This window comes from Winogradskyella aurantiaca (genome assembly GCF_003362725.1).
Lineage (GTDB): Bacteria > Bacteroidota > Bacteroidia > Flavobacteriales > Flavobacteriaceae > Winogradskyella_A > Winogradskyella_A aurantiaca.
This window is the reverse complement of record NZ_QKTV01000001.1, coordinates 576715-634385: the sequence shown is the minus strand read 5'-3', so window position 1 is coordinate 634385 and position 57671 is coordinate 576715. Positions and strand designations below refer to the sequence as shown.

General features: G+C 37.7%; 55 protein-coding genes and 1 tRNA gene (2 of these 56 only partly in view). 21 read left to right on the top strand and 35 right to left on the bottom strand.

From position 1 onward, the window contains the following. A protein-coding gene (locus tag DN064_RS02935; protein WP_115461107.1) for an MFS transporter crosses the window boundary here: on the bottom strand, positions 1–150 show its beginning. 1197 nt of this gene lie to the left of the window's left edge; only the first 150 of its 1347 coding nucleotides appear in the window; the start codon lies at positions 148–150; the stop codon falls past the left edge of the window. A gap of 131 nt (positions 151–281) precedes the next feature. Beyond that, positions 282–1322: a LacI family DNA-binding transcriptional regulator gene (locus DN064_RS02930; RefSeq protein ID WP_115461106.1), complete on the bottom strand. Its 1041-nt coding sequence runs from the start codon at positions 1320–1322 to the stop codon at positions 282–284. A gap of 296 nt (positions 1323–1618) precedes the next feature. Between DN064_RS02930 and DN064_RS02925 the strand changes: the two genes are divergently transcribed. From DN064_RS02925 to DN064_RS02910, 4 genes are all read left to right on the top strand, one after another. Continuing rightward, the gene (locus DN064_RS02925) at positions 1619–4540 is read left to right on the top strand and encodes a SusC/RagA family TonB-linked outer membrane protein (protein ID WP_115461105.1); all 2922 of its coding nucleotides are present in this window, start codon (positions 1619–1621) and stop codon (positions 4538–4540) included. A gap of 31 nt (positions 4541–4571) precedes the next feature. Then, positions 4572–6194, top strand: coding sequence for a RagB/SusD family nutrient uptake outer membrane protein (locus DN064_RS02920; protein ID WP_198659395.1), 1623 nt, complete (start codon positions 4572–4574; stop codon positions 6192–6194). Between the two features lie 17 nt (positions 6195–6211). Next, a complete protein-coding gene (locus DN064_RS02915) occupies positions 6212–7402 on the top strand; it encodes a SusE domain-containing protein (RefSeq protein ID WP_157962213.1) in 1191 nt (396 codons plus the stop codon). Between the two features lie 81 nt (positions 7403–7483). Next, positions 7484–10369, top strand: coding sequence for an alpha-amylase family glycosyl hydrolase (locus tag DN064_RS02910; protein ID WP_115461102.1), 2886 nt, complete (start codon positions 7484–7486; stop codon positions 10367–10369). A gap of 48 nt (positions 10370–10417) precedes the next feature. On the opposite strand, the gene DN064_RS02905 is transcribed toward DN064_RS02910, so the two are convergent. From DN064_RS02905 to DN064_RS02890, 4 genes are read right to left on the bottom strand one after another with little or no spacing between them, the layout of a single operon-like run. Then, on the bottom strand, positions 10418–11443 hold the full coding sequence (locus DN064_RS02905; RefSeq protein WP_115461101.1) for a UDP-glucose--hexose-1-phosphate uridylyltransferase: 1026 nt from the start codon (positions 11441–11443) through the stop codon (positions 10418–10420). Continuing rightward, positions 11421–12569 carry a galactokinase gene (gene galK / locus DN064_RS02900; protein WP_232827355.1) on the bottom strand — a complete coding sequence of 383 codons (1149 nt, stop codon included), beginning with the start codon at positions 12567–12569 and terminating at the stop codon, positions 11421–11423. The genes DN064_RS02905 and galK overlap by 23 nt, the downstream gene beginning before the upstream one ends. Positions 12570–12581: 12 nt before the next feature. Then, positions 12582–14231: a sodium/sugar symporter gene (locus DN064_RS02895; protein ID WP_115461099.1), complete on the bottom strand. Its 1650-nt coding sequence runs from the start codon at positions 14229–14231 to the stop codon at positions 12582–12584. Between the two features lie 48 nt (positions 14232–14279). Next, positions 14280–15275, bottom strand: coding sequence for a GntR family transcriptional regulator (locus DN064_RS02890; protein ID WP_115461098.1), 996 nt, complete (start codon positions 15273–15275; stop codon positions 14280–14282). Positions 15276–15352: 77 nt separating this feature from the next. On the opposite strand from DN064_RS02890, the gene DN064_RS02885 reads away from it, so the two are divergent. From DN064_RS02885 to DN064_RS02875, 3 genes are all read left to right on the top strand, one after another. Then, positions 15353–16510, top strand: coding sequence for a glycoside hydrolase family 53 protein (locus tag DN064_RS02885; protein ID WP_115461097.1), 1158 nt, complete (start codon positions 15353–15355; stop codon positions 16508–16510). Between the two features lie 9 nt (positions 16511–16519). Further along, positions 16520–18952 (top strand): DUF4982 domain-containing protein, encoded by a 2433-nt coding sequence (locus DN064_RS02880; RefSeq protein WP_115461096.1) that lies wholly within the window; start codon positions 16520–16522, stop codon positions 18950–18952. Positions 18953–19019: 67 nt separating this feature from the next. Then, positions 19020–20525: a M20/M25/M40 family metallo-hydrolase gene (locus DN064_RS02875; RefSeq protein WP_115461095.1), complete on the top strand. Its 1506-nt coding sequence runs from the start codon at positions 19020–19022 to the stop codon at positions 20523–20525. 38 nt (positions 20526–20563) lie between these two features. Here DN064_RS02875 and DN064_RS02870 read toward each other — a convergent pair. Then, positions 20564–20645, bottom strand: a tRNA-Leu gene (locus DN064_RS02870). A 104-nt stretch (positions 20646–20749) separates the two neighbouring features. Between DN064_RS02870 and DN064_RS02865 the strand changes: the two genes are divergently transcribed. From DN064_RS02865 to DN064_RS02855, 3 genes are all read left to right on the top strand, one after another. Continuing rightward, a complete protein-coding gene (locus tag DN064_RS02865; RefSeq protein ID WP_115461094.1) occupies positions 20750–22141 on the top strand; it encodes a dipeptidase in 1392 nt (463 codons plus the stop codon). A gap of 154 nt (positions 22142–22295) precedes the next feature. Beyond that, positions 22296–22661, top strand: coding sequence for a BlaI/MecI/CopY family transcriptional regulator (locus tag DN064_RS02860; protein ID WP_115461093.1), 366 nt, complete (start codon positions 22296–22298; stop codon positions 22659–22661). 2 nt (positions 22662–22663) lie between these two features. Further along, on the top strand, positions 22664–25033 hold the full coding sequence (locus tag DN064_RS02855) for a M56 family metallopeptidase (protein WP_115461092.1): 2370 nt from the start codon (positions 22664–22666) through the stop codon (positions 25031–25033). A gap of 70 nt (positions 25034–25103) precedes the next feature. Here the strand turns inward: DN064_RS02855 and DN064_RS02850 are convergent, their stop codons facing one another. Further along, a complete protein-coding gene (locus DN064_RS02850; RefSeq protein WP_115461091.1) occupies positions 25104–26300 on the bottom strand; it encodes an NAD(P)/FAD-dependent oxidoreductase in 1197 nt (398 codons plus the stop codon). Next, positions 26239–26367, bottom strand: a complete 129-nt coding sequence (locus DN064_RS14345; protein ID WP_115461090.1) for an LCI fold-containing protein — start codon at positions 26365–26367, stop codon at positions 26239–26241. Before DN064_RS14345 ends, DN064_RS02850 begins: the two co-directional genes overlap by 62 nt. 232 nt (positions 26368–26599) lie before the next feature. Here DN064_RS14345 and DN064_RS02840 point away from each other — a divergent pair, with 232 nt between their 5' ends. Continuing rightward, complete coding sequence (locus DN064_RS02840; protein ID WP_115461089.1) at positions 26600–27700, top strand: DUF4407 domain-containing protein; 1101 nt, start codon at positions 26600–26602, stop codon at positions 27698–27700. A gap of 39 nt (positions 27701–27739) precedes the next feature. Then, positions 27740–28228 carry a YybH family protein gene (locus DN064_RS02835; protein ID WP_115461088.1) on the top strand — a complete coding sequence of 163 codons (489 nt, stop codon included), beginning with the start codon at positions 27740–27742 and terminating at the stop codon, positions 28226–28228. On the opposite strand, the gene DN064_RS02830 is transcribed toward DN064_RS02835, so the two are convergent. Next, entirely contained in the window at positions 28225–28494 is a 270-nt protein-coding gene (locus tag DN064_RS02830; RefSeq protein ID WP_115461087.1) for a DUF1272 domain-containing protein, read from the bottom strand. The genes DN064_RS02835 and DN064_RS02830 overlap by 4 nt on opposite strands. A 45-nt stretch (positions 28495–28539) precedes the next feature. Here DN064_RS02830 and DN064_RS14305 point away from each other — a divergent pair, with 45 nt between their 5' ends. Beyond that, positions 28540–28674, top strand: coding sequence for a hypothetical protein (locus DN064_RS14305; RefSeq protein ID WP_262508943.1), 135 nt, complete (start codon positions 28540–28542; stop codon positions 28672–28674). Between the two features lie 1139 nt (positions 28675–29813). On the opposite strand, the gene DN064_RS02825 is transcribed toward DN064_RS14305, so the two are convergent. From DN064_RS02825 to DN064_RS02755, 15 genes are all read right to left on the bottom strand, one after another. Further along, entirely contained in the window at positions 29814–30272 is a 459-nt protein-coding gene (locus tag DN064_RS02825) for a glycosyltransferase family protein (protein WP_115461086.1), read from the bottom strand. Between the two features lie 360 nt (positions 30273–30632). Then, positions 30633–30830 (bottom strand): hypothetical protein, encoded by a 198-nt coding sequence (locus DN064_RS02820; RefSeq protein ID WP_115461085.1) that lies wholly within the window; start codon positions 30828–30830, stop codon positions 30633–30635. A 364-nt stretch (positions 30831–31194) separates the two neighbouring features. Beyond that, the gene (locus DN064_RS02815; RefSeq protein ID WP_115461084.1) at positions 31195–31902 is read right to left on the bottom strand and encodes a LytR/AlgR family response regulator transcription factor; all 708 of its coding nucleotides are present in this window, start codon (positions 31900–31902) and stop codon (positions 31195–31197) included. Positions 31903–31908: 6 nt separating this feature from the next. Then, positions 31909–32226, bottom strand: a complete 318-nt coding sequence (locus DN064_RS02810; RefSeq protein WP_115461368.1) for an Hpt domain-containing protein — start codon at positions 32224–32226, stop codon at positions 31909–31911. A gap of 2 nt (positions 32227–32228) precedes the next feature. Next, positions 32229–33815, bottom strand: coding sequence for a PAS domain-containing sensor histidine kinase (locus DN064_RS02805; RefSeq protein WP_232827354.1), 1587 nt, complete (start codon positions 33813–33815; stop codon positions 32229–32231). A 3-nt stretch (positions 33816–33818) separates the two neighbouring features. Beyond that, positions 33819–34358: a heme NO-binding domain-containing protein gene (locus DN064_RS02800; protein ID WP_115461083.1), complete on the bottom strand. Its 540-nt coding sequence runs from the start codon at positions 34356–34358 to the stop codon at positions 33819–33821. Then, on the bottom strand, positions 34355–34765 hold the full coding sequence (locus DN064_RS02795; protein ID WP_115461082.1) for a response regulator: 411 nt from the start codon (positions 34763–34765) through the stop codon (positions 34355–34357). The genes DN064_RS02800 and DN064_RS02795 overlap by 4 nt, the downstream gene beginning before the upstream one ends. A 110-nt stretch (positions 34766–34875) precedes the next feature. Beyond that, the gene (locus DN064_RS02790) at positions 34876–35247 is read right to left on the bottom strand and encodes an MmcQ/YjbR family DNA-binding protein (protein WP_115461081.1); all 372 of its coding nucleotides are present in this window, start codon (positions 35245–35247) and stop codon (positions 34876–34878) included. A 1-nt stretch (position 35248) separates the two neighbouring features. Continuing rightward, entirely contained in the window at positions 35249–35998 is a 750-nt protein-coding gene (locus DN064_RS02785) for a cyclase family protein (protein ID WP_115461080.1), read from the bottom strand. Beyond that, entirely contained in the window at positions 35998–37128 is a 1131-nt protein-coding gene (hemW, locus tag DN064_RS02780) for a radical SAM family heme chaperone HemW (RefSeq protein WP_115461079.1), read from the bottom strand. The genes DN064_RS02785 and hemW overlap by 1 nt, the downstream gene beginning before the upstream one ends. Continuing rightward, a complete protein-coding gene (locus tag DN064_RS02775) occupies positions 37129–37746 on the bottom strand; it encodes a hypothetical protein (RefSeq protein ID WP_115461078.1) in 618 nt (205 codons plus the stop codon). Continuing rightward, complete coding sequence (locus DN064_RS02770; protein ID WP_115461077.1) at positions 37746–38579, bottom strand: ABC transporter permease; 834 nt, start codon at positions 38577–38579, stop codon at positions 37746–37748. Before DN064_RS02770 ends, DN064_RS02775 begins: the two co-directional genes overlap by 1 nt. After that, entirely contained in the window at positions 38576–39445 is an 870-nt protein-coding gene (locus DN064_RS02765) for an ABC transporter ATP-binding protein (RefSeq protein WP_115461076.1), read from the bottom strand. Before DN064_RS02765 ends, DN064_RS02770 begins: the two co-directional genes overlap by 4 nt. Before the next feature lie 67 nt (positions 39446–39512). Next, positions 39513–40064 (bottom strand): crossover junction endodeoxyribonuclease RuvC, encoded by a 552-nt coding sequence (gene ruvC / locus DN064_RS02760; protein WP_115461075.1) that lies wholly within the window; start codon positions 40062–40064, stop codon positions 39513–39515. Continuing rightward, entirely contained in the window at positions 40064–40702 is a 639-nt protein-coding gene (locus tag DN064_RS02755) for a cell envelope biogenesis protein OmpA (RefSeq protein ID WP_115461074.1), read from the bottom strand. Before DN064_RS02755 ends, ruvC begins: the two co-directional genes overlap by 1 nt. A 27-nt stretch (positions 40703–40729) precedes the next feature. Here DN064_RS02755 and DN064_RS02750 point away from each other — a divergent pair, with 27 nt between their 5' ends. Genes DN064_RS02750 through DN064_RS02740 form a run of 3 tightly spaced genes read left to right on the top strand, consistent with a single transcriptional unit; the run spans position 40730 to position 43725 of the window. Beyond that, the gene (locus DN064_RS02750) at positions 40730–41692 is read left to right on the top strand and encodes a hypothetical protein (protein WP_115461073.1); all 963 of its coding nucleotides are present in this window, start codon (positions 40730–40732) and stop codon (positions 41690–41692) included. A 4-nt stretch (positions 41693–41696) separates the two neighbouring features. Then, on the top strand, positions 41697–42827 hold the full coding sequence (locus tag DN064_RS02745; protein WP_115461072.1) for a glycosyltransferase: 1131 nt from the start codon (positions 41697–41699) through the stop codon (positions 42825–42827). Positions 42828–42867: 40 nt separating this feature from the next. Further along, entirely contained in the window at positions 42868–43725 is an 858-nt protein-coding gene (locus DN064_RS02740) for a hypothetical protein (RefSeq protein ID WP_115461071.1), read from the top strand. Positions 43726–43727: 2 nt separating this feature from the next. Here DN064_RS02740 and DN064_RS02735 read toward each other — a convergent pair whose 3' ends face one another. From DN064_RS02735 to DN064_RS02720, 4 genes are read right to left on the bottom strand one after another with little or no spacing between them, the layout of a single operon-like run. Further along, entirely contained in the window at positions 43728–44198 is a 471-nt protein-coding gene (locus DN064_RS02735; RefSeq protein ID WP_115461070.1) for a hypothetical protein, read from the bottom strand. A gap of 42 nt (positions 44199–44240) precedes the next feature. Then, on the bottom strand, positions 44241–45368 hold the full coding sequence (locus DN064_RS02730; RefSeq protein WP_115461069.1) for a tetratricopeptide repeat protein: 1128 nt from the start codon (positions 45366–45368) through the stop codon (positions 44241–44243). Then, positions 45368–46912: a M56 family metallopeptidase gene (locus DN064_RS02725; protein ID WP_115461068.1), complete on the bottom strand. Its 1545-nt coding sequence runs from the start codon at positions 46910–46912 to the stop codon at positions 45368–45370. The genes DN064_RS02730 and DN064_RS02725 overlap by 1 nt, the downstream gene beginning before the upstream one ends. A 2-nt stretch (positions 46913–46914) precedes the next feature. Continuing rightward, positions 46915–47274, bottom strand: a complete 360-nt coding sequence (locus DN064_RS02720; protein WP_115461067.1) for a BlaI/MecI/CopY family transcriptional regulator — start codon at positions 47272–47274, stop codon at positions 46915–46917. A gap of 102 nt (positions 47275–47376) precedes the next feature. Here DN064_RS02720 and DN064_RS02715 point away from each other — a divergent pair, with 102 nt between their 5' ends. Continuing rightward, positions 47377–47853 (top strand): DUF456 domain-containing protein, encoded by a 477-nt coding sequence (locus DN064_RS02715; protein ID WP_115461066.1) that lies wholly within the window; start codon positions 47377–47379, stop codon positions 47851–47853. A 192-nt stretch (positions 47854–48045) separates the two neighbouring features. On the opposite strand, the gene DN064_RS02710 is transcribed toward DN064_RS02715, so the two are convergent. The 3 genes from DN064_RS02710 to DN064_RS02700 all read right to left on the bottom strand — a co-directional run bounded on the left by DN064_RS02710 (position 48046) and on the right by DN064_RS02700 (position 51030). Then, positions 48046–48714 carry a response regulator gene (locus DN064_RS02710; RefSeq protein WP_115461065.1) on the bottom strand — a complete coding sequence of 223 codons (669 nt, stop codon included), beginning with the start codon at positions 48712–48714 and terminating at the stop codon, positions 48046–48048. Next, positions 48711–50744, bottom strand: a complete 2034-nt coding sequence (locus DN064_RS02705; protein ID WP_157962212.1) for a tetratricopeptide repeat-containing sensor histidine kinase — start codon at positions 50742–50744, stop codon at positions 48711–48713. Before DN064_RS02705 ends, DN064_RS02710 begins: the two co-directional genes overlap by 4 nt. Positions 50745–50862: 118 nt before the next feature. After that, entirely contained in the window at positions 50863–51030 is a 168-nt protein-coding gene (locus DN064_RS02700) for a hypothetical protein (protein WP_157962211.1), read from the bottom strand. Between the two features lie 384 nt (positions 51031–51414). Between DN064_RS02700 and DN064_RS02695 the strand changes: the two genes are divergently transcribed. The 4 genes from DN064_RS02695 (at position 51415) to DN064_RS02680 (ending at position 54575) form a co-directional block, all read left to right on the top strand. Then, positions 51415–52146, top strand: a complete 732-nt coding sequence (locus tag DN064_RS02695) for a porin family protein (protein WP_198659394.1) — start codon at positions 51415–51417, stop codon at positions 52144–52146. 148 nt (positions 52147–52294) lie between these two features. Continuing rightward, on the top strand, positions 52295–53077 hold the full coding sequence (locus DN064_RS02690; RefSeq protein ID WP_115461061.1) for an alpha/beta fold hydrolase: 783 nt from the start codon (positions 52295–52297) through the stop codon (positions 53075–53077). A gap of 71 nt (positions 53078–53148) precedes the next feature. Then, positions 53149–53298, top strand: coding sequence for a PspC domain-containing protein (locus DN064_RS02685; protein WP_115461060.1), 150 nt, complete (start codon positions 53149–53151; stop codon positions 53296–53298). A gap of 497 nt (positions 53299–53795) precedes the next feature. Continuing rightward, entirely contained in the window at positions 53796–54575 is a 780-nt protein-coding gene (locus DN064_RS02680) for a hypothetical protein (protein WP_115461059.1), read from the top strand. A 52-nt stretch (positions 54576–54627) separates the two neighbouring features. On the opposite strand, the gene DN064_RS02675 is transcribed toward DN064_RS02680, so the two are convergent. The 3 genes from DN064_RS02675 to DN064_RS02665 all read right to left on the bottom strand — a co-directional run. After that, positions 54628–55437: a transporter family protein gene (locus tag DN064_RS02675; RefSeq protein WP_115461058.1), complete on the bottom strand. Its 810-nt coding sequence runs from the start codon at positions 55435–55437 to the stop codon at positions 54628–54630. 124 nt (positions 55438–55561) lie between these two features. Beyond that, positions 55562–56644, bottom strand: a complete 1083-nt coding sequence (locus DN064_RS02670; RefSeq protein WP_157962210.1) for a BamA/TamA family outer membrane protein — start codon at positions 56642–56644, stop codon at positions 55562–55564. A gap of 107 nt (positions 56645–56751) precedes the next feature. Beyond that, a protein-coding gene (locus tag DN064_RS02665; protein ID WP_115461056.1) for a SphA family protein crosses the window boundary here: on the bottom strand, positions 56752–57671 show its 3' portion. It continues 130 nt past the right edge of the window; the window shows 920 of its 1050 coding nt (coding positions 131–1050); the start codon falls outside the window, past its right edge; the stop codon is at positions 56752–56754.

Here is a 57671-nt window from a genome sequence, read left to right as displayed (position 1 = left end):
CCAAAACCATGAAAGTTCATGCACATCGGCACCAAAAATTTGGAGTATTCGGCTGGCGTTAGCATTCTGAAGGGCAAAACCCATTTGAACTCCAAGAAATCCAAAACTTAAATTCCAAATTTCCCAAAAGGAGAGACGTCGCTTTTCCATTAATAGTATTTTAAATTGATACTATTCTGATAAGCTATACTTATCAAAACTTATACGAGAGAAATGAAAATATAAGTTTTGAATTCAGTCTTCAAAGATAGGCATTATTTTAAATGCGCAATGTTAAATCTCTATTTTGTCGATTCGCGCTCCACTAAATCAGCCGGAATTATCACGGTTTGATAGTGCTCCTCATCTTCTTCATTCTCAAGACGATCTATTAATAAATGAGCTGCCTTTTCACCCATTTCCTGTCCATGCTGACTTACAGTAGACATGCTTGGAGAGGCATGCTTGGACAATACGCCATCAGTGAAACCAACCACTTGAATATCTTCTGGGATTTGATAGCCAAAACTTTTAGCAACTTTCATAGCCGAAAGCGCATACAATTCATTAACAGCAAACAGAGCATCTATTTTATCATTGGATTCAAACAGCGGTCTTATTTCTTGTTCCAAGGCATCAAGATCCTCCTCATAGTTTTTGGAATCATCTAGTTTTAAAATGAGTTCAGATTTTGGATCAATCTGATGATTCATCAAAGACTCCATATAACCCTGAGTTCGCAGCTTACCAACACTAACATAATCGCGTGTTGTAATAAGGGCAATGTTTCGAGCACCTTTTGCAATTAAATGATCTACTGCTGATTTCGCTCCCTGAAAATCGTCGATAACCACCTTATCACATTCAATTTCATTCACCACACGATCAAACATGACTATTGGCATCCCTTGACTAATGGTTTCATCAAAGTGATGATAGTCCTGAAGTTGCAATGTTTCTTTTGAGATGGAAAGAATAAACCCATCAATACTTCCGTTGGCCAACATTTGCATGTTAATTACCTCTTTAGAGAACGACTCATTGGATAGACCAACGATAACATTGTAGCCTCGTTGATTGGCTACTAATTCTACACCTCTGATAACCTTAGAGAAAAAGTGATGCACAATTTCAGGAATAATGATTCCTATTGTGTTTGTTTTTCGGTTCTTAAGACTTAATGCTATGTTATTAGGACGGTAGTTATACAGTTTGGCAAAGGCCTGAACTTTCTGCTTGGTATCGTCGCTAATTTCCACGCTATTTCGTAAGGCCTTAGATACCGTTGAGATGGAAACATCTAATTCTTTAGCAATTTGTTTGAGGGTTACTTTTCTCTTCATTTCGTTATTAAATAATCCTTAATAATAGCCTAAAAAAATGAGCTTGACAATGTTTAATTCAATTGCGATATTCTTAAACATTCTTATTTTAACACCTTTAGTATTATGACATCCTCATTTTTTAACTAAATTTAGAACATTGTCGTTAAATATTTAAAAGTTTTTAACACGAAAACGTTTTCGTGACAAATGTCAGGTTTTTTAACATAACCGTCATCCTATATTTACATAAATTTAACCCCGAGAAGTGAAAATATAAACACAATTAACTAAAGCAATTAACTTAAAGATATTGTATGAAAACAATTTTTAGTGCTTTGCTGTTAAGCATCTTTATGGTGCCTGCTCTCATTTTTGGGCAGTCCACTGTTTCAGGTACAATAACGGACGAAGCAAATGCGATGCCTTTACCAGGCGTAAATGTGTTGGTAAAAGGAACAACAACTGGTACATCAACAGATTTTGATGGTAACTATACCCTTGAAAATGTAAACAATGGAGACACCATTGTTTTTTCTTATTTAGGGTTTGTTACTCAGGAAGTTGTCTTTAACGGACAGTCCAGAATCGACATTACTATGGTTGAAGATGCTGCCCAATTAGAAGAAATAGTTCTTATTGGTTATGGTGCCACTACCAAACAGGATGCTACAGGAGCCGTTGAAAAAGTAAGTACTGAAGAATTTAATAAAGGGGCGATAGTAGCACCTCAACAATTAATTGCCGGTAAGGCAGCTGGTGTTAATGTAACTGCGCCTAGTGGTGCCGCTGGTGACGGTGGTTCTATTAGAATTCGTGGTGGTTCTTCGTTAACTGCAACTAATGATCCCTTAATTGTAATTGATGGTCTGCCAATTGATCAAAGAGGTGGGGCACAAGGATCGAGAAGTGCATTAAATGCTATCAACCCCGAAGACATTGAAGATTTTGTGGTTTTAAAAGATGCCTCTGCTACAGCCATTTATGGTTCTAGAGCCTCAAACGGTGTAGTTTTAATCACCACTAAAAAAGGATCGACTGGACAACCATTTAAATTGGAATACGGACTTCAAGTGTCTACTAGAAGGGTTGCAAATACGGTTAACAATCTATCAGCTGATCAATACCGAACACTTGCTGATGACCCTCGTTTTGATCCATCAGGTTTAGGAAATACTAGTACTGACTGGCAAGATCAAATATTCCAGACTGGAATTGGAGCAATTCACAATTTAACAGCCTCTAAAGGTTATGATAACTTTAATTTCAGGGTTAATTTTAACTATGCGTCTCAAGAAGGTCCATTAAAAGATTTATACGAGCGTGTGGCTTTAAATACATCCTTTGTTCAAAGAGCTCTGGACAATGATTTAAAAATGACTTTAGTTGCTAAAGTTATCCAAGACAAATACGATTATAAAAACGAAGGGGCTATTGGACAAGCTGTAAGATTTGATCCTACACAACCCGTATTTAATGAAGATGGTAGTTTTTACCAATACAGTTCTAACCCTAATATCCCTGGAGCTAATTTAGCACCAGCCAACCCAGTTTGGCAATTACAAAAAGAGAACTGGAATAGTGATCAAACGATTCAGCGTGTAATTGGAAACTTCAATATCGATTATAAATTCTGGTTCTTAAAAGAGTTACGATTTGTTGTTAATGCAGGTCTTGATTATGCAGAAAATAATGGTTCACGTTTTGACAGAGGAAATCCAAATAACCCAGATGCCATTGCTACTCCAGAAGTATCTAATGGTTTAAACAGAAACACCAACCTTGACTTTTACTTTAATTACAAGAGTAATGTAGAATCAATCAACACCGTTGTTGATATTACAGCAGGTCATGCATTCCAGGAATTCTATATTAAAAGTTTCTTCGATAGAGGTGGTAACGCACCACAGTCCAACACAGATATCAACCGTAATGCATTGGAATCGTATTTTGCAAGAGCAAGTTTTGACATCTCTAATCGCTATCTGATTTCTGCTAATATGAGAGCGGATGGTTCTTCGAGATTTGCGGATGGTAACCGTTGGGGTTATTTCCCTGGAGTTTCAGTTGGTTGGAAAGTATCTAACGAATCCTGGATGGAAGATTCAGCTTTCTCTAATTTCAAGATTAGAGGTGGTTGGGGTGTAACTGGTCAACAAGAGATTGGTGACAACTATGGTTTCTTAGGTGTCTACACTCCTTCTCGAAATGCAGCTGCCAACGTTCAGTTTGGAACCGATCCTGCAGGAAATCCTGTGTTCATTCAAACTTTACGACCAGAAGGCTTTGATGAAAATTTAACGTGGGAGCAAACAAGCCAGTATAACGTAGCTTTGGATTTAGGATTCTTCAGCAACCGTTTGACTGCAACCGTTGATGCTTATTACAAGGAAACCAAAGACCTCTTAGCCACTGTACCAGTTCCAGCTGGGGCTAACCTAACTGACTTACTAACGACTAATGTTGGTGAATTGATCAGTAGAGGTATTGAATTTACACTTGGTGGTGTCATCTTTAATACAGAAGATTTTAACTGGGATGCTAACTTTAACTTGACCTTCCAACGATTTGAGGTTACCAAATTAAGTTTAAGTAATGATCCAAACTTCTTTATTCCAAAAGGTGGAATTTCTGGAGGTGTCGGTAACCAGATTCAAATCTTAAAGCCTGGATTTGACCCAACAACATTCTTTGTATTCAGACAAGTGTACGATGATCAGGGACGTCCAATTGAAGGAGCCTATGTGGATGTAAATGGTGATAACCAAATCACAGAGGCTGATAGACAAGCTTACAAAAAAGCAACACCAGACGCGTTCTTCGGTTTTACCAACAGTTTACGCTACAAAGCTTTTGACTTGAACTTTACCTTTAGAGGAGCCTTTGGAAACTATGTATACAACAACAATGCTTCAGATACAGGTAACTTAAATGCCGTATTGAACCAGCCAGGTTATCAAGCAAATGCGCACGCTGATGTATTGAATACTGGCTTTGAAAACCAAAATTTGTTCTCAGATTACTACATCCAAAGAGCGGATTTTGTAAGACTAGACAATATTGCTTTAGGATACAACTTACCATTTGAAAATACCAAATTAAGAGTATCCTTAACGGCAACGAATGTATTTATTATTACAGATTTTGACGGTTTAGATCCTGAACTTGGAGATGGAATTCAAAATAATTTCTACCCAAGAACAAGAGATATTGTTTTAGGTCTTAACTTAACTTTCTAAAAAAATGACGACTAATATAAATATGAAAGCTATGATGAAAAGAATCTTAATGATCTGTCTGACGGTCTTTGCTGGGTTTGCCTTAGTGCAGTCCTGTAGTAACCGTTTGGACTTGCAACCTGAAGATGCCAGGTTGACAGCAGATGCAGCATTTCAAAATCCAGACTCTTATGAAGAGTTTCTAGGAAAAATATATGCTGGTATCTCTTTAAGTGGACAAGAAGGTCCTGCTGGAGCACCAGATTTAGCTGGTCTAGATGAAGGGTTTTCTAACTACTTAAGACTGTATTGGAAGATGCAGGAGCTAACCACTGATGAAGCAATCATCGGTTGGAATGACGGTACTATCCAAGACCTTCATGGTCAAATTTGGACCTCAGGTAATGAGTTTATAAGAACTATGTACAGTCGTCTACTTTACCAAGTAGCCTTGACAAATGAGTTCTTAAGACAAACAACCGATGACAAACTAGACGGACGTGGAGTAACTGGAGACCTAAGAGCTGAAATCCAAGTGTTCAGAGCAGAGGCCCGCTTTATGAGAGCTTTGACATACTGGCACGCCATGGATTTATTTGCAAATCCTCCATTTGTAACCGAAAATGATCCTATTGGAGCGTTCTTACCTCCACAAATAGAAAGAGCAGATCTTTTTGTTTGGATCGAGTCTGAATTATTAGACATCTTGGATGGTATGGCACCTGCAAGACAACATGTGTATGGTCGTGCAGATAGAGGTGCTGCCTGGATGCTTCTAGCCAAACTATATTTAAATGCTGAAGTATACACTGGATCTGCCAGATATTCGGATGCATTGACATACGTAAATCAAATTATCGCTGCAGGGTATACTGTGGATACTTCTATCCCATACCAATACTCATTCTTAGCTGATAATGATTCTAACGGTGCGCAGTCTGAAGTGATTTTTACCATTCCATTTGATGGATTACGCACACAAGCCTTTGGAGGAATGACCTTTATGACACACGCTCCTGTTGGCGGAAGCATGAATGCAGTAGCTACAGAAGTCTTTGGAATTAATGGTGGTTGGTTTGGTTTAAGAACCACTCCTACTTTCGCTAATAGGTTCCCTGGTGATGTGGATAACGAAAATTCACCTGACGGACGCGCTTTAATCTGGACAGATGGTCAGGAGAAAGACATACAAACGGTTACTACGTTTACAGATGGTTATGCCATTTCTAAGTATCGCAATGTTGATGTCAATGGCAACCAGGGATCAGACACCACTGGTGATCATACAGATATTGATTTCCCAATGTTTAGATTAGGAGATGCGTACTTAATGTATGCTGAGATTGTTGCCAGAGGTGGTGGCGGAGATGCCGGTACTGCTGCTGGATATATCAATATATTAAGAGAGAGAGCCTACGGCAATACAAGCGGTAATATTGGATCTGGAGCCATAACATTAGACTTTGTTCTTGATGAAAGAGCCAGAGAATTATACTGGGAGTGCCACAGAAGAACGGACTTGATTCGATTCAACCAATTTTCTGATAATGGCGTATGGCAATGGAAAGGTAATGTTCAACCAGGAAGAACAACTGAATCCTTTAGAGATCTTATGCCAATTCCACAGCAAGATCTTAGTTTAAATTCTAACCTAGAACAAAACCCTGGATACTAATTAACATGATTATAAAAATGAAAAAATTATCAATTTTAGGCTTATTTCTTTTAGCCGTTATAGGATTCAATAGCTGCTCGTCTAATGACGATGTGGTGTTTGTAACGAACAACAATTCAGACTTAACATTTTCTAACACGTTTCAATCTGAATATATTTTAATACCGCAAGCGTCTAGTAACCTTGCTGAGCGTTTTACTTGGAACAGCGTGACTACAGATGTTCCAACGAACATAACTTACACCTTAGAGAAATCAATTCTTGGTGACTTTAGTGATGCTGATGTTGTAGGTGCTACAACTGGTAACGAAATTGCAATTACTATTGGTGACATGTTAGGCTATGCTGCTGAAGCCGGCTTAGATAATGATCCCGATACTCCTAACCCAAATACTGGACCAGTATCTTTTAGATTGATTGCAACTTTAGGAGAACCAGGAAGTTTACCAAATGTTTCTGATACACAAACCTTAACAATGGTATTGGAAGAAGTGTCCGGACCAGAAGAAGCTGTTTGTGATAACGATCAGTTCTACCTTGTTGGTGCTGCGGTTAAATTTACGGGATGGGATTGGGCTACACCTCAAGTTGCTGCTTGTTCAGGAACCAATGTCTACACAGTAAACGTTGACCTTATCAATAATGTTGATGGAGATGGTAACTTCCGTTTCTTTACTACTAACAACGATTGGGGATCTGGTATTAACTATCCTGGATTTATAGATGACGGTTATACCATTGATCCAATGTTTGAAGATGCAATGGATGGTGACAATAACTTCTTGTTTACAGGACCATCAGGTAAGTACTTCTTAACTATTGATGCTGTAGCCAAGACTATTACATTATCTGAACCAACAGCACAAGGGATTTGTGACCTTGATCAAATGTGGGGTGTTGGAGCTGGTCTTACAGACACTGGATGGGACTGGACCACTCCACAGCAGTTTATGTGTGAAGGAGACGGTGTATACCAAGGATGGGCTAACTACACATCTGTTACTGATGGTAACAACTTCCGTTTCTTCACCACTAACAATGACTGGGGATCTGGATTAAATTACCCATATTTTGTTGACGAAGGTTATACTATTGATGAAAAATTAGTAAACGCTGAAGATGGTGATAGCAACTTTGCTTTCATTGGAACCGATGGTAAGTATTGGACAACTATTGACACCGTTAACAAGACTATTACTCTAGAATAATTTAATATTATAATATAGTTTGAGTTTAATAAGAGGGGCCATGTTATTATAAGACATGGCCTTTTTTAATCAGATATTGTTATGAAGCAAAAATTACTTATTGCGTTAGCACTCTTGGCAACCATGTTCACTTTTTCACAAACGTTTACATGGAATCCTGAGTTTTTTGAAGCTAATGAAAATGCCACCCTCACCATATCAAATTTTGACCCTCAGTCTGAGTGGGGTGTTGATGACATTTATTTATGGGCCTGGCATTTTGATGCTGATGGGGAGTTTTCTGGAAATCCAGACGCTACCGGATCAGACTTTGGGAACTCCCCAGAAACTGCCAAATTCACAGATAATGGTAACGGAACCTACACTTTTGATTTTGGGGTGGTTCAAGATTTTTTCAATGATCCGGGAATAACCACTATTGGATTTTTAATTAAATCCCAAGACGGATCCAATCAGAGTGGTGATAACCTAAAAAATGTAGGGGTTGTCCGCGTCAATGTCTCTTCACCGGATACAGATTTCATACTAATTGACTCAGGTGATGATGTACAAATAGTGGCAACAATCGATTTTGAAGGTAACACCACTGTTGCTGGCTCTTTTGAATTGTATTTTGATAATGGGGACTCTCAAACACTTATTGACAGTGGCACTTGTGGTTTCCCTAACTGTGTTGCAGATGCGACTAATATCACGGAAAGTGGCATATTGAGGTTTGTTGGAACCCCACCGGGGGAAACGCTCACAGCGGAAGCTGCATTTGAGGTCTTTATAGTTCCAACGGTTATTGAAGAAGCCTTACCTGCCGGAGTTGTTGATGGTGTAAATTATGGAAATGACAACACTCGTGCTACCCTAGTAGTCTCTGCCCCTGGTAAAGATTTTGTGCAAATTGCAGCAAGTTGGAATAACTATATTCCTGGAAATGATGATGTCATGAAACGGGATCCATCAACAGGTAAATATTGGTTAGAAATAACAGGTCTTACCGCCAACAAAGTAGAAACCTACCAATACTGGGTTTTTGATGCGACACCTGTTACAGATTCACCAGTTTTAGTAAAAACTGCTGATCCCTTCTCAACATTGGTGTTATCGCCTTTCGATGACCCCTTTATTCCAGATTCATCATTTCCAAATATTCCAGATTACCCTGAAGGACAAGAAAGAGAAGTGACTGTTTTGGAGACGGGTCAAACCCCTTACGATTGGCAAGTACCAAATTTTGACAAACCAAAAAAAGAAGATCTTATTGTCTATGAAGTCTTAGTAAGGGATTTTGATGCTAATAGAAACTATCAGGATCTCATTGACAGAATTGACTATTTCAAAAATTTGAATATCAATGCTATTCACCTTATGCCGGTCATGGAATTTGAAGGCAATGAAAGTTGGGGCTATAATACGTCATTTCACATGGCTTTAGATAAATTCTATGGTACGCCTGATAAGCTTAAAGAATTTATAGACCTGTGTCATCAAAATGGTATTGCCATTATCCTGGACGTCGTCTTAAATCATGCCTTTGGACGAAATCCAATGGTTCGCATGTGGATGGATGATCCAGATGGGGATGGTTGGGGTCGCCCCTCTGCAGATAATCCTTATTTGAACGTTTTTCCAACGCATTCTTTTAATGTTGGAAACGATTTTAATCATCAGCAGGATTTAACTCAAGAATATACAAGACGTGTTATTAAACATTGGGTTGAGGAATATAAAATTGATGGCTTCAGATGGGATTTAACCAAAGGGTTTACCCAAAACTGTGGTGATGGGACTGACGGAGGAGATTTTAACTGTACCCAATTATACCAGCAAGACCGAGTTGATGTGCTCCGGGAATATGCAGATTATGCATGGTCCTTGGATGATACTCATTATGTCATTTTTGAACACCTTGGGTCTGATAATGAAGAACAGCAATGGGCTAATTATCGTATTGATGAAGGAAAAGGCATTATGATGTGGGGTAAAATGACCGATCCATATAACGAACTAACTATGGGTCAAAACGGTAACAAGGATATATCTAGAATGGGACATGAAAGCCATGGATTCACTGGACCGCGTGTCCTAGGATATCCTGAAAGTCATGACGAAGAACGTTTGATGTTTAAAAATACAGAGTTCGGTAATTCGAGCAATCCTTCTCATGATGTGAAAGATTTGAATACAGCCTTATCAAGGATGTCTGCTTTAGGAGCCGTGTCAGTTCTAGTACCTGGACCTAAAATGATTTGGCATTTTGGTGATTTAGGTATGAATAATTCCATATTCACCTGTTCTGATGGGTCTTATAACAATGACGGTTGTAAACTTGATACCAAACCTCAGCCACAATGGGTTGAAAACTGGTTAGGTGATGCCATGCGTAGACAGATTTATGATGATTGGGCCAAACTACACGCCTTAAAAGTAGGTGAAGATGTTTTTGAAGGAGACTATACAATTACAACAAGTAGCGGTAGTTACACTCCTCGAATTGACATTTTTGACACGTCCATACCCAATACGGAATTAAGAAATGTTATTGTGCTTTCTAATTTTGACGTCAATGAAGTGACGGTCAACACCAATTTCCCTGGCGGAGTTACTGACACATGGTATGATCTGATGGATCCTACAGGAAATACCACCATCAGCAATTCAACCAACTCTGTCACCTTACAGCCAGGACAATTTTGGGTTCTTGGAAACGTTCCTTCAGAAACATTAAGTACAGATGACAATGAGTTCAATACGTTTGCTCTTTACCCTAATCCAACTTCGACTACGTTTAAGCTAAATGTAATAGTTGAACAAGTAGAAGTCTATGATCTTTCAGGAAAACAGGTTCGTAGTTTTAAAGGTGATTTTCAGGCAAATCAAGACTTTGATGTTTCCAACTTGAACGCAGGAATTTATATGCTCCGGATTATTAATAGCGAAGGTCAGATGATGACCTCTAAGTTAGTCAAGCTCTAAATTTAAGTGTTATTTCGAGCAGAAAGCCCCTTTTTTACAGGGGCTTTTTTATTTTATAAAGGATCGTAAGGTTGTGGCAGCCTGTTCTGGTGTGAGATCTCTTTGAGGAGTGGCGAACATCTCATAGCCTACCATAAACTTCTTGACCGTTGCACTGCGCAATAATGGTGGATAAAAACTCATATGCCAATGCCAGTGATTTACTGAAGCACTATGAGTAGGTGCCTGATGTATACCACTGGAATAGGGAAACGAAACCTTGAACAAGCGGTCATAGATTTTAGTTAAAAGGGAAATGGCCTCAGCAAAGGCCTTTATTTGTTCATGAGATAATTGGGCAATACTCGATTGATGCGACTTAGGAATAATCATGGTCTCATAGGGCCAAACTGCCCAAAAAGGTATGAGTACCACAAAATCTGAATTTTCAAATAAGACTCGTTCGCCTTTCTCTAATTCATCTCTGAGATAATCCTTTACAAGAGATTTACCAGTTTCATGAAAATATTGTTCTTGGAATCTATTTTTCTTTTCTATCTCATTGGGAATGGATCTATGGGCCCAGATTTGTCCATGAGGGTGCGGATTACTACAGCCCATAACAGCCCCTTTATTTTCAAAAATTTGTACGTAGTTAATATCGTCAATGGTACCCAACAATTTATATTGATCCATCCACACCGCAATAACCTTTTCTATAGCACTCAGGCCTAAATTGGCGAGACTCTTAGAATGGTCTGGGCTAAAACAAACCACCTTACAGACACCTGTTTCTGTTTCGGCTTGCAACAATCCTTGTTTAAATTTTTTCGAAGTAATATCCGATTGAATCGCCGCAAAATCATTCTCAAATACAAAGGTGTCCTCATAGTTTATATTTCTCTCACCGTTAGCTCTAAGGTTTCCTGGGCATAAATAGCAATCCTCAACATAAGAAGGGCTATCATCTATATTTGAATCCTCTTCTTGTCCTTGCCAGGGACGCTTTGTTCGATGGGGTGAGACCAATACCCACTCACCAGTAAGAATATTATAACGTCTGTGAGAACTTCTATTTAATGCCTCTAGTTCCATGGGATAATGCTACTTTAATACTATTACAAGTCTTATTGAATTTTGTCATATACGATTTCTTAATGGCCTCAATAAACTCTTGTTCAACACCATTTTCAACCAGATTAATGGTACAACCTCCAAAGCCTCCACCCATCATGCGAGATCCATGAACACCATCAAATTGTTTACTAAAATCCACGAGGAAATCTATTTCCACACAACTCACCTCATACTTGTTTCGCATACCGTCATGTGACTGGTACAGTAATTCCCCCATACCAATAATGTCCTTCTGGGTAACGGCTTCCCTAAAAGCTAAAACCCTCTCGTTTTCCTCTAAGACATAACTAGCTTTTCTATAATCCTCTTCATCTAAGTTTGCTCTGGCTGAGACTAGATCATCTAAAGAGATCTCTCGCAATGATTCCACTTGAAAAAAATTGGCCACGCGTTCACATGTAGCACGCCTTTTATTATAAGCACTTTCAGCCAATTTGTGTTTGACATTAGAATTAATTAAAACTAAAGACACCCCTTCCAATTGCATAGGAATTTCATCGGATTCTAGGGTTTTACAATCCAGGAATAATCCCGCATCCTCCTTCCCATACATACTGGCAAACTGATCCATGATACCACATTTAACACCTACAAAATTATGTTCAGCTGCCTGTGAAATATGAATCATTTCATGCTTGCTAAGATTTAGTCTAAAGAGCTCATTTAAGCCAAATACGAAGGCATTTTCCAAAGCTGCAGAAGAGGATAATCCTGAACCAATAGCAATAGTCCCTGAGAATAGCACTTTGATTTGATCAAATTCCTGATGTTGTTTTTTCAATTCGGTGAGAACCCCAAGTAAATAATCTTGCCAGGATCCTAATTGCTCCTCTTGCAGGTCATTGATATCAAAATCATACGATTCATCGACGTCAAGCGCCAAAATTTGCGATCTTTCATCTGTGGAACGGCTTAACGCCATATAAATCCCTTTATCAATTGCGGCGGGAAAAACAAAGCCATTATTATAATCTGTATGTTCACCAATAAAATTGATTCTTCCGGGAGAAAAAACAACGATAGGTTTTACTAGAAACCTTTCAAAAAAAGCCTGTTCTAAATCATTCACCATTGTCGACGTCATCGTTATCATTGATTACCAAAATAAGGCATAAAGTGCTGCTAAAATCAGCATAATAGCGAAGGCGCCTATATTAAATTTTGGGGATGTCTTAAAGAGTTCCTTAGTTATTTCAATACCGTTTGCATCATCTCGTCCTTTGCGTTGAACATAACTGGCCACTATTATTACCCCCATTGTACTCAATAAGGTATATCCCATTTGATCCATAAATGGCACATCAATAAAAACAGGAGATGTTGACCACCCCTTTGGAGCTACTTTAAAATACAGGGCAATAGGCACAGAGGTTATGGCACCAATAATCGCAGCCTTATTAGTTGTCTTTTTCCAAAAGAGCCCTAACAAGAAAACCGCCAGGATTCCAGGGCTTACCAACCCGGTGTATTCCTGAATAAATTGGAATGCCTGATCAATCCCACCCAGCAATGGGGCCATAATACAAGCAATCACCAAGGCAACTGCCGCCGATATTCTACCCGTATTAACGGTAGTTCTATCATCGGCATTTTTATTAATGTACTGCTTATAAATATCCATTGTAAAAATCGTTGATGTAGAATTAAGCATGGATGCCAAGGAACTTACGACAGCAGCCGCTAAGGCGGCAAAAGCTATCCCTTTTAATCCAACAGGTAAAAATTGTAATAACCACGGATAGGTTTTATCGGCCGATTCTAATGATGGTACATTCATTTGCCCCATAGCACCCAGACGATTCATAATCTCAGGATCGTTAATCATAACATAGGCCGCAATACCGGGAATGACTACAATTAATGGAATCAATAACTTTAAGAAGGCTGCAAAGATGATCCCCTTTTGCGCTTCGGCCAGGGATTTGGCGGCCAATGTGCGCTGAATAATGTATTGATTGAATCCCCAGTAGTACAAATTGGCAACCCACATACCACCAACAAGTACGGCTATTCCGGGAAGATTTTTATATTCCGGATTAGACTCGTCAAGAATCATTTCAAACCGCTCTGGTACCGCATCATACACCGCAGTCAATCCTGCAATAAAGCCTTCTCCATTAGACACATAATCTAAAGCTAAATACGTAGTTAAAAATCCTCCTAAAACCAGAAATATAACCTGGATAACATCGGTCCATGCCACTGCAGACAAGCCACCATAGAGCGAATAAGCTGCAGAGAATAAGGACAATCCAATCACTCCATAAACAAGTGGGATTCCCATAATAGTCTCTAGTGCCAGGGCCCCTAGATAAAGGACTGAAGCGAGGTTAACAAAAACATACAAACCAATCCAAAAAACTGCCAAAATGGTTTTGAGGTTGGTAGAATAGCGCTGTTCTACAAACTCAGGAATTGTATAAAGCCCTTTCTCAATGAAAATAGGAAGGAAATATTTCCCAACTATGATTAGGGTGAGAGCTGCCATCCATTCATAAGATGCTATAGCAAGTCCAGAGGCAAAACCTGAACCCGACATACCAATAAATTGTTCAGCAGATATATTGGCCGCTATGAGAGAGGCTCCAATGGCCCACCAGGGTAACGACTTACTTGCTAAAAAATAGTCTTCAGCATTTTTTTGCTGGCCTTTTTTATCACGGGATACCCACAATCCGATTCCAAGAATCATAATAGCATAACCGATAAAAATGGCGTAGTCTAAAAATTGAAATCCAGAATTCATGTAATTATTGATTTATTAGTTAGTCAGATTTAGATGTCATATATACTGTCACAAAGATTGCCTTAAAATTAATCGACTCGGGTTTTCTACTTGCTCTCTTTTTTTTGTTAAAATCATATGAGCCAAGCGCTCACCCATAACAGAAAAGTCAGTGGATATAGTTGTAATACCTCTATTAACTATTTCCTTTAATGGGGTGTCGTTATAAGAAATAACACCAACATCTTCCCCTATTACAATTTGCTGTTCGATACCAGACTTTAAAATAGCAATTAGATCTCTATCATCCAATACAATGTATAATTCACTGATCTGCAGTATACCTTCAAATTTGGCTTGAATGGAATAATTAAGTTTCCTTTGAGAACAGTAACTTTCAAATCCTTCTTTAATCCCTTTTGGTTGTCGCGTATCATCAAATAATAGGATCCATTCTTTGTACTTACTGGTATGAATTTCTGCTTGCTGTAGCCCTGTCTCAACATCTTTTTTAAAGTTTTGATACACAGCCGCAAAATGCTGATGTTCCTCATGACATTGGTCCAAGATAAATACCTTTTCAGAAGGTAATCGATCCATAACTACTGCGGTATTATCAAGATTAGCAGGCATGATAACATAATAATTATAAGAGTTCTGATTGTCCAATATCAAATCCTTAAAAACCTGATAATTAAAGTGATGGAAAAAGATATCCACCTGAGTATCTGCTCCTAGACTCCCCTTTAATGCGTTATACAAATCCTCCTTAAAGGCATTTAACTCATCAAACAATACAAAGACGCGCTTTTTCACATCAATATTCTCTGACTTCACATAATATCCTTTTCCCACAATGGATTCTATTATTCCTCGGCTTTTTAATTGGTTAAAAGCCATGAGCACCGTGTCGCGAGATAATTGGTAACGCATCTTAACAGCATTTAAGGAGGGGAGTTTATCTCCTTGCTTTAAATCGCCATTTTGAATGGCGTCCTCAATGCCTTGAATAAGTTGTTTATACTTAGGTTGAGCAGAAGAATCTATTAGTTTTTTGGCAGTCACTTTACAAATATAACAAACTGGTAGGTACTGGTAGGTTATTTTTTAATTATTTCATACTTTAGCGAAAATTCATCCTCATGAAGCGCAGTTCGTTTTTTTTATTATTTGCGTCGTTTAGCATGCTATTTAGTGTTGTGAATTGCAGCTCGTCTAATGACCCTGCAAGTGATCCGGACCAAGGACAAAATGACCCTCAGATTGAATTCTTTTTCGGAGCGGACTTATCTTATGTGAATGAGATGGAGGATTGTGGCGCTATTTATAAAAATAGAAGTGGCAATACCGAGGATGCCTATCAGATATTTAAATCAGAAGGAGCCAATCTCGTTCGTCTTCGTTTATGGCATTCTCCAAGTTGGACCAACTATTCCAATATAGAAGATGTTAAAAAATCTATGGCCCGTGCTAAGGCAAAAGGTATGGCTGTTTTGTTGGATTTTCATTATTCTGACACTTGGGCTGACCCTGAGCACCAACAAATTCCAGCTGCCTGGATCAACCATATTGATGACCGTGAAACTCTTGGCGATCTTATGTACCAATACACCTATAGCACACTTAAAGAACTTCACACCCTGGACTTGGATCCTGCGATAGTTCAAATTGGTAATGAGATTAACCCCATGATTCTACAAGATGGTGATTTGCAATGGCCTATCAATTGGAATCGGAATGCTTACCTTTTAAATAAAGGCTTGGAAGCTGTGGACGCCATAAATACCGAAAACAACACCCAAATTGAAACCATGCTGCATATTGCCCAGCCAGAAAATGGCATATGGTGGTTTGAGCAGGCTACTGCAAATGGTGTTACCAATTTTGATTGGATTGGACTCTCCTACTACCCAAAATGGTCCGATTACACTCTAGACAATGTTGGGCCTGTCTTATCAGACCTAATGACCACCTACAACAAGCGACTCATGATTGTGGAAACGGCTTACCCGTTCACACTTAGTTCATGGGATAATGCTGGTAACATCTTAGGGAGTGATTCCCTTATTGACGGTTATGACGCGAGCATTCAAGGTCAATTACAATACATGTTGGACCTTCAAAATACTATCGAATCTGCAGGAGGAGAAGGTCTTATATACTGGGAACCTGCCTGGGTTTCTACCAGTTGCAGCACACAGTGGGGACAAGGATCTCATTGGGAAAATGCCACTATGTTTGATGAAAACACCCATGCCCATGATGGTATTTCGTTTTATAATCTGAGTTTCAATAATTAAAATTAAGGGATGCGATATACTTCTTATCTTATCCTGTCTATATTTATTAGTTCTTGCACGCTTTCCAATAACAATCCAACCAAAGTGAGACAGACAATAACCCTTAAAACAGGCTGGAAATTCTTAAAAGACGATCCTGAAAAGGCTTTTCTACATGATTTTGACGATAGTCAATGGCAGACTGTAAGAGTGCCTCATGATTGGGCTATTTATGGCCCATTTGACAAGGACATTGACAAGCAGGTGGTTGCTATTGAACAAAATGGCGAAACGGTAGCCACGGAAAAAACAGGCCGAACTGGTGCTCTTCCTTACACAGGCACTGCCTGGTACCGCAACAGCTTTTCACTTGAAGATCTTTCAGAAAATAAAACCTTTATTGTATTTGAGGGTGCCATGAGCGAACCCGAAGTTTTTATTAACGGTAAAAAGGTAGGTGAATGGAAATATGGGTACAGTTATTTTTATTTTGACATTAGTAATTATGTGCAAACTGGTGCTAATACTCTTGCCGTTAGGCTTAATAACGTGGAACAATCATCACGCTGGTACCCAGGAGCTGGATTGTACAGAAAAGTGCAGCTGCTAATTACTAATAAAGATCACTTTAAACAATGGGGTACCTTTATTACAACTCCAAGGGTTACTGCTCAATCGGCTCAAATATCTATTAGAAGTGAACTAATTGGAACTAATTTAAGGCTGGAGGCTCAGGTATTTGATTCCAGGGATAAACTTGTTAAATCTGGAGGCTCATCAAAAACATCTAATGGCACCATAACTCTAAATCTGGATATTGCATCTCCACGGCTATGGAGCCCTGAAACACCAGAACTCTATAAAGCAAAGCTGTTTCTCTATAAAAATGATATTCTTGTAGATGAACTCACAGAAACTTTTGGTATTAGAACCCTTTCGTACGAACCAGAAATAGGTTTCAAACTCAATGGTGAAGTAACCAAATTTAAAGGGGTTTGTTTACACCATGATCTTGGACCACTTGGTACCGCTGTTAATCGTGCTGCCATAAAACGTCAACTTCGTATTCTAAAGGACATGGGCTGTAACGCAATAAGATCAGCCCATAACATGCCATCTATGGAACAATTGGAGCTTTGCGACGAAATGGGATTTATGTTTATCGCCGAGAGCTTTGACGAATGGGCCAAGCCAAAAGTAGCTAACGGTTATCACAGATTTTTTGATGAGTATGCCGAAAAAGATGTAGTCAATTTAGTAGGTGCAACAAGAAACCACCCTAGTATTGTCATGTGGAGTGCTGGGAACGAGGTTCCCGATCAATGGGGTGCCGAAGGAGTAAAACGCGCCCAATGGCTACAGGATATTTTTCACAGAGAAGACCCCACTAGACCAGTAACGGTGGGTATGGACCAAGTAGAAGCCACCATGGCCTCAGGTTTTGGAGCGCTGCTAGATATTCCAGGGCTTAACTATCGAACCCATTTATATGAGGAAGCCTATGAACGTTTCCCTCAAGGGCTCCTGTTAGGGTCCGAAACTGCCTCAACCGTTAGTTCCAGAGGTGTCTATAAATTTCCAGTTGAGCGTGTTAGTATGAAGACCTATGAGGATTTACAGTCTTCTTCTTACGATATGGAACACTGCAGTTGGTCCAACCTTCCTGAAGATGATTTTAGACTACAGGATGATTATCCCTGGGTTATAGGTGAATTTGTATGGACGGGGTTTGATTATCTAGGGGAACCCACTCCTTATGACGAGTATTGGCCTTCTAGAAGCTCTTATTTTGGCATCAACGATTTAGCTGGGCTACCCAAAGACCGCTACTACTTATATCGTAGTAAATGGAATCCAGATGAAGAAACGCTTCATATTTTGCCCCATTGGAACTGGCAAGGCCGCGAGGGAGAAACCACTCCAGTCTTTATTTACACCAATTATCCGAAGGCCGAATTATTTTTAAATGGAAAAAGCTTGGGCGTGAGAGAAAAAAACAAGGGTAGCCTAATGGAACGCTATCGTTTAATGTGGATGGACGTGACGTACCAACCTGGCACCTTAAAGGTAATGGCCTATGACGCCACTGATAAGCCAGTTGCTGAAAGGGAGGTACAAACTTCTGGAGAGCCCTATCAAATAGTTCTTGAACCAGATAGATCAGTCATTTCTGCCAATGGAGAAGACCTGTCTTTCGTTACTGTATTGGTGCAGGATAAAGATGGCAACCCCTGCCCTACAGCGACCAATACGTTAATGTTCAAGGTTACTGGAGAAGGCACCTTTAGAGCAGCTTGTAATGGTGATGCTACTTCATTAGAAGCCTTTCAGCATCCTCAAATGGAACTCTTTAGCGGAAAACTAGTAGTGATTGTACAATCGACAGAAACACCTGGGAAATTAGAGTTGGAAGTAACAGGACAACAACTCATTACTAACAAGATTGTAATAAAAACTGAATAGCAATTTCATTTTACAATTCACTTTTTCTTATTTTACGTGCAACTAACAAGCACTTGACATTTACTTTATGCCCCGACTCATCCTTTGGATTCTGATTTTTGCATTCAATCTCCAATTTATCGATTCTTTCGCCAGCGGCGACCCCGTTAAAAGACAAGTCATCACGCATAACAATAAACGCTTTGGAATTGAACAAATTCTAAGCAAATACTTACAGATTCCCTCCGAAAGTGGCCACGAACTAGAGGCTGGTGAGTTTTTAAAACAGCTATGTGAAGAAAACGGATTGCACATAACGCAAATGGGCTCTTCAGATGGTAATTATAATTTTTCCGCTTCCTTACGACCACTTGAAGCGGGATTACCCAATATCATTTTCCTAAATCACATTGATGTGGTGCCCCCAGGTAACGAAAATCATTGGGAGGTCCCTCCTTACTCCGGTAAAATAGTAGACTCCGAAATATGGGGCCGTGGCGCCTTTGATAATAAGGGTACCGCCGTTATGCATTTGTTCAGTTTGATTGAAATGGCACAACGTTACGAAGGCAAAATCCTTGATTATAACGTTACCATGCTCAGCGTATCTTGTGAAGAAACGCAATGCGATGGAGGTATTAGTTACGTTATTGATAACTATTTTGACCTCTTAAATCCTGAAGTCGTTATTGGTGAGGGTCCCCCAGGCATTAAAGGCCTTATTGACAATCACCCTGACCAAGCCTTATTTGGTATTTCGGTGACACAAAAACGATCACTTTGGTTACAATTATCCCTAGATATTAAAACCAGTGGCCATAGTTCTGTGACTCCTAAGTCTTATGCCAACAAAGAAATGATCACTGCCTTAAATGAACTTTTAAATGAGAAGAACGAGATCATTTATAATGATGTTAATGTAGGTATCTTAAAACAACTGGGTATCTTAAGTGGTGGAGTTAATGGATTTGTGCTTAAACACCCTAGATTGTTCAAGTCTGTTATTTCAAAGAAACTGAGAGAAGACGAGCTGTTATTGGCACTTTTTTCTAATACCATCACCTTAACTAGTATAAAGGATGACAATGATGAATTAAATGCGATTCCAACCAAAATCACGGCAACTTTAGACTGCAGACTCTTACCCGAAACCTCAACCGATGAATTTATAGCTGATCTTAAAGAGACTTTAGACAATGATGCCATTTCAATTGAAGTCCTTAAGCAGATGAACACTAAGGTTGTAACCAGTTCCAACACAAATTTCTACAAAAATATGGCCGCTGCCATTCAACAGCATTACCCCGAAAGTAAATCTGGTGCCGTCATGCTGCCCAACTCCAATGATGTAGCTGCTTTTAGAGAAAAGGATGTACTCGCCTATTCGGTAGTTCCAGTGAAGATTGACCGTAAGTACCTGGAAACCATTCATACCTTTAATGAACGCGTTCCAGTAGCCATCTTAGAACAAGGCAAAAACACCTATGTGAGTTTCTTAGAACGTTGCATCACCATTCAAACTCCTCGAGAATCTGTAGAACTGGTTTCCAGACTCAGAGCTAATGCGACCACACTTTTTAGTATAAAAATTTAAATAAAAAAACCTTCAACATGAGTTGAAGGCTTTTAAAGTGCGGATGAAGGGACTCGAACCCCCACGCCGTGAAGCACTAGATCCTAAGTCTAGCGTGTCTACCAATTCCACCACATCCGCGGAAAGGAGTGCAAATATACATAATAGTTTGAATATTCAAATTGAATTTTCACTAAGTTTTGTAGACTAGGATTCGTATTTTTGGTAGTCAAAATTCACACCTTATGAACGACATTTCATCTTATGTTCAAACCCATAAAGAGCGTTTTATAAACGAGCTGATTGAACTTCTAAAAATACCATCCATCAGTGCGGATTCGGCTTATAAAAAGGATGTGCTTAACACTGCCGAGGCGGTTAAAGACAGTCTGCTAAAAGCGGGTTGCGAGCATGTGGAAGTCTGCGAAACGGCAGGCTATCCCATCGTGTATGGTGAAAAGATGATCGATCCCAATTTACCTACCGTCCTGGTCTATGGGCACTATGATGTGCAGCCACCTGATCCTTTGGATCTTTGGCATTCACCCCCATTTGAACCCGTGATTAAAGCTACTGAGCTTCATCCCGACGGGGCTATTTTTGCCCGAGGGGCTTGTGATGATAAAGGTCAAATGTACATGCATGTGAAGGCTATGGAATTTATGACCGCTAATCAGGAGCTGCCTTGCAATGTGAAATTCATGATTGAAGGGGAAGAAGAAGTGGGTAGTGAAAATCTAGGGGTTTTTGTAAAAGCCAATCAGGAGAAACTAAAAAACGATGTGATTCTTATATCCGATACGGGGATGATTGCCAGAGATGTGCCTTCCATTACTACAGGTTTACGCGGATTGAGCTATGTGGAAGTAGAAGTAACCGGACCCAATCGCGATTTGCATTCAGGCTTGTACGGCGGTGCGGTTGCCAACCCTATTAATGTACTGACCAAAATGATTGCCTCTTTACACGATGAGAATAAGCATATTACCATTCCAGGATTTTACGATAAGGTAGAAGAGTTAGGCGCAGAAGAACGCGCAGAAATGGCCAAAGCACCTTTTTCTTTAGAAGCTTACCAAAAGGCATTGGACATCGATGCTGTTTATGGGGAAGAGGGCTATACCACGAATGAGCGCAATTCCATAAGACCTACTCTGGATGTCAATGGCATTTGGGGAGGCTATACAGGAGAGGGAGCCAAAACCGTAATTGCCAGTAAGGCATATGCTAAGATCTCAATGCGCTTGGTGCCGCATCAGGATTGGAATGAGATTACCGATTTGTTTAAATCCCATTTTGAGTCGATTGCTCCGGCAGGGGTTACAGTGAAGGTGACTCCACATCATGGAGGTCAGGGCTATGTGACTCCTATCAATAATATAGGCTATCAAGCCGCCTCTAAGGCCTATGAACAAACCTTTGGAACTACTCCAATACCTCAGCGCAGTGGAGGAAGTATCCCCATTGTTTCGCTCTTTGAGGAAGAACTAGGAAGCAAAACCATTCTTATGGGCTTTGGTCTGGATAGTGACGCCATTCACTCGCCAAACGAACATTTTGGTGTCTGGAATTATTTAAAAGGCATTGAAACCATTCCCTGGTTTTATAAATATTTCACTGAGCTTTATCAGCAATAATCTGAAACTACTGTCATTCTGAACTTGATTCAGAATCTTATTTCCATATTAAAAAAGCCTCATAATGAGGCTTTTTATAGTTTTATTTCACAAAACATTTGTTCAATTAGATTTTTATTCTACATTTGTAGAGTGTATTCTAAAAACGTAGAACATGGCCTTGTCAAAAACTGAAGAACAACTGATGCAATACCTCTGGCAATTGGAGAAGGCCTTTATGAAAGATCTCTTAGAGGCCTATCCGGAACCCAAGCCGGCTACCACCACTATTGCCACCTTGTTGAAGCGTATGATTGGAAAAGGTTATGTGGCTTATGTTACCTACGGTAAGTCAAGAGAGTATTACCCTTTGGTAAAAAAGGATGCCTATTTTTCTAAGCAGGTCAACGGGCTCATCAAGAATTTCTTTAATGACAGTGCCTCGCAGTTTGCCTCCTTTTTTACGGCGAATTCCAATTTAAGTAAAACAGAATTGGAAGATCTTAAGAGTTTAATTGATCAGGAACTTAAAAAGAAATAGACATGGCATTGTACATTCTTAAGTTATCTGTGGGGTTACTTGTTTTTTGGGGAGTCTATGTATTGCTCATTGAAAAACAAAGTACCCATCAATTTAAGCGCTTTTATTTACTAGGATCTTTAGTTATATCAGCCATTATTCCATTGGTGACCATTACCACCTACATTGAACCGCTTCCACTGTTAGAAGTGCCACAGCAAATTATTATTGAGCCAGTTACAAATTCAAATCTTGCAGCTGGAGAGACTGAAACCACACTTTCCCTAGCCACTATTTTATGGACTGTTTACGCCATGGGAGTACTTTTATTTTTACTTAGGTTTAGTATTAACCTCTCAAGGCTTTTAAAAAAAATAAGAAAGCATGAGAGGGTGGCTTCTACCCCTTTTATATATGTTTTACTGAATCAAGCCGTGGCTCCACATTCATTTTTTAATTACTTATTCTTTAATAAAAGTGACTATGCAGCCGATCGTATTCCTCAAGAGGTATTGATCCATGAAGAGGCCCACGCCAAACAATTACATAGTCTGGACATACTTTTTATTGAATTGCTTCAAATTATCATGTGGTTTAATCCATTAATTTACGTATTGAAGCACCACATTAAACTCAACCACGAATTTTTAGCGGACCATGCTGTTTTAACCAATGGCGTAAGTTCCAACAGATACCAAAACATTCTACTGGATTATTTGTCTCATCAACAAAGCCCGCAGTTATCCAGTAGCATCAATTATTCATCCATCAAAAAACGAATTACCGTTATGAAAACACAAACATCAAAAAAGAGAATTTGGATTAGTAGCTTATTACTCATTCCTATAACTTCCTTATTATTTTTCAGTCTAAGTTCCAGAGAAATTGTCGAAAACCCAAGAGTCTCCGAAACAGAAACTGCTCAAGTTCAAACAGCTCAAACAATTGAAAATAGAGCTTCTAAATCTCAGATGACAGAATACAAGGACTTCCTTAAAGCCTATGAGGAAACAAAGATAATTATTGCTTCTTCCTATGAGCGTGCTATAATTATTTACGACAAACTTATGTCAGAAGACCAAAGAAATTCTGTAAAGAAATATCCGGCTCGATTAATTCCCCCAATAGATCTATCAAAAACCAAGGCTGTAAAACCTACAGATGCACAATTTGAAGATTTTAAAAATGGAGAAAAGTACGCCATTTGGCTGGATGGTAAGCCGATTCAAAATTTAGAACTTAACAACTATTCTTCCAATGACATTGTTCACTTTGCGGGATCAAAGGTATATAAGAATGCTAGAAGCGAACGCTTTCCTCAACCTTTCCAATACCATCTTTATACCCAAAAAGGCTTTAAAACAACCTATCAGGATTCACAGCTTAGAAAATATAATGAAATAAGCAAGCGCTATACAGATGCATTAGGAACCTATTTGAAAGGACCGAGAGATGATAATTCTGAACTCTTAATCCAATATGAACAAGCTTACAAATTGTACGAAACATTTAGTTCAGAGGAGAAGGCTAAGCACATCATAAAAATGCCACCCCCACCGCCAGCTAAGTCCAACAAACAAGTTAAAGAAGTAAAAACAGGATTTCTCAAAACCAATAACCAAACCCTTTATTATACGGTTATAAATGGCCAGACCAGCTATTATAACAGCAAAGGCTATGAGACCGACAAAACGGGGAGAATACTCTCAAAAGAGCGTACTAAGGCCAATGAGGTATTACCGGATGCTTATGTGACTAAAGTATACAAGGACGATAAGGTCGTCGTTGAGTTCGCTAGGGTTGATGGCTCTGTAGATAATACCGTTTACTATCAGGACGGTGTAAGTAAAAAGCAACTGGCAGCCTATAACGCCTGGGCTAAAGGTTTAAATGCTAAGGATATTGGTGATCGCATTGTTAAACAGAAGGATTACGAGAACTACTTTGCTATTTACAATAACATGTCTGAGGCACAAAGAGCCAATGCAGAACCCTTTCCAGCTTTGCCACCGCCTCCACCGCCACCACCAGCCCCAGTGGTTATAGAAGTTGTAGAGGAACCAAAGGTGATTGAGATCAAAGAGGTACCGCCACCTCCACCTCCGCCACCAACCCCAGTGGTCATTGAGGTCGTGGAAGAACCAACAGTCATTGAGATTAAAGAAGTACCCCCACCACCCCCGCCACCAAGACCTTTGGAGCACGTGAAAGAATTGGCTGCAAAAGACGCAGACTTTTACTATGAGGGTAAAAAAATTAGCGCTAAGAAGGCCATCAATATTGTATCGGAAAATGAAGGTCTTAACTTTAGAGTTAAAGAGAAGAATCGGGAAAAACCGGAAGTCTATATCACCAAGGCACCCATAGTGCATGAGAAAAAAAAACAGGATTAAACCTAGATTAACGTCATAAAAAAGGCCTCGAACGAGGCCTTTTTTATTTTAGTCTAATTATTATACTTGGCTATGGTAAATAGGACAGTCCGTTTCTGGTTTTCCAAAGGAAGTATTTTTCAAATAGTACTTTACCGAAGTCATACAACACATTAGGAATCATAATGGCAAATGTTCTTGGTTTAAACAAGTGATTGCTCACAATCCACACCTCCTTTTTACCAGCGTCCATGATACATAAGCCTGGTATTTTACCCCATGGTTTTTCCTTAAGTTCTTTACCCTTTTCAAACCTTAAAATATTACCAGCAACCACCTTACCAGTTTCATCGGATGGATATCCTGTTTTTGGACCAGAGAATGGCACCTTACCAGGTTTAAATGGCAACTTGACATCTACAGCAATTCCTGCCGCCCAAATGTTCTTATATTTCACATGTTGATAAGTATCATTAACTGGGATATAACCAGCTGCATTAACTTCCAATCCTTCAGAATTGGTAACAAAATCCACCCCAACAAATGGTGGCATTAACATTGAGAAACGACTTTCTAAAACTTCACCGTTTGTCAGTACCACGGTATTCTCAGTTACTTCCTCTACACCTACTTCCGTTCTGTAATGAATATTGAACATCTTCATAAAAGACTTCAACATGGTTTCGCCCATTGGCATACCATCTATTCCAAAGTGCCCTAAATAGGTCTCTGGGGTAATCCAGAACAGGTCTACTTTCTTTCTAATATTTTGTTCGCGCAACCACTTCTCGATATTAAATAAAAACTCATAGGCGGCACCCATACATCCCGCATTTTGTGTAGCACCAATAACGATGGGTCCAGGGTTCTTCTTAAACGCTTCAAGCGCTTTTCGAGTTTTCATAGCACCATCTGGGGTTCCTATGTAATACGAATGGTCTTTAACACCAGGTGCAACATCATATTTTACTTTAGGACCGGTAGCTATGACCAGATGGTCATAACTATAATCGCCTTTAGTTGTGGCCACGATTTGCTTTTCAGGGTCGACTTTAAGTGCTTCTGCATGAACAAAATCCACTCCCTTTTTTTCTAATATTTTATCTTTTCTGAATGAAATATCCTTGATATCTCTTCTCCCAAAGGGTACCCATATCAAAGAAGGGATAAACAAGAACAAAGGTGATTTATCAATCATTATGACTTTATATGAAGGGTCTTTCCTTTTAAGCTCTAAAGCGGCGGTCATTCCTGCAAAATTTCCACCAATTATTACTGCTGTTTTCATAATACTTAGATTTTAAATTCCATGAGATAATGTCCTTTTCATTATCTATTACAAAATTACTAGCCAAGGCCCCTGATAAACATGACGAAAATCATAAAAACGCTCAAAACCCCTGTATTTACTGAGTTAAGTAACAATTGTTACAAAGCCAAACTCTAGATTTTTATGGATATGACAGTCAAAAACACGAAGTCGTGAGTAGAAATAAGCCTTTAGTATTGTAACAAATCACTAATAATGACGTTCTAATAACCAATCGTAACGCGTTAATCTTCAATCAATCAAAAAACAACAGCCTTATGCTTAAGCAATTTTTTATTATCTGCTCCGGAGCTGATACTGCCCTTCTCAAAGAATGTTCGGAAGGGGAACAAAACAAATACGCCGGAATTGGCGCCACTGTTTTCTTTACCGCCTTGATGGCTTGCATTGCTGCCAGTTATGCACTGTACACTGTATTTGACAACTACTATACCGCCATTGGATTTGGTCTCATTTGGGGGTTACTCATCTTTAATTTGGACCGCTATATCGTGTCCACTATTAAAAAACGAAACAACGTGCTAGATGAGTTGTTACAAGCCACACCCAGAATCTTGTTAGCAGTCATTATCGCTATTGTGATATCAAAACCTCTGGAATTAAAGATTTTTCAAAAAGAAATTGACCAGGTGCTTTTAGAGCAAAAGAACGAATTAACGCTCGCCAACAAATCCCAAATTGCCGAACAATATACACCCCAAATCGCCCAGCTACGCTCAGAAATTCTTGCAATCAATGATACCGTTGCTTCTAAACAGGGTGAAGTGGATGCTTTATATGACACCTATATTTCTGAAGCAGAAGGCACCGCGGGGACCAAATTGTTGGGAAAAGGTCCCGTTTATCAAGAGAAACGGGACAAACACGATGCGGCTTTAGCAGAACTTAATCAGCTTAAGCAGAGTTCTCAAGATAAGATCACAGCTATTGAAGCTGAGATTGTCAACCTTCAAGGACTTCAAAAAGAAAGCGAAGCTAATACACAACCTATCATCGATAATTTTGACGGACTCATGGCTAGAGTCAACGCCTTAAGCCAATTGCCCTGGCTACCTTCATTTTTTATATTTCTGTTGTTTCTAGCCATTGAGACCTCACCTATTTTTGCCAAGCTGTTATCTCCAAGAGGTCAGTATGACTTTTTACTTGAAGATCAGGAGTCGACTATTAGAACCTGGACCGAGCAAAAACTGAGCCAACGCCAATTGCTTTTAACCGCCGATAACAGCCTTAATAATAAGGTTTATGAAGACATTGCTGATCAGGAGGAAGTCTATGCCTACAAGCATAAAAAAGCCAAAGAGTTAATGCAACTTCAGGCAGATGCCTTTTTCAAAAATCAGAAGTCTATTCTTTAGGAATTAGTTAGTACATTTAGTCCTCACAAGGTTACACAAATGAGGTACTTATTATATTTTATTCTAGCTATTATTACAGTAAGTTGTATCAGTATAAAGGCTGATGTTCAGGCTACAGAATCATCAGACACCAATACGGAAGTCTACAGCCAAACTGATGCTAACGAGGCAGAGGCAGGTATTAGGTTGGTCATGAAAGAACAAGAAACAGCCTGGAACAATCACGACCTCGAAGGCTTTATGCAGGGCTATTGGAACTCTGAAGACCTTAAATTTTATAGTGCCAGTGGACTCACCAAGGGCTGGGACCAGACTTTAGCCAATTACAAGAAAAACTATCCTACCAAAGCAGAAAGTGGGATTTTAAAGTTCACCATCAATGATATTTCTAGAGTTGAGGACAACAGTTACTATGTAATGGGTGAATTTTATTTAACACGGGACATAGGTCATGCAAGCGGTTTCTTTATAATCATCTTTAGAAAGATCAATGGCGAATGGAAGATCATTGCCGATATGACAGCTTAGTTATGTCTTTTACCAAGTTTGGCAAAATGCACATCCAAATCTACAGGTTTGTATACTATTTTTTCAGAAACAGGATATTTCTCTAGTAAAGATTCTGGACGTTTAGGACGTTTCTCAAAGCCACCCCCGCAATTAGGACAAACATGTGCCAGTAACTCCACACAATCTTTACAAAATGTGCATTCGAAGGTACAGATCATGGCTTCCTCTGAGTTGAATGGTAATGCCTTATTGCAATTTTCACAAGTGGGTCTTATCTCTAACACAAGATCTTTTTTTGCTGCTTTAAGGTACTCATTTATTTTTGCCCTATGAAGCAAAGCACAAAAAACTGGATCATGGTAGGCCTTGCTGCCATTACCATATTTGGATTAGTCACAGGAAAGTATCTGTTTCTTGTATTCATACTGCCCATTAGCTCACTTTACCGCAATATCAAAAACTAAAAAAGGAAACGGAGCCCAGTCCGTTTCCTTTAACCAACCAACTAAATCATTTCATAAACAATCAACCTAACTTTTTATGAAATTAATTTACATTTTTAAGAATAAAAACCGCATGAACTTTGAAAGTGAAAAAAAATCCCTGCGGTTTTATTGAACACTTATTAATCACATTTTCCTAGCAATGATTAATACAAATTGAAAGTCGTAAATATTTCAAAATTTTTGCAATCCTTTCGATGAATAATACATTTAGTGTAGGTGAATTGTATTACTTATATCGGCCACCTGAATTATGTGACCCATATACCTTTATAAAAAAGTTCTTTATGTAACTGGCCCTCTAACATACGCTACCATAATTAAGATAAACTTGTACTAACAAAACATCAATAAATTATCAAAACGTATATTGAAATATCAAAAAAAAGCATGATTTAATACTATGAATAAACCTAATGACATTATCAAAGGAAAATTTCCAATCAATGTATCCTTAATTTAATACTTTAAATGTTTCTTTATTTTTATCTGTTATAACATAATAATGGCTTCGAGCTATATTTATTGTCTTGAACATTCTTGAGTAGATTATCGGTATGTATCTGTGTTTTTAAAGACACTTTATTGCTCTATACCGATGTGCAAAAAAAAGAAAGGGAATGCTAAAAGAACATTCCCCAAACCAACCAAACAAATTATTTAAAATTACTCCATAAATCAATCTACATTTTTTTATAAAACCGCAAGAATCTTATTAAAGAGCCTTGCGGCTCTAGGGAACAAAAATTAAATTAATTAAGATTAGCAATGATTACTAATTACTTTTAAATATCCATTTTATTTTCATGAATTATTACTTATTTCGATGAGTAGCAGATGATGTTTAGATGAACAACATTGTTTATATAGACTAATTCATTTACGCGTCAAACACTAAATAAGGCGTATTAAAGTTATTTATGATAGCAACAACATCCCTAAAAACGAATCTAAACGAATTAATTCTATGATGTTAAATAGACCGCCGATATTTATTCAAAACGTGTTAAAATTGCTCAAGAGAGTTTTCCTGATATATCTGAAACTTTAAAAGGTAATACAAGATATTTCTGATTAAGTGCGATAAAATTTAATCTTGATTAGATGTCCAAACTGGAACTGTCTAAATAAGCTTTAAGTGGGAAGAGACTCTGTAAAATGGGCCGTTTATATTGGTAATTTTCATGCGTATTAGATTTGTAGGATAAGAGATGATTTGCTTTTGAGACCAGGTCTTTCATTAGACTTTCAAAATCTCGGCTGTTTCTAAAATCGTTAGTATTAACGAAGCCTATACATTCGATACCATACTCATTCCATAAATACCGCACCCCAGCCCTTATGGCAAGTTTTTCTTTTTTCAATCTCTTTATATGTACGCTAGATACGTTTGTGCAGCCCTCTGTAATCTCTACTAGTAGCAAACCAGTGTCATCCGTGCTACCGTTGTTTACCAGACAAAATTTAATAGGTTTTGACTTTTCAAGGTGTTGTAAAAAAAACTTCCAATCAATGTTCTTCTCATTATTCTGAAAAATCATAATTATTCCAATCTTCATGGGATATAATCCATATATGGTTTGTCTATAACTCCCTATGATTCAAGAACACGCTGTGCCGATTTATCATTTTTATACTTATCGCATGAATTACTATCGTATTCTAAGATAATAAAGTGAAATAATATCAGATAAGCGTTCTGCTTTCTTCAAGTTTGAATTCTACTTTTAAAAGATGTAATTGGCACGGTTTGATAATTGTAATAATGAGGCCTAAAAAGCCACAAGATAATCATATTGATTATATGACATTTAGTAATGAAAGTATCAATATGATGAGCGGAACTGCCCTTATTAGTGAGCAAAAGAAGGCTTTGTACCAAAGTTTGCTTAATATAATTATTAAGCATGGTAAAAGCTTTAAATATTCTCAATTTTCTGATAAATTTTTCCACACCTTTCCAAAATTCTATCTGAATGTTTCACAATTACATTTATACAATCGCAAACCCCTTCTAAGTATCCAACTTGTTTATCATCATTGTCTAAATCATTATAATCAGGAAGGCCTTTTAGCTCTTCAATTATTTCTGTTATATAGTTTGTTTTTGTTTCCATCGTTTTTATGTTAAATTACTTTTGTTCAAATTCTATTAACAGTTAAGATTATTTTGAATACTAAAGTAAATCTCTAGTACTGGAAAACATTTATATTTCGACGAATAGCATTTTAGTGTCTTTTAAAGAATATTATATACAGTTAATCGGCTACGCTCTGATTAGAATAAAAAGGGATACGATATTAGAAGGTTTTGTGTTGATTAGTTTTTATTAAACCTAGTATCTCGAAATAAATGTGGTAGTCTATTTACAGATAATGAATACTTAGCCTATTGTTTGCAAAACGAATTGGAACATGAAGAATAACAATGCAGTTAAACAACAGCTAGCAGGAACTAAAGGAAAAACCGAAAACTAAATCTTAAAGCATATTGAGGCGCCTCATAAGTTCAGGTCGATTGGAACGAGAAACAGGAATAATATCCTTCTTAATTAAAACGCTATTATCCTCGATATCAACTATTTTATTGATATTTATTATATATGACCTGTGAACCTTAAGAAAGATGGAGTCAGGCAATTTCTCTTTAATTTTCTTCAAAGTTGAGTGAACGGTGTAGTTCTTATTTTCAGTTTTCACCCTTATGTAGTCTCCTTGTGCTTCCACTAAGTAAATACTTGGAATATTTATTTTAATAAGCCTACGGTCTATATTCACATACAAATCATTACCTGAGGTCGTCTCTACCTTATCCGAGGAATTTGAGGAGGCATTTACGGAAGAAGCCTCAGCTTTATTTATGGCCTTTTGAAAGCGCTCGAGCGAAATAGGCTTGACTAAATAGTCAACTATACAATCATACTCAAATGCCTGGATAGCAAAGTTAGTATCCGATGTTGTAAGTATAATTTTAGGAGGGTTTTTTATCGTTTCAATAAAATCAAACCCTGTAAAATCAGGCATATGAATATCTAGAAAAATAAGATCTACTTCATTCTGGTTTAAGAATTTGATGGCTTGAATAGCGTTAGGAAATTCTTCAATGACATTCACTTGTGGAGCTTGGCCACATAGCTGACTTATGATTGCTCTTGCAGCCGCTTCATCGTCAATGATTATACAGTTCATATTAATTTATTGAGTTTCTAAAAAGTCTGCAATAAGGCGAATAATATCTGAAAAGTCAGCTTCTAGAATTGTACTTCCTTCCAAAAGATTCTTTTCATAATCCTGAGCTATTGCATAGCTCTTTTGCAATCCTAAAATACTAATTTTATGCTTAAGTTTATGAACATTGTCAGCTGCTTTTCTGTATTCCTTCAATGACATGTTCGTAAGATATATCTCAACTTCTTTCGGAAACTCCTGCTTGATGATGCCTATAAGTTTTTGTTCAAAGGCTTGATTCCCTCCAGACATAGATTTAATGTAGATTAAATTGGGCTGCTCCATGTTCATTTTTTCATTGTAAAGTAAAATGTAGAACCTTTATCTAGCTCAGATTCCAACCATATTTTTCCACTATGTAAGTCAACTACTTTTTTAACAATAGACAAACCAATACCACTCGATTCCTTATCATCTGATAAGGACTGAAATATTTTAAAAATCTTTTCATGGTATTTAGGATCAATCCCAATTCCATTATCTGAAACTGAAAATTGATATCTCTCTTTCTGTTCTTCACAACCAATTTCGATTACGCCCTTATTTTTATTATTGAATTTAACCGCATTACTTATTAAGTTTTGAAAAAGCTGTTGCAGTTTAATCCTATCTGCATATACTGTGGGAAGTGTATCTTTAATGTGGACTGTTATGTGTTTAGGAACATAAAGCACCTTTTTTAAGTCTTTTATAAGCTGATTGGTATCTACCATTTCACGCTCTATATTATTCTCCCCAATGCTGGAATAGTCTAATAAATTTGAAATCAATTGCTCCATTTTTTCTAAGGTCGCTTCAATGAGATCAAAATTTTTAATAGTAGAGTGATCAAAAGAATCCTTATTATCCTCCTTAATCCAACTAATAAGGGCATTAATACTTCTCAACGGTGATTTGAGATCGTGAGAAACAATATGAGCATATTCGTTTAATTCTTCATTACTCTTTTCCAATTCAATTAGCAACTTTTCTTTTTCGCTTTGTAACAATCTAAAATCTGTAATATCTAAATGAATACCAATTGAGCCTATCACCTCGCCTTTTAAATTATAATTTGGCGCTCCACTAATCAACCAGTTTCTTAGTTCTCCAGATTTGGTTAAGACTTTAATTTCATATGAATTGGATTCCCCTAATAATCTATTAGCATTCTCTTGTTTGATAGTTTCCTTGTCATTTGATAATGGGATTAGTTCTCCAGCCTGTTTACCAAGTAATTCTTCCTTAGAATATCCTGAAATCTTACAGAATCGTTGGTTGACAAATAGAACTTCATCCTTAATATTAACCTCAAGAAGACCAAGGTTCATATTATTAATGATATTCATATATTTCTCCCGTTCACCTTCAATTCGTTTCTGATAATTTATTTCCTCAGTAATATCCCTCAAAACACCTTGAGCTGCCACAGCGACGCCGTCTTCGTAGATGATACTACAATTGATATGAACATACTTTTTTAGTCTTTTAGCTGTTACTAGTTGAAGCTTAAAACCAGTCAAAGACCCTTTTGTAATTAACGTTTTAAATGCTGCTGTGACTATCTCAAGATCCTCTGGATTTACAAACTGCAATAAACTGTCTTTTTTGTTGGCTTCTTCGTAGTCTAATAAGTCGATAGCTGCATCATTCATCTTTAGTGGATTACCCCATAAATCCATAATCACATAGGGATCCACAATATTCTCAAAAACACCTTGTAATTGTGAACTGGCATTACCATAAAGCTTTAATAATTCATTATGACTTTCCTCTAATTTCCGTTTTGCCTCATAAAGTTCTGCAGACTTTTCTTCTAAAATTTCTTCAGCCGCCTTTCTTGAAAATCTTTCCCTCTCTAATGCTCGTTTTAATATTTGTATTTCGTCAACCAATCATTAAATTTTATTTATTGAAAACTTTACTTCTGTTCCTTTCTCATTCAATTTTTCATATTCTATTTTTACAGGAGTATCAAATAACTTGAAGGTTTCCAGCATTAGACCTTTACCAAGCATGTACAATGCGCGCTCAGACTTGTAAATCATTATCATCTTATCTTCCTGTCGTTCAACTAAATCAAAAGTTGGTAATTGGGCTTCTGGATATATCTTTTGAACTTCTACATGAATATGATTTTCGATGGATGCTAAGAGTTCCATGGGATCTTTATAGCGTTCTACGAGGTGAGGGTAAGAATTAATCAAAACAGCAAAAAGGTGTTCAGCATAAACCATCAGAAGATCGTCGATAGACATGGAGGTATTATTACTTAAATGTGTTAAGAGTTGTAACATTTCTGAAAACTCGTAAGTTCCAACAGAAGTATATATACCACCCGATGCTAATTCCGATTGTTGGATAATCTGATCCACCATTGGCAGACCAAATTTGTCTTCAACCAAATCAAGAAATTCTGTAAATATTATTCCTTTCATACCTTAATCAATTCATTGATACTCCAATATGCCAATAATTTTTCAATTTTAGAAATATAGTCCTCATATTTAAGAGGTTTCAATAAATAACCCCCTATACCTAACTTATAGCATTGTTTTAGATCCCTTTGATTATTGGAAGTTGTTAAAATAACCGTTGGCATGTATCTTAATCTGGCATCATTTTTTAAAAGTTTTAAAAATTCTAAGCCATTGATTTTTGGCATGTTTAGGTCCAAAAGTATTAGATCCGGAAGTGTATCGTTCTCATTTAAATATTTTAAGGCTTCTTCGGCATTTTGAGATATTTGAACTTCATGCCTAAGACTCAAAGAATCAACAACCCGATTAAATTTCATGACCTCAATAGTGTCGTCTTCAATTAAAAGAATCTTTAAAGATCTCATAGTATTTCGCTTAACTTGAAAAAATAATTGTTACAGAACCAATTGCTAAAAAATTTCGTTTGATCTACTTTAAACGTAGTTAGAATGCATGTATATATCGGCCAATGGTTTTAAAGGTTGATAGTCGCTCTCAACTTTTTTGGAAGACTCTTGACTACTTGCTCGTACGAATGGTCTATTAATTCATTAACAAACTGTGGACTTAACTTCCCTGTTTGGGCATAGACACTATTCCATAAACACTTGTGCATGTGATAACCAGGCTGGATACTCTCATATTCAGCCCGTAATTCCTGGGCCCAATCCGGGTCACATTTTAAATTGATAAAGCCATCGCCCTGCTCCCAGCGTTTTAAAGAAATCAATAAGAACATTTTATTGGCCACCTTAAAGACCAGCGTGTCTTCATCAAATGGAAACGACTCGGTCACCTGCTGCTTAGCAAGACAATAATCGCGAATTTGATCAATGTGTAAAGCCATATTACATCACCTTGTATAAAATTGGTTTGCTAGGGCTGGCATCATTTTCAAAAGGTGCTATTTGCAGATTCAGAAAATAGGTTCCGTCATCAATCTTATTGGATACATAAATCATTTCCGTGATGGTAGCATCCAATCGCAGCTTCCCAGAGGTATCCCAGAATGCATGGTGACATAATAATTCTCCGTCATCACGTTCTTTGTCCACACTTGGCATATCTACCAACCAATGCTTAATTCCCTTCTCTTTTAAATAGACAGCAGCCTCTTCTGTGAAATATGGCCAATTGGTACTGGAGTACTGCCTGGAATGTTTATCTTTTCTCGTATTGGGTAGCGTCCGTACGACTAATGCATCTCTTTTTTTATTACCTAAAGCAAACTGCAGTTGTTTTTTGGAAATCACATAGTCTTCCTCTTGTTTCTCTGGAACAACAGTGATCACCTCAGCCAGAAAAAAGAACTGCTTTAAATTCTTATTAATGGAATGAACCTTTTTAGTAATATGACCAGCTGTTTCTGTATGCGTTCCATGAGCATGGGGGTTAAAGGAAATCTGATTAAAATTTACCGATGCTCCTTCTAACACACTAATGGTATGACCGTCCATAACCACAGGAGTTATTTTCGGTGGCCCAATATACCAGGCATTGACATTAGACGCTTTAGCCTTAAGGGGCATGGAAATATCCAAGGGTTGACTTAAATCAATAATTAGTTTTCTGGAATTATATTGAATGCTGGCTATCATTACAGGTTTAATTTGAACAATTGTGATGCAATACCGTCACTTAAAAATAAGCCCTTTTTAGAAACATACAACTGATCCTTATCATGAAATAATAGATGGCCCTCTATAAAGCTATGTGCCTGATCCATAAGATATTGCAAATATAACTCCCCGAACTCCTTCTTTATATAGTTTAAAGAAATTCCCCATTTAGTACGAAGGCGTGTCATAACATACTCGTTATAGCGGTCCACCTTGGTTAAGGTTTCAATTTCTGAAGGTAGCTGATCTTGTTCTAAGGCCTTAATGTACTTGCTATTGTTTCTCACATTCCAGCTCCGCTGTTGCCCATTAAAAGAATGTGCCGAAGGCCCTATACCCAAATAGGACTTTCCTTGCCAATAGGCGGTATTGTTCTTACTAAAATAACCTTCCATTCCAAAATTTGAGAGTTCGTAATGCACAAAACCACGTTCTTCCAAAATGTCTTTAAGCAACAAGAATTGCTCATGCGCGCCATCATCATTGACTGGTTCTACCAGTCCCTTTTTAATAAAACTTTCCAGAGCTGTTTTAGGTTCTACCGTTAATGCATAACATGAAATGTGTGGCACTTCATAATCCAAAGCAATTTGAATATTCTCCTGCCATTGTTCATTGGAAGCTCCAGGAATGCCATAGATCAAATCAATGGAAATGTTATTAAAAAAGCGTTTCGACTCTTCGATACACTCCTTTGCTTCCAGAGCATTATGAGCCCTGTTCATGAGTTTGAGATCGTTTTCAAAAAAAGACTGGATACCAATGGACAAGCGGTTCACCTTTGAACTCGCCAGTGCTTTTAGAACCTCGGATGACAAATCATCGGGATTGGCCTCTACAGTAATTTCTGGTGTAGATCTGACCTCAAAATTCTCGTAAACTAAATCAATAAGGCTTTCGATTTCCTCTGTTTCAAGAATGGAAGGGGTACCACCACCGAAATAAATAGTCTCTATAGTCTCATCTTTTAATTCCATAGCTCGTAATTCTAGTTCTTTTTTAAGCGCTATGAGCATGGCTTCCTTTTTCTTTAGAGATGTAGAAAAATGAAAATCGCAGTAGTGACAAGCCTGCTTACAAAAGGGAATATGTATGTAAATCCCAGCCATTTAGTCCAAATAGGTGTAGGACAAATATACCTTCCCCTCAGTAATCTCCTGTCCTTCTATTTTAGAAAAGCTCGGATCTGAACGACCGAGAAACTTAAGAGGTAATTTAAACTTTTTTAGATTAAAGTTGATTTCAGTCTTGTCTGGATATTTACCATTGGCATATGAGTTTTTAACATTAAACGATCCAAATTTTCGAGTATTAATGGTCGCCTCTGTCACCAAAAGAAGGTTTTCATCAAATTCCACATCGGCGGTGATCCAATCGGAAGTATCGTCCAGGCTGACCAATTTATAAACTCTGTTTGTACCACGTTTTGACAGATAAATAGCCTGAAATTCTTCCTGTAAGAGATCATTAAACTGGTTTACGATGCCTTTCTTAGGAAGCATGGCAATACCCTGACCAGAAATTTGTGGTTCGCCATTTTCAAATCTCAAATTCACGGTCTTTGGTGGAATAATAATACCCTCGACGTCTAATTCTATATATACATCACAATTTAACTCCAGAGAATCTGAATATTGTTCAATTAGTGCTTGAATATAAGGGTCATTTGTTTGAGAAAAACTCAGGAAACTTAACAACAGAATGAACGGCAATAAGGTCTTTTTCATCAGGCAATATTCATTCTTTTAAATCGGTTATAACTCAATACAGTAAAGATGGCCGTGAAACCCGTTAAAAATAGGGCCGATAGTCCAAATTGACGCCAAGGAACTTCGGTCATAAACAATAGTTGCCAATTAGACATATGATAGGAAAACAACAGGTTTTGCCATGTACTTGTAACTTCAAAGGTAAAGGACTGAAATAAAGTGTGTAAAATTAGAACACCAAAACTTACAAGAATCGCTGTTAACGTATCCTTGAAGTAAAGGGCTGCATACATGGATAAAGATGAAAACGCCGTCATGGCAATCATGGCAAATAAGACTGCCAACCCATAGCGCCAGAAGAAACTTGATTCCAATAAAAACTGGACCCCATTATTCAAAACCATAATATCACCTCTTCCAAAAATCATTACTGCCGGAATCAGGGCAAATAAGGCTAGAACCACCATAAAGAGCAAATTATACGACACCATCGTCATAAACTTGGCCCACATAATCCGTCCTCTACTTATTGGTTGCGATAGCAATAGCTTAATAGTCCCATTTTCAAATTCACCTGAATAGATGTAGGCCGTTACAATAATAATGAGTACAGGAATATGCACCCACAAGGTATTTAGGGAAAAATAAGCTATTAAATAACCATTTAAAATGTTACCCTGAACCAAAAAATACTCCTTTAAGGGTTGTAATAAAAAGGCAAGGATGGACTCTCCTTCTATGTAGAGACCAAAATTGATAATGACCATTAGCACAATAGCAATGGCAAAGGTCAGATAGGTCCTTAGAGATGTGAAAAGTTTAAAAAATTCTGTTTTAACTAAGGCTTTCATCTGGACATCTTGAAATATGTTTGTTGTAAGATGGTCTGGGTCTTTATGTTGATTGGCACTAAATCTTTATCCACTAATTGCTTTGTAAAAACCGCGATAGATTCAGGTTTCATTAATACCACCACATGCTGTTCTCCCCACTCTTTCACTGATACCTCATCAAATTGTTGTCTTTGTTCTGGATTTAATACCGAATCAAAGTAAAAACTTATCAATCGCTCAGTGGCATCGAGTTCAGATTTTGATAAGGTCATGGTCAGGACCCCATTGTTTATGAGCATAAAGTCTGTAGCATGACTCTCCAGATCTGCCAGCAGATGGGATGAAATGATAAGCGTTACTCCTTCCTTATTTAACTTTGTTATTATATCCCAAAGGTCTTTATAGCCCCCAGGATCCAGGCCATTGAAAGGCTCGTCTAGAATTAACAACTCAGGTGTTCTTATTAAGGCCGCAGCAATAGCTAAGCGCTGTTTCATGCCGGTAGAATAATTCTTCACCTTCTTTGATCCTACATCCGATAAGCCTACCAATTCCAGAAGCGATTCAGTGCTCCCCGCCTTAGAATTAATCTGTTGAATCAACTTTAGATTTTGAGGTCCTGATAATTGGTTGTAGAATGACGGAGAATCAATCATATAACCTGTGATTCTTCTTAGATCCCTGAACTCAATACATTCGCCTTTTAATTGTATGTCACCATTATCAGGAAATACAAGACCTGCTAAAACTTTAATAAGACTGCTCTTTCCGGCCCCGTTAGGACCAATGAGTCCCATAATGCACCCTTTTGGAATCGTAAAGTTTAGATCGCTAAGGATGGTGGCCACCCCGTAGGTCAATGTTAGATTGCTAACCTCTATCATATAGGTAAAAATACAAGTTCAGAATTTGATATTAGGCAGAATCTCCCAGAATCATGAATTAATAAGACTATGAAATTTTGTCTTGATTTTGTTTGACAAACGCTGTCCAACCCGTATAACTTTTTTGCTGAGTCGGCCGCCCCATATTATAAAAGTGACATACTGCGGCTGCCAATCCATCTGTTGAATCCAAATTCTTAGGAAGTGTTTTTAATTGCAGCATACTCTGAAGCATTTTTGCCACTTGCTCTTTACTGGCGTTACCATTACCGGTAATGGCCATCTTAATCTTCTTTGGGGAGTACTCTGTAATTGGTATTTGTCGCGACAATCCTGCAGCCATAGCAACTCCTTGAGCTCTACCTAATTTTAACATACTCTGTACGTTCTTACCAAAGAAGGGTGCTTCAATGGCAATTTCATCAGGGTGATAGGTATCAATAAGTTCTAAGGTACGCTCAAAAATATGCTTGAGCTTCAAATAATGATCGTCATACTTTTTGAGCTGAAGTTCATTTAACTGTCCAAATTGCATTTGTTTCCCAACAACCTTAATAATCCCAAACCCCATGATGGTGGTTCCAGGGTCAATCCCTAAAATAATTTTTTCTGTTTGCATTAATCGCAGAATTGGCAACCACTCAAAGATATGGAAAGCCCAACAGTTATAGTAAAGAGACTTCCATTAAATGCACCTAGACCAGATAAAGGCGGGTTGTAATCGTCCAAACTCGTTAAGCCCCAGATGTATGAAAAATCCCCAAACACACTTAAACGCTGATTAAGCGCATAATGTAGCTCAATGCCACCTAGTAAATTAGCATACGTTTGATTTCTTCCCGTGATACCCCCTAAGGGTTTAGAAAACGAAACCCCAGGACCTGCATGAAGAGGAATGGCAATACGTTCAGGTAAAAAGTTTAAAAACTTGGTCGGATCATACACAAACTGAAGATTAAACCTGGTATAATTAATCTTAAACTCTGCAGATTCTTTATCATTGGCAAACCGGTTGAATCCATAATCCAACCGCAACCCATATTCTTGTTTAAACATGCGCTGTATTCCTAAATTTACCGAGGGGAAATTGACGGGCTGCGCAAAGGACCCTTTAACAAAGCCATCTGTGAAGGGGTAACTAATTCCGAGCGAAACGATCGCTTTCCATTTCATTGTTTGTTTCCATTGGGCTTTTGTTGAGCTCGTCATCATTAAGACTGAAAACAACAGTATGAATTTCAAAAAAGCTTTCTGCATCTATACAGAATTGATTTAATTTGTGTTATGCAGATTAGGGGCTTACACAAATCTAAACATTTCTTTTTTTATGGAATTACCTATTTAGTGCCAGCCCTTGCTATTGGCTCTATCTATCTTCAAATTCAGCAATTTCATATAACAAACGTTCATGCCTTGGAGAGTTTCTGGTCAAGCTCATCCTTTGTTATAATAAAAATCTGTTTGACCCTTATAGTTCTAACTACAATCAATTGGATGCTGGAGGCCTACAAATGGCAACTTGCCGTGGGACCAGTAAAAAGACTGTCCCTCAGTGAGGCCGCCAGACAGTGTTTAGTTGGTGCCACATCCTCTATTCTAACCCCAGCTAAACTGGGTGATTATGCCTCGAAACCTGCATTTTATGCAGCTCATCAAAGACCAACAATTGTACTTCTTAATGGCCTAAGTCATTTTTTTCAAATGCTTACTACAGGCATTTTTGGTACTGTGTCCTTAGTTGTTTTAGCAAAACATCAACCCCGGATATTACACTTGATTGATTCACAAACGGCTTTAATGGTTATAACTAGTCTACTTATTTTATTCTTAGTCATAGTGCCTGTTATAAAGCTAAAAATGAAGAAGACCTATTTAAATCTTTTGGAGCTTCTATCAGTTACCAACAGACAGCTTTGTGTCTCTCTGATGAGTTTATCAATTACAAGGTATTTGATTTTTTCATTGCAGTTTATTTTACTCCTCCAACTATTAGGTAATCCACTTGGCGTTTACTGGACTTTTATTATCAGTTCTAGCATTTACATCATTAATTCCATGCTTCCAACACCCGCTGCCTCTGATAGCATCATAAAAGGAAGCCTAGGTGTATTCCTCTTTGGGCTTTTTGGTGTAAATCCATGGATTGTTCTGATTGCCACATTACTAATGTGGTTAGGAAATCATGTGCTTCCAGCTGTCATTGGGAGTATTGTCATGATGCAGCTCAAACCCGGTATCAAAGAATAGAAATATGCTAATTACCGGACTCGTTCTTATCTTACTTTACATCCTATTGATTATCGCTTTCTACAAGGGTTTTGATAAGGTAGATGACTTCTATTTACAAGATTATTCTCCAAAAATGGGTTTCTCTGTGATTATTACATTTAGGAATGAAGAGGATACTTTACCAGCCCTTTTAGAGTCCTTGTATCAACTCGAGTATCCATCAAAACTGGTTGAAGTGCTATTTATCAATGACGACTCCAGTGATAAATCCGTTAAGCTCATTGAGTCTTTTATCAGACAACAGCGACCAAAAAGTACCTGGAAAATCCTGAATAATGAGAGATTCAGTGGTTCGCCTAAGAAAGATGCTGTTCGATTGGGTATCCAGAATGCCCACTTTAGGTACATCGCCACCACCGACGCAGATGTAATTCTCCCCAAGTACTGGCTGGCTTGTTTTGATGCGTTTCTGCAGGCCCAACCGAGTACCTTAATAGCAGGTCCTGTGAAATTACATAAGCTCCAATCATTTTTAGATCGCTATCAAGCTATCGATGTATTAAGTCTTCAGGGGTCAACTATTGGTGCCTTTGGGTGGGGTCACCCCTTTATGTGTAATGCCGCAAATATGTGCTATGACAAGGAAGCTTTTCTAAGTCTTGACCCATATAAGCAGAATCAGCATATTGCCAGTGGTGATGATGTTTTTTTACTTGAAGCCCTGGTCAAACACAATCCTAATCAATTAGGCTATATAAAATCTCCCCAAGCCGTCGTTAGTACCAGTCCTGTCTCAAGTTGGAACCAGCTCTTTCATCAGCGCCAGCGCTGGGCTTCAAAAGCCAAATCAACAAACCTGCTGATTGGAAAAATCACTGGAGTATTAGTCCTATTGACCAATTTATGGATTCTTACATTACCACTTTTGGTGCTAATAGGACAACTTAATGTCAAATCAGCACTTTTATTTTTCCTGGTTAAGTTTTCAATTGATTTCCTTTTAGTCTTTAAAACTGCCCGTTACTTAGACGAAACAGAAGTCTTATTCTCCTTTGTGCCTTCCAGCATTATTTACCCTTTTGTAAGTGTATATGTGGTTCTGTTAAGTTTACTTAGGCCATATACTTGGAAACAACGTTCATTTAAATCATAGAAAAAACTTTTTTAGTAGCTTTAGGCTAGACTACTGCGTTATGAAGAAACTACTAATTGCCCTGTTCCTGCTCCTAAATTTCATTACTTTATCTGCTCAAAAACAGACACAAATTGAAGGTTTTGATGTGACCCTTAAGAAGGTTTCAGAAGGCACTATTGATTTGTACTGGTGCTTTGTTCAACGCAACTACTATTATTTTGTTGAAACAGCTTCGGGTGATCTTGTTCAGCTGCATGAAACAGTAGAAGAAGTCAACTTTTACAAAGCAAAACTAAGTGCATTAACTGGAGGTTTTGGCAATACCAACGAGCTCTTTTTTGACTTAAAATCACTTCAAAAATATATAGATGAGTATAACGCATCTCAGGACCCTAATTACAGCTCATACAAAGTTCCATCAAGAGTAAAATGGTACGCTATGCCCTTTGCCGGAATTACCAATAATCCATTTGTAAGTAACCCTGATAATATTAGCAACCCACAGTTAGGTCTTGATATAGAGTTTTCAGGAAATGTTCCAGACCACAAACATGCTGGTTTTCTTCAGGTAAGACATGCTTTTAGGTCCAATAAATTTGATTACCAAACCACTGAATTCAATATTGGCTATCGGTTTCGATTCTTAAGAAGAGAACGCTTAAAGCTATTTGCTCAAGTGAAGGTAGCCACCTTAAATATTAATGAAGTGGTCCTTGAAGATGAAGAAACAGGGGCGCCTATCAAAATTAGTAATAACGCTATTAACTCACCATTCATTATTGGCCTGGGAGGAGACGTTAAAGTTGGCAAGGATAGCTATGTAACGTTTATGTATAGTGAAATTGTAGCCTTGTTTTTTGACTATCAGGGAAACTTCCCTATCGACTTTGTAATTGGATATAAATTTAGACTGTAATCTTACTTAATACTTATTACAAGAGGCAACTGGAATTCAGTTGTGACTTCCTGACTGCGCTTAATAGCTGGGAGCACCTTTGGAAGAGTGCGCATACTTTGGTGGACGAGACTGTCTATTTCAGGAATAATCTCGCGAGTCGTGGCTTTGGCCTTTACTTCTGTAACAGATACCAGTCCCTTATTTGAAATCTGAATTCTTAGCATTAAGGTATCACTAACATCTTCTGTTACTACCAAATTTGCTGAGGCTAAACTGGTATTAATATGATTGATCAATGTTGCTTTAAAACATTGCTCTTTCGATGTTTCAGGCACATCGTTACAGTCTATAAAACTCGGGTATTGGTCAACAGAATTCCAGTTAATATTTTCTAATTCTTCCTGAACCAAGGTAGTTTCATCCACCTTCTTAAGGTCCATTTCTTTACAGGAAACAAGGAGAATTAAAACTATTAGTAAGCGTCGTTTCATGAAGAATACTTCTGAAACTGAAAAGTACAATTTTTTTAGAGTTTAGTCCTGCGTGTTAAATTTTTCCTCGCGGAGTTCTTCTAAGCGCCTACTTGCAAATGTGGCAAATGGAGAATCGCTGTATTTGCTTTCCAGATCCTTAAACACTTTTATACGGGCATCAATGTCCTCATAATACTGATCTTTGGACATGGCCATAAAAAAGTCTGAGCTCATATTAGTAGGATCCTCCTTCAATGACTTTTTAAAGGCCTCAATAGCCTGAGGGTACTTTTTTTGCCTATTGAGCAAAACCCCTAACTTTTGATATTCATCGGATAGTTTTTCATCTTTCAGACTGATAGCTAACGCCACATGCTCTTCCGCCTCTGCAAATTTGTGAAGATACTCATAGTAAATACCAATAGCGTAATGGGCATCGGCATTTTCAGGATTATATGCCAAAGCCTTTTTTCGATAAGCAATCGCCTTCTCATAATCGTAATTCTCAGCCTGACTGATGCTTAGTTTTTCATAGATCAACTCCGATTTTTCACCAAGGGCAATGAGTTTCTCAAACCAGAAAATAGCCTTTTCATAATCCTGCATCCAATAGAAATTCTGAGCTTTTAAGCTAATGAGTTCTACATTCTCTGAATACAACTTAAGTCCTCTGTCTACATATTCATTAGACTCTATATGCTTTCGCTTTACCATTTTATATCGGGCAATCTTATAAATGGTTTTTTGGTGTTGTGGATCTAAATTATAGGTCTTGTTGAAGTAGTTGATAGCCAAAGAATCACCTGTTTGCTCGGCCAGTTTTCCCATTTCGAAATAAAAATTAGGATTGAGCGAGTCTTTCTGAATAAGTGTCTGAAAGCCCTCTTTAGCCACATCGTACTTCTTTAATGCTCGCAATAGTTTAGCCTGCTCGTAGCGCAAGAATAGATTTTCTGGATGAGCTAGAACTGCTTTGTCATAATACTGCAACCCCTGTTGATAATTACCAAGTGCCTGATAGGATAAAGCTAGTTTTTGAGATGCCTCATGATGTTGGCTGTTTTGCTTATAAATCGCTATCGCCTTGGAGTAATTACCTAATTTAAAAAGACTATCGGCCTCCTGAATACCAGATTGCGCCCAGGCCCCGATAGACGCCAATATATAGAGTAGGACAATTCGTTTCATTATTGCACTTGAAATAATATAGGTAAGGAATAAGGGACTACTACAGTTTCATCATGATGAACGCCTGGAATAAACTTTGGAAGTGCGTTAATTACCCTCTTGGCCTCTTCTTCAAGGGCTTCATGAGGTGCTCTGGCACCAACATCAGTTACGTCACCGTTTTTATCAATCTTAAAAAAGACAGAGATACGTTGTCTCCCAGTCAATCCTAGGTCTAAAGCCAGGTTGGTGTTAAAGTTCTGATTAACAAATTTAGCCACTTCCATAGAGGTACATTTTTTTCGTTCATCACCAACTAATCCGTCACAAGATTCAAAGGTGGGTGCCTGATCTATTACTGAGTAGGGAACCTCAGCTTCATTTGAATAGTTCTGTATCTTGTTAATTAGGGTTTGTTTATCAGTGACCAGATACATACTTAACTCATCGTCAGTGGTAATCTTAAAAGAATCCTCTGGCAGATTATTTTTATGAATAACAGATAGTTTTGACTCATTTTGAGCGAGTTCTAACTTAATGACATATTCAGGATGTTGAGCAATGAACTTTTCAATCCTTAGATATCCCGGGTGATCACTTATTTTTGGGAACTGATCTTTATCAATAATAAAGGACAGTTGCTCTACTTCAATTTCTTGAGTAAAATCATTGGATTCTAATACCTCTTTTTCACAAGCCACATAAGTCAACATGCCCATAATTAATGGTATAGCGAGTGCGTACCTCCAGTAATTTCTTCTTCCAGTAGGCCCTTGCTGCATCATATGTAAGCGCTTCTTAAGTAGGGATTTTGAAAAGAAGGCATTGGTTAGAGACAAGGTCTGGACACCAAAGGCTTGTTTTAACAAATTTTCATAATAAGACTGTTTTTGATCTGATGAGATGACCTTATGGTCAGCTGTGTATTCATGTAGTTCTACAATGCGGTTATGATACCAGTAAACAGCAGGATTAAACCACATGGCAATTTTAAGTATTTGGAACCACATAATATCCAGACTATGCCCGTGACGGACATGCACCATTTCATGTTCCAATATGACCTCTTGGTCCTCTTTTGCGATGTTAGAACCCAGAAAAATACTATTAAAGAAGGAATAGGCCTGATGACTGTTCAGAAGTCTAACCACCAATATATTATTTTGCCAACGCTTCGGACTTTTTGAAACGATCATTGCTAATTGAAGTCCTTTGATTAGTAAGATGACTAAAAACACAATTGATCCGCTGAGCAATACCCATTGCCATACAGGGGTTGTTGCTGGCTCTGTACTAATACCCGCTACATTCATGGCAGCCTGGCTCATAGGTGATAGTTCTTCTGTACTACCCAATACCACCTCTGGCAAGGTGATGACCCCAATCTCTGATCCAAAGTCGGATATAAAACCAATCTTAATAAAAGGAAGTGCTAGTGATAAACAACTAGTGACCAATAGATAGATTCGGTTCCAAATAAAGAAGGTCTGACGCCTTAAAAACAAATCATAGACAACAAGAAATAAAACCTGAAAGGCCACCACTTGTATAATGTAATGTAACATAGCTATTCGTTTTTATTGATTTCTTTTAATAAGGTCTCGATGTCCTGAAGATCTACATCGTTTTTCTTTACAAAAAAGGACACCATACTCTTAAAGGATCCTTGAAAATAATTATCTACCAACTTATGGAGACTTTGATTACTGTAATCACTCTTAGGCACCAGTGGAAAATACACATGACCTTTCCCCTGCTTTTCATAACTAACAAATCCCTTACTCTCTAAAATTCTAACAATGGTAGATACTGTATTATATGCTGGTTTGGATTCTGGTAAATGTTCGATAATCCCCTTAACATTAGTCTTCTGTAACTCCCAGAGCACCTGCATAATTTCCTCCTCTGCCTTGGTCAATTGTTTCATAGGTGTGTAATTTAGATTATAAATATAACTAAGTTTTTAGTTTAAACTAACTGCTTAGTTAAAATTGTAACTTTTTAACATTTAGGTCGACTTGTTAGTTACATGGATATCTTTTTAATCATAGTAGCCTCCTTGTTGATGCTCTTAGGGGTCTTAGGTAGTTTTGTCCCTATTCTTCCAGGCCCCCTTACTAGCTGGATTGGACTCTTAGTTTTGAGTTTCTCGGACAACGTATCAATTTCAACTAGTACGCTGGTACTTACCTTTATTATTGCCTTAGTTATTTATATTTTGGATTACATTATTCCTGCTCTAGGAACTCGAAAATATGGCGGATCACGCTATGGTATGATGGGCACCACTCTGGGATTAATAATAGGAATTTTAGCCCCAATACCCTTTGGTATTATCATTGGGCCATTTGTAGGAGCCTTAATTGGAGAACTGTTATATCAACAAGACAGTCAACATGCACTGAGAGCTGCTTATGGATCTTTAATGGGGTTTTTAGCTTCAACATTTATAAAGTTTAGTGTAGCGGTGGTCTACCTGGGGCTGTTTATCTGGATCATTATATAACACAAAAAACCTAATAGAATCACATCGGTCGCTCTTCTATTAGGTTTACAACTTGCTATTAATTCAACAATAAACTAAAGAGGGATCAATCTCGTTCTTGTTGACTTGGTAAAGGTAATTTGACGAACTGACTTTTTGTTGTGGGAAAACCGTAAACTTGATGCGGAAAAACCGTAATTCGAAGGGTGCTAATTACAGAAACCCTTTATCTCTAGCCTCCTTTAACAAGGTTTCGTCTTTACCATCCGTGACGGAAAACAATAATTTGAGCTGCTTTTTTCGTTTTTCGATCGCACTAGTGGACAATCCAACATACTCCCCAAGACTCCTGGTCTTGACGCCTTGGCTAAGGAAGTGTAGAATCTTGCGATTAATATCGTCGATGTTGATCTGGCTCACTACTACCTTTTTCAAATAATTGGTAACCGTACTACTGTAGTAAGGAGGAAACCTAAGAATCTGCTGGAAGGCATCCGTGAGCTCAATAGAGGTTAGATCACTTTTTATCAAAAATCCATCTGGATTAATTTCCTTGATAATATTATGAATTCTAAAACTCTCATTAAACATGGTCAGAATCACAATCTTGGCATGGGGCAGCACCTGGCGTGCCAATAAGGCTAAATCTTGACCAGAGGTATACTTACCATCACTGGAACCGGGAAGCGATATATCAAAAAAGCAAACATCATAAGGCTGACTTTTGGCAGCACGCTGAATCATGGTAACTGCCATGTCACAATTATTTGCTGTATCGATTAAAAGAGTTTGGTCTTCTTTTTTGGAAGCCATCAGCACATTCTGATAGCCTTCAATAATGATGGGATGGTCGTCCACCATTAGGATGTTGATGTGATTCATAATTGATCCCCTGGGATAAGAACGCTTACAGTGGTTCCGTCCCCAATTTTTGATTGAAACTTCACAGTTCCATTGACTTCATTTACGCGAGAAGACATATTCTTTAATCCGATTCCACGTCGCTGTTTATTGACATCGAATCCTTGTCCATCATCTGTCACCTCTAAACAAAGGTCGTTATTAATTAACGAAATTGCAATGCGAATTGTCGTAGCCTGGGCATGTTTGTAAATATTTTGCATGGATTCCTGAACAATACGGTACAAGTTAATCTTCAACTTATTAGACAGGACTTCCCAGTTAATATCGTCGGAACAATTGAATTCGAATTTAAGGTCATAAGCTGTTGCCTGAGTCTCTACCAAATCGCTTAATATGTCTGTAAATCCAGCTCCACCTACAAAGTCGGTATTCATTTCATGGGAAATTTTTCTGATGTCCTCTTCAATGCCTTTTAATTGATTGATATAATTACCCCTATTGGTCATTGCTTCTTTCCCTTCCGAAAAATTGAGACTGTCCAGGCTTAGACGCACCCCAAATAAACGTCCCAACACCCCATCATGTAGCTCCTTGGAAACACGAATCTTTTCGGCACTTCGGGCCTCTTCAATTTTATCCTGCTGATTCAGCATCAGGTTGTAGATTTCCTCATTAGCCTCTTGCTGCGCTTGTCGTAAACGCAGCTCTTTGTTACGGGCCCGTTGGCTTATAATGACATACACCAATAACCCAGTAAGCAACAAAGCTCCTGAAAGAATTAGCAAGTAAAAATTCTCTTTTGAGATTTGCTCATTCTTAGCCTGAAGCTGGTCGGTATCAAACTTAATTCGAGCAATCTTATTACGGACCAAACGTTCTTCCGCTTCTAAACTATCCTCAAGTCTTATATGCTCCCTTAAATAGTTTTTTCCAGCTTCACCTTGTGTAACTTCTGAGAGTAAATATAAGGCCCGTTGTTTGGCTTGATTAGAGATCAAATCATCAGCCATTTCTAACGAAATTTTACCATATTTTCTGACAGAATCTTGATAAGAACCTATCAAATAGAGCTCTGATAAGTCTAAAAGTGCATTTAAGTACCCATTTGGATAATCATTCTGTAGACAAATATGACTTGCCAGCTTATATTTTTGTTCAGCATCTTCGAAGTTAAACTGACCTGACTCCACTTCAGTTAATGCTATATTATTGATAATGGTCCCATAAAATGAAGGATCTATAGACTCATATCGCTCTAGTTGACTTTCAATATCTTCCAATATTTCAAGAGCGTCCTGGTACCTTTTTAAATCTCTTAGAGAACTTGCTATATTATTTTGGGCATAAACTACATTTATATAACCATCCTCCATTTTATTGGCATAGTCGATAGATTGATTATAATACGAGATTGCCCTCTCATTTTCTCCTAAGTCCTGTGAGATGATTGCCAATAAATTATAAACGTTTGAGTACGCATCTAATGACTGCTCAGAAGTCTCTATACCTTCTAAGACTTTTAATGCTTTTACGGCATCAGATTCTGCCCCATCATAAATTTTTGCAACATGTTGTATATCTGCCAGAATATAAAGGGTCTCAGCTTTTCCTATTGAAAACTCGTTTTCGCCATAGTATTTTAAGGCATTGTTCAAATAATAATAGGCTGTATCGTTTTGCGCAACATATCGATAATAGGATCCTAAATTCGCTGAGGCCGCTGAAATTGAAAAAGTGTCTTTTATTTTAGAGGCTAACTCTAAATAATCCGCATTGACTTTTACATAATTGTCCAGATCATTATTAGCCTGATGCATCAAAGCCAGAGTTCTCCACACCTTAACCTTTATGGAGTCTACATCTAATTGGGTAGCAATTTTTTCCGCTTTAAATGCAAGTTTCAACCGTTCTTCAGGAGATCGATTACTGTTCCTACAAATAAATATCAGACTATCAATAGTTTTATTAGCCTGCAATATGTCTTGAGAAAAACCAGAGCATGAAATAAGTATCAGACCTAAAAATATGAATTGCCTTATTCGATTCAATGTGGGATAATTAGTCTTAACTCAAAAATAGACTAATTTTTAAAACATGAAATTTATGGAGCAACAAAAGTCCAAACAGCAGACTATTTGGACTAGATTATAGAGGTTGTGATTCTAACTATCCGTTAGAACCTACCTTCAATTTCTTCTTTTCTGCAGCAATAAGGTCTTTAGGACTATACTCCTTATAAGTTGGTTGCTCAGGAGTGACATCTTGAGATTTTACTCCAGAAACAGTTAGTACTAGAATAGCTACCAAAGCTAATGTAATTTTTAGGGCTTTCATAAGTTCATATTTTAGGGTTACACCAATAGTTTTAATAAACATGAATCGCAACAGCGATTGTTCTGAGGGAAGAATGGATAATTAATTGGTTTAGGGAGGGACCTACAGGGTACAAAAAAAGCTGACCAAGTTTTAAACTTAGCAGCTCAATGGATTAAAATGTTATCTTCTTACGTGAATAGGGCATAAAGAAGATTTGTAAATATAGAATTCATAAACCATATTTTCGTAAATTCATCGTTTAAATGTTATTTTTTATCGATAAAAAACATATTTGTCAGAAATTATTGTGTTATTTCATCGATTTAATAGTGCAGTTCGTCGATATTTTGATAAGAAATAATACTGTAACTTTACTCGAAAACTCACCATATTTAGTAAATAATGAAACAACTTCTACTTATAGTTTTGCTTTTTGTAACTGGACTAAGCCACTCTCAAGTCCTATTATCTTTAATTTTTGGTGACAAGCTTAATTCCGAAGGGCTTGAGTTTGGACTTGAAGGCGGAGTGAATTTCTCCAACATTTCTAATATGGAGACTTCATCTAACATAGCTCCCTTTAACATTGGGTTTTACTTTGATATTCGCCTAAAAAACCAATGGAGTCTCTATACAGGAGTACTGGTAAAGTCTGAATTAGGTGTCGACAAACTCACCGAAAACGATCTGGAATTTTTAAATGCCCGCCTGTATGAAGAGCCGGGCACCTATAGTCAACGTAGTCGTCATTTTATTATCCCCATTCTAATGAAGTACGAATTTAATAATCATATTTACATAGAGGGAGGTGCTCAAATTGGCTGGAGGCGCAAGGCCTGGATCGAATTTAGATCTGACAATGCCGGCATTGAATCCATTATTAAACAGACCAATTCGGATCAATTAAATCGTATGGATGCCGGAGCGGCGTTTGGTGCGGGTTACCGACTTAAAGGAAAAGGATGGAGTTTTGGGCTTCGTTTGTACCACGGATTTACTAATGTGTATAAAGCACGATCAGGCACCAATAATCGAGCATTATTTTTAAAGGTTAGTGTCCCTATTGGTGCCACCAAAGCCAAAGAACGCCGCGAGGCGAAGGCTAAAGAAGAACTTGAAAATAAGAAGGAATAATGCAACCTCTATCAAGTCTTCCTCAGGTTAATGTATCTATTCATTTTGGTAATTTAACAAAGAAATTATTTCACCGAATTTGAACTCCATTTATGAGACCTATTCTGTTTAATTAATCCAACTACAAAAGTGTATCTTTGGCCACTTAATGCTTAACTTCTACACATACAAAAACGAATTGCATGCCGAGTGGGTCACCTTCGTGCATGGGGCCGGTGGCAGTTCCAGTATCTGGTACAAACAGGTTCGTTCGTTTAAAGAACATTACAATGTTTTGGTTTTGGACCTTCGTGGTCATGGGCGCAGCAAACCCAAACTGAGCGATGCCCTTAAGAGCACCTATACGTTTGATGCCATTACAACCGATATATTGGAGGTGCTGGATCATCTAAAGATTCAAAAATCTCATTTTGTTGGCATCTCCTTAGGCACCATTTTAATACGGAATCTAGCAGAATTGCACCCAGAGCGTGTACAGAGTATGATTATGGGTGGTGCTATATTAAAGCTGAATTTTAGATCGCAAGTGCTGATGCGTTTTGGAGTCATTTGTAAATCGGTGATTCCATACATGTATCTGTATAAATTATTTGCATTCATTATCATGCCTCGTAAGGCCCATAAAGAGTCACGCGTTTTGTTTATTAACGAAGCCAAGAAACTCTACCAAAAAGAGTTTATGCGCTGGTTTAAATTGGCCTCAGAGATTAATCCACTCTTACGATTCTTCAGGTTGAATGATATTGGAATCCCCACCATCTACATCATGGGAGATCAGGACCATTTGTTCCTGCCCAACGTTAAAAAAGTGGTTGATAATCACGCACTATCGTCATTACATGTTATTGAAGACTGTGGTCATGTAGTTAATGTTCAAAAACCAGCCATCTTTAATCAGGAAAGCTTGTTGTTCTTACAGCGTTTAAATTAGAGTGCACATTTAATTTTAGCTTCTCTTTTATTATTGGCTATCTCTAAAAAAGAACAAAAACACGATATATTATGATTTTAGGAGTTTGTGAATGGCTAAGTCTTAAACTTGGATGGGACGTATCAATGATACGTGTGGCCTTTGTTATTGGAGTCCTGATATTTGGTGCCGGGCTGGGGCTCTATCTGGTTCTTTGGGTGGTTAAGATGTTTTCGGAATAAGTCAGATTAATAGAATTTATGAACCCTTGTAATTCTCTTTACAAATTGACCTGTTAAAAAGGTATGCTTCTATTAATCCCAAATTTTTTGAAAAATGGAATATTTGTAGACTGCCCGTAAAAGAATGCGTTAAACGGACTATCTAAGAATCAAGTTAACATAACCCTATCTTAAATTCCGGTGGTCGTCAACGTGGCCAGAGGAGTAGTAATCAAATTAAAAGTTTTAAATCATTCATAGAATTAAATTGATATTACACTTTTTAATTTTTTCAAAGAGCAAACCAATTTACAAAACTCTTTGTACGATTTGCCTCAGCAGATGCATTTAGAACAACTTATTGTTATTCAACTATAGTGCATTTGGTCAGGCAACTATAATATGTTAGTTTTACTTGAAACTCATTCATGGTTTTTTTTAGCTGTGTTATTGTTTCTAACAAATATTGTCTAACGCACAGCATTTTATTTTATACTCTGTGCTTTTAAAATAATCCTATGCACAGCAATTTAAGAATTACTCTCTTAACACTTGCAAGTTTATTAATTGTTGTTTTTACGGCTCATTCTCAACAAATTGGACACATCTATAAAGTAGATCTAGAAATTGCCGAAGACCTTCAACGCCGTCAAATAGATCATTATTCAAGAAATGGAAAGCCCGTCTATAAGGGTGAAACTGATTTTGAACTTTATTCGCTCGACGAGGTAGAATCAATAGTAAAAGAGTTTGCAGCAATTCTGGCAGAGCATTCAGAAACATCAGAAGTTACTCATGAACCAGCTAAAGAATCTTTAAATAATATGTTTGGTAATTTTGGCAGTAATGCCCTTGGTAAAAGTAAAATGCGATATTTCCCAAAAAACAAGCTCAAAAAAATTAAAACCAAAGCAGATATTTATTACGAAATTGACTTCGACTTCAAATATGGTGGCGGAAAAAGCCGGGGAATTGCCATGAACAAAGTTTCTAGTGTTTCTTCCATAAAATTTAGTGCCAAAGTTAAAGTAACAGCGTATAACGCTAAACGCAAAGAAATCTGGGAAAAGACAAAAACAATTACCGATTTTTCTGAAGCTTTTGACCCTACTGACATGCCTTTCAGTTCCTCTGAAAAATGGTTTGAATTATATCGAGCCCCCGTCTTATCCAATGGTTTAAAAGAAAAGGAAGGCGATATTCCTGCAAAGGATGTATCAAAAGATGAATATTGGCAGTTATCCCTAGCTGAAATTGAAGCATGTATGAACATTGCTCTAGCCAAGTCTATTGAATAGCCGGTTTATATAATTATTACAAGAACCTCAATCCAACTAATTCTATAATTACTTATTTAGGAAATAGAAACACTACTTGGAATCGAAATTGAGATGATGGACCCAAAACGGGTTTTATTACATTGAAATAATACCCTATCTGAGCATTAATTGGTAACTTCCCTAATTTAAATAATCTACCAAAGCCTCCACCTAAAGGCACTGTCCATCTGTTGTCGCTTGGAGCCTCCCAATCTGAGGTTATGATGGGTGCTGAATTAACATACCATCCTTTCTGTAAATTCTTAACCACAAACACTTGAGAATAGAAAAAGTTAACATCAGATACCACATCATCTGAGCCTGCAAAATCCCAGGTATTTTGTAATAGAGCACCAATAGTCCAGCCATTTTGTTGGGTAAGAGCAATGAATGATGGTCCAGCGGTCCACTTATCTAACCCAATACCCGTCTTTCCTGTTGGTATTCCTAAAGCCACACCATAGCCTGTTATTAATTTTTTAGGCTTGGCTGAGGTTAGAAATAGACTTAAACTGATATCCCCAATACCAGAAGATCGATTATCAAGACCAACAGGTCGTGATATAATTGGAATAATAGTTCTGGTAATAAGATTGAATTTATCACCGAGCGAAAAAGGTATTACTGGTTGAATATTAAGTGTGTTACGGTTTCGATCAAAAGGGCCTACATTAAAGTCTAGGTTATTTTGAAAAGGAACACTGATGAGACTAGCTATGGGGTTTTGAATTTTGTTAGCCAAATCACTAGAAGCTGATTTAGTAGAATCAGCTTGAGCCAGTAGCCCTGATATACAAACAGCCCAAAGTACTAACGCTAAATAAATACTTAGTTTTTTCATTTCATTACCTTTTAAAGTTAAAAATCATTAATAAAGTTAAGTTACATATTTTAAATAGTTGATTACCCACAAATTGTAGTCCATATTCACCTAACTGTAGACAAAAGTCATTTCTTTCAACCATTTAGAAAGCTTCTTCAATACCAAAATAAATGCCGGTACTACCATCAATACCAATACCCAAATCAGCTCTTAGGTTAACATTCTCCTCCTTATTAAATTTAAACCTAAGCCCCGTGCCAAGGCTGTATTTCAAGTTAGAAAAATCAAACTTTAAAATATCTTCTGCCACGTTCCCTAATGTTCCAAAAACTACAAACCCCCATCGCTCGGCAAAGAACTGCCTATGCTCTAGCTGAATCATAGAAAAGAAATTATCCCGGTAGCGACCATAAAAATAGCCTCGCATTTGTACACCTCCAATTGAGGGCAACTTGTAAAATGGGGCATCACCAACGACAGATTCTAAATAAAAATTTCCTGCCAAAACACCTCTCTTATTGGTTTTATAATAGACACGTGCGTCCAGTTGAAACTGAGCAAAAACAAAATCACTCCACTCGGGATAAATGATAGCTCTAAAATATTGATAGTTGCCTTCTGTGGGGTAGAAGAGATGGTCTCTCTTATCCCATAATAAATCTGTTCCTAGACCAATCAATTGCCCACCGTTGGCACCAATTACTGAAGGATCTTCTAACCGTGGATTCCCCATCCTATCTTTTATAGTGGTGTTATCATAATCCACAATAATACCTGTTCTATCGGCAGAAAATAATTCGGGTGGCAACTGAATTGTAAGGGTAGCTGAAAAAGTTTGTTGGGCGTAATTAGTAGTGTCACTATCCGGAACATCATTTCCAATACCCCAAAATTTATTTATAAAGTAGCCATAACTTAATGGCAATTCAAAATACAGCTTGTTCTCAAGGAAATAGTAGACATTATTCATACTAATCTTGTATTGATTATTGGTAGAATAGTAACCGCCAAAACCTATTTTTGAAGGTTTTAAGTTTTGAGATTGCCCTGTGTAAAAAATATAAATCCCACCAGCGCCAAAAGCCAATTTAGACTCCGGGGTATAAAACACATAAGGGTATGCCTTTAATGACGACTTCTTTTTCCCCTGGGAACTATCTGAACTCACTCCTTCAGGACTTTCCATATACACGTTCTGAATAATGGAAGTACTTAAACTATCCATCGTTTTATTGTTTTGACCAAAACAGATCATAAACGGGGTTACAATAAGAACTAAAGTCAAACGCATTTTAGTTTCAATAATTTTCAGAAAAAAAATCACCCCTCTCATTAGTCCTTAGACACCAAAAGGTTAGGGTTAAAAAGAAGGTTTATTACAAACATATTATTCTTAAATCGCTGACGTAATCCATAATCAAAACCGTATTTAAAATTCACCATTAACCGCTGTATAATTGGCCAATATCCTACATTAAAAAACAATGAACTTTTACGGTCAAAATTAGCGGTATTCCAAAACACGTCGTCACCTGAGTCTCGGGTTACTTGCCAATTGTGAGCCCCTGCAATACCAACTTCTAATTTTTCAGATAAAAATTGACTTAATCCGTACTCCAAAGTAAAACGGGATCCGGGACGCACATTGATATCCTTAATTTTTGAATTGGTCTCATAGGTTAACCCTAACATTATGGCACTAGACTTGTCTTCAATTGGGTAATAATATCCAAAGCCTTGAAATTGATGTGTCCAATACCCTAATCCTATATTATCAGGTGCTCCGGTAGTATATCTTCCTGTTGGAGCATAAATGGTATATGCTGTTGTGACATCCGTTTTTTGACCGCCCCAACTCAATCCAAAAGGAATAAAAATAAAATCCCCAAATCCCGTAACTTTCACCGTACTTGTATTACTCAAAGGCACATCTAAGACGTTACCTGGTCCTTCTGTTAAAACAGATACATCTGCACTGACATAATTAGGAGCTATGCCAACAACATAGCGGGCATCTCCAAGGAATTTTAGTTTAGCAGAGGCCCAGGCTATTACGGGTGCACTACCAAATCCATTTAATTTAGTTGTTGCACTTATATCAGGTAAGGCAGGATTGATATCACTTAAACTAAGACCGTCAAATTTGTTACCATTTTGGTCAAAGTATGCCGAACTGGAAGCATAAAAGTTATACCATAAAACGAACAAGCCCGAAGAAGGCGGTTGGGCCATGTCTCTGGTATTTATAAGGC

Excerpts from the sequence above, each read along its gene's own strand:
- DN064_RS02795 (WP_115461082.1), bottom strand. The coding sequence starts at position 34,765 with ATGAGATCTTTAAAGATTCTTTTAATTGAAGACGACACTATTGAGGTC.
- DN064_RS02920 (WP_198659395.1), top strand. The coding sequence starts at position 4,572 with ATGATGAAAAGAATCTTAATGATCTGTCTGACGGTCTTTGCTGGGTTT.
- DN064_RS02740 (WP_115461071.1), top strand. The coding sequence starts at position 42,868 with ATGAAGAAACTACTAATTGCCCTGTTCCTGCTCCTAAATTTCATTACT.
- DN064_RS02685 (WP_115461060.1), top strand. The coding sequence starts at position 53,149 with ATGATTTTAGGAGTTTGTGAATGGCTAAGTCTTAAACTTGGATGGGAC.
- DN064_RS02810 (WP_115461368.1), bottom strand. The coding sequence starts at position 32,226 with ATGGAGCAGCCCAATTTAATCTACATTAAATCTATGTCTGGAGGGAAT.
- DN064_RS02775 (WP_115461078.1), bottom strand. The coding sequence starts at position 37,746 with ATGAAAAAGACCTTATTGCCGTTCATTCTGTTGTTAAGTTTCCTGAGT.
- ruvC (WP_115461075.1), bottom strand. The coding sequence starts at position 40,064 with ATGCAAACAGAAAAAATTATTTTAGGGATTGACCCTGGAACCACCATC.
- DN064_RS02745 (WP_115461072.1), top strand. The coding sequence starts at position 41,697 with ATGCTAATTACCGGACTCGTTCTTATCTTACTTTACATCCTATTGATT.
- DN064_RS02790 (WP_115461081.1), bottom strand. The coding sequence starts at position 35,247 with ATGGCTTTACACATTGATCAAATTCGCGATTATTGTCTTGCTAAGCAG.
- DN064_RS02880 (WP_115461096.1), top strand. The coding sequence starts at position 16,520 with ATGCGATATACTTCTTATCTTATCCTGTCTATATTTATTAGTTCTTGC.
- DN064_RS02690 (WP_115461061.1), top strand. The coding sequence starts at position 52,295 with ATGCTTAACTTCTACACATACAAAAACGAATTGCATGCCGAGTGGGTC.
- DN064_RS02850 (WP_115461091.1), bottom strand. The coding sequence starts at position 26,300 with ATGAAAACAGCAGTAATAATTGGTGGAAATTTTGCAGGAATGACCGCC.
- DN064_RS02715 (WP_115461066.1), top strand. The coding sequence starts at position 47,377 with ATGGATATCTTTTTAATCATAGTAGCCTCCTTGTTGATGCTCTTAGGG.
- DN064_RS02840 (WP_115461089.1), top strand. The coding sequence starts at position 26,600 with ATGCTTAAGCAATTTTTTATTATCTGCTCCGGAGCTGATACTGCCCTT.
- DN064_RS02815 (WP_115461084.1), bottom strand. The coding sequence starts at position 31,902 with ATGAACTGTATAATCATTGACGATGAAGCGGCTGCAAGAGCAATCATA.
- DN064_RS02905 (WP_115461101.1), bottom strand. The coding sequence starts at position 11,443 with ATGGAACTAGAGGCATTAAATAGAAGTTCTCACAGACGTTATAATATT.
- DN064_RS02865 (WP_115461094.1), top strand. The coding sequence starts at position 20,750 with ATGAACGACATTTCATCTTATGTTCAAACCCATAAAGAGCGTTTTATA.
- DN064_RS02675 (WP_115461058.1), bottom strand. The coding sequence starts at position 55,437 with ATGAAAAAACTAAGTATTTATTTAGCGTTAGTACTTTGGGCTGTTTGT.
- DN064_RS02720 (WP_115461067.1), bottom strand. The coding sequence starts at position 47,274 with ATGAAACAATTGACCAAGGCAGAGGAGGAAATTATGCAGGTGCTCTGG.
- DN064_RS02735 (WP_115461070.1), bottom strand. The coding sequence starts at position 44,198 with ATGAAACGACGCTTACTAATAGTTTTAATTCTCCTTGTTTCCTGTAAA.
- DN064_RS02725 (WP_115461068.1), bottom strand. The coding sequence starts at position 46,912 with ATGTTACATTACATTATACAAGTGGTGGCCTTTCAGGTTTTATTTCTT.
- DN064_RS02730 (WP_115461069.1), bottom strand. The coding sequence starts at position 45,368 with ATGAAACGAATTGTCCTACTCTATATATTGGCGTCTATCGGGGCCTGG.
- DN064_RS02895 (WP_115461099.1), bottom strand. The coding sequence starts at position 14,231 with ATGAATTCTGGATTTCAATTTTTAGACTACGCCATTTTTATCGGTTAT.
- DN064_RS02785 (WP_115461080.1), bottom strand. The coding sequence starts at position 35,998 with ATGATAGCCAGCATTCAATATAATTCCAGAAAACTAATTATTGATTTA.
- galK (WP_232827355.1), bottom strand. The coding sequence starts at position 12,569 with ATGACGTCGACAATGGTGAATGATTTAGAACAGGCTTTTTTTGAAAGG.
- DN064_RS02680 (WP_115461059.1), top strand. The coding sequence starts at position 53,796 with ATGCACAGCAATTTAAGAATTACTCTCTTAACACTTGCAAGTTTATTA.
- DN064_RS02915 (WP_157962213.1), top strand. The coding sequence starts at position 6,212 with ATGAAAAAATTATCAATTTTAGGCTTATTTCTTTTAGCCGTTATAGGA.
- DN064_RS02710 (WP_115461065.1), bottom strand. The coding sequence starts at position 48,714 with ATGAATCACATCAACATCCTAATGGTGGACGACCATCCCATCATTATT.
- DN064_RS02765 (WP_115461076.1), bottom strand. The coding sequence starts at position 39,445 with ATGATAGAGGTTAGCAATCTAACATTGACCTACGGGGTGGCCACCATC.
- DN064_RS02770 (WP_115461077.1), bottom strand. The coding sequence starts at position 38,579 with ATGAAAGCCTTAGTTAAAACAGAATTTTTTAAACTTTTCACATCTCTA.
- DN064_RS02885 (WP_115461097.1), top strand. The coding sequence starts at position 15,353 with ATGAAGCGCAGTTCGTTTTTTTTATTATTTGCGTCGTTTAGCATGCTA.
- DN064_RS02670 (WP_157962210.1), bottom strand. The coding sequence starts at position 56,644 with ATGGATAGTTTAAGTACTTCCATTATTCAGAACGTGTATATGGAAAGT.
- DN064_RS02925 (WP_115461105.1), top strand. The coding sequence starts at position 1,619 with ATGAAAACAATTTTTAGTGCTTTGCTGTTAAGCATCTTTATGGTGCCT.
- hemW (WP_115461079.1), bottom strand. The coding sequence starts at position 37,128 with ATGGCTGGGATTTACATACATATTCCCTTTTGTAAGCAGGCTTGTCAC.
- DN064_RS14305 (WP_262508943.1), top strand. The coding sequence starts at position 28,540 with ATGAAGCAAAGCACAAAAAACTGGATCATGGTAGGCCTTGCTGCCATT.
- DN064_RS02700 (WP_157962211.1), bottom strand. The coding sequence starts at position 51,030 with ATGAAAGCCCTAAAAATTACATTAGCTTTGGTAGCTATTCTAGTACTA.
- DN064_RS02825 (WP_115461086.1), bottom strand. The coding sequence starts at position 30,272 with ATGAAGATTGGAATAATTATGATTTTTCAGAATAATGAGAAGAACATT.
- DN064_RS02860 (WP_115461093.1), top strand. The coding sequence starts at position 22,296 with ATGGCCTTGTCAAAAACTGAAGAACAACTGATGCAATACCTCTGGCAA.
- DN064_RS02930 (WP_115461106.1), bottom strand. The coding sequence starts at position 1,322 with ATGAAGAGAAAAGTAACCCTCAAACAAATTGCTAAAGAATTAGATGTT.
- DN064_RS02750 (WP_115461073.1), top strand. The coding sequence starts at position 40,730 with ATGCAGATTAGGGGCTTACACAAATCTAAACATTTCTTTTTTTATGGA.
- DN064_RS02820 (WP_115461085.1), bottom strand. The coding sequence starts at position 30,830 with ATGGAAACAAAAACAAACTATATAACAGAAATAATTGAAGAGCTAAAA.
- DN064_RS02835 (WP_115461088.1), top strand. The coding sequence starts at position 27,740 with ATGAGGTACTTATTATATTTTATTCTAGCTATTATTACAGTAAGTTGT.
- DN064_RS02755 (WP_115461074.1), bottom strand. The coding sequence starts at position 40,702 with ATGCAGAAAGCTTTTTTGAAATTCATACTGTTGTTTTCAGTCTTAATG.
- DN064_RS02695 (WP_198659394.1), top strand. The coding sequence starts at position 51,415 with ATGAAACAACTTCTACTTATAGTTTTGCTTTTTGTAACTGGACTAAGC.
- DN064_RS02875 (WP_115461095.1), top strand. The coding sequence starts at position 19,020 with ATGCCCCGACTCATCCTTTGGATTCTGATTTTTGCATTCAATCTCCAA.
- DN064_RS02910 (WP_115461102.1), top strand. The coding sequence starts at position 7,484 with ATGAAGCAAAAATTACTTATTGCGTTAGCACTCTTGGCAACCATGTTC.
- DN064_RS02855 (WP_115461092.1), top strand. The coding sequence starts at position 22,664 with ATGGCATTGTACATTCTTAAGTTATCTGTGGGGTTACTTGTTTTTTGG.
- DN064_RS02800 (WP_115461083.1), bottom strand. The coding sequence starts at position 34,358 with ATGAAAGGAATAATATTTACAGAATTTCTTGATTTGGTTGAAGACAAA.